Below are 57,227 nucleotides of genomic sequence, written 5' to 3'. Positions count from 1 at the left end.
GGCGGATGCTCCAGCAGCCGCGCACCGGCTCCCAGAAGTACTCCTCGTCGGTAAGACCGTCCAGCCGTGGCCGCAGGTTCTTGCGCCAGTGCCAGTCCAACTGCTCCGCGAGCCGCTCGCTTCGTGTCATCGCCGCACACTACAGACCCGTCGAGCAGAATGATCGTCGCCGTCTGCGGTCGTCCTCCACTGTCACAAACCCCGCAGGCAGTCATCCCTAATTGGCACAGAGGTCAATTGATCGCCCTTCGCCGACAATCGATCAACACCCACTGACGCAGGTCAGAGACTCGCTGAGCTCGGGCGTTGCCATCCGAACAGTTCCGATATATCGTTGAAGCATCGCGAACGATCAAAGTGATGTCGCGATTGGTCAAAGATGCAACCACGAGAAGGAAGGAGCGCCTTATGCGTTCCCATGGGCACGAGCACCACGGACACGGCCGGCGCGGTGGCCGCGGAGACTACGAGGGGCGGTTCGAGGAGCGGCGAGCTGCGTTCGGGCCGTTCGGGCCGCCTTTCGGTGGGCCGTCGTTCGGTGGTCGGGGCCGCGGCGGGCCGCGTGGCCGGGCGCGGCGCGGTGACGTACGCGCCTCGATCCTGGCCCTGCTGAAGGACCGGCCGATGCACGGTTACGAGATGATCCAGGAGATCGCCGAGCGCAGTGGCGGAGCCTGGAAGCCGAGCCCCGGCTCGGTGTACCCCACCCTCCAGCTCCTGGAGGACGAGGGGCTGATCAGCAGCGCGAGCGAGGGCGGCAAGAAGCTCTTCTCGCTGACCGAGGCCGGACGCGCGGAGGTGGAGAACGTCGCCGACGCTCCCTGGGAGGAGGCCGGCCGAGGCGTCGACTGGGAAGCCATGAACGAGATCCGCAAGGCGGGTGGCGGCCTGGTCGAGGCGTTCCGGCAGGTGTGGGCCACCGGCACACCCGAGCAGCGGGAGAAGGCCATCTCGGTGGTCAACAAGGCCCGCAAGGAGCTGTACCTGATCCTCGCCGAGGACGAGTGAGGCGCTCGCCGTCGCACGCGTGGAGTTGAGGCGCGACGATGACGGGTGAGTTCGGCAGGGGCCGTGACCGGGGGACCGGGGCACGGCCCCTTTTGCGTCCGGGCGGGGTTACGGGGGGCGGGTGCGGGGGCCGGAGTGGGGTAGGACCGGTGTTCGCCCGGCGGTTTGCGGTGGTGGTGTGCGTCCCACTCGGTCTCGGGGGTAGCGCGTCGTCTCTCCTTCGCAAGGATGAGATTCCGGAAAGGCGTGCCCAACCGTGGGCGGATGCGCAAATGCTTCCCGCCGGGGATGTTCCGGGCGCCAGCGGCTGGTGGGGTGGGGACTGTGCAAAACCGTACTGCGTACAACAGTGGAGGGAGCTCGCCCCGCGAGGACCTCGAAACGCGGCTCACCGTGGAGCTCGCGTCGGTGGTCTCCGCTGCCCGCAGGCGTGCCACGCGGGACGGTGACCGGCAGGTGGACACGGCCCACCTGCTGCACGGACTTCTGGAGTCGGACCCGTCGGTGCGGGCGGCGTTCGACGGCGGGGCGCAGGTCGCCCGGCTGCTCGGTTATCTCGTCCAGCGCAGCATCGGGTACGGCCTCCAGTGGCACGGCACCGTCGAGGATTCCGGCGCGGTGCCGATGGTGACCGACGGAGCCGTACCGGGCTGGTCGCCCGCCGCGGCCGCCGCCCTGGACGGCGCACTCGACCGCGCGCACGCCCGGTACGCGACCCATGCCGCCTGCCTCGACCTGCTCGCGGCCCTCGTGGACGACCCGGAGTCGCGTGCGGTCGAGGTGCTGCGCCGGGCCTCGGTCGACACGGAACGGCTGGCTGCCCGGCTGGACGGGGAGCGCTCCGGCCAGGAATGACAGGCGTAACGGGGGTGACGCTGCTGACGGCTCCTGTCATGATGTGCCGATGCGCGCGTCTACGGGGAGTGGAGCGGCCCTGGGGGCCGGCGGGAACCAGGGAAAGCCGGGGAAGGCAGGGGAGCCGGGGGCTTCGCGGACTCCGGGAGGGCCGAGGGGGGCCCGGGGCGCGGAACGTCCGGACCGCGGCGGCCCGACCGGCCGGAGCCGGGGCGCCGGGCTCACTCTGGCGCTGATCTCCGCGTTCGCCTTCGGCGGTTCGGGTGTGGCCGCCAAACCCCTGATCACGGCCGGCCTCGACCCCCTGCACGTCACCTGGCTGCGGGTCGCGGGCGCCGCCCTCGTCATGCTGCCCGTCGCCTGGCGCCACCGGCGGCTGGCGCTGCGCCGCCCCGCCCTCCTCCTGGGCTTCGGTCTGCTCGCCGTCGCCGGTGTCCAGGCGTGCTACTTCGCGGCGCTCTCGCGCATCCCGGTGGGGGTCGCGCTGCTCATCGAGTACCTCGCACCCGCGCTGGTGCTCGGCTGGGTGCGCTTCGTCCAGCGGAAGCCGGTCACGCGGGCCGCGGCGGTCGGTGTCGTCCTGGCGGTCGGCGGGCTGGCCTGTGTGGTGGAGGTGTGGTCCGGTCTCCGTCTCGACCCGGTCGGACTCGCGCTGGCGCTCGGCGCCGCCTGCTGCCAGGTCGGTTACTTCGTACTCTCCGATCACGGGAGCGACGGTGCGGACGCGGCGGACCCGCTGGGCGTGATCGCGTACGGGCTGCTGATCGGCGCGGCCGTGCTGACCGTGGTCGCGCGCCCCTGGGAGATGGACTGGCCGGTGCTCGGCGGCAGCGCCTATCTGGACGGGGCCCGGGTGCCCGCCGCACTGCTGCTCGTGTGGATCGTGCTGGTGGCCACCGTGCTGGCGTACGTCACCGGTGTCCTGTCGGTGCGCAGGCTGTCCCCGCAGGTGGCGGGGGTGGTGGCGTGTCTGGAGGCGGTGATCGCGACCGTACTGGCGTGGGTGCTGCTCGGCGAGCACCTCACCGCGCCGCAGGTGGTGGGTGGACTGGTCGTCCTGGCCGGTGCGTTCGTCGCGCAGTCGGCGACCCCGAAGGCGGGTCGGACGGACGCGAGGGGCGGGGGAGGCGCGGCGCCTGTACGGGCGGGCGGAGCCCCGACGAGTGGGGACGCACCATGCCGGATCGCGTCGGGCGAGACCCCATCCGGCGGGGAAGCACCGGGTGGGGCCGACGCGGATGCGGCCGTCGAGGGCGGCACCTCGGGCTTCGGAGGCGGCCGGGGCTTGTCGGCCGGCCGGCGCACCTCCTAAGGTGCCGATCATGCGAAGGACTGTGCTGCCCCCTCCCGCCGCGTAGCGCGGGCGGCGGTCTCCGAGCGAGAACCCGCCCCGGGCCCGGCGCGACCCGAAGGACGTGCCCCGCCCCGGGCCGGTCGCCGCTGCCCGTACACGGGACCACGCGACCATTCCACGGCGCTCGGCGCCGTCCCGGACCTCCCGGAGAAGCACAGCCATGCATGGTGTCTCTTCCCCTGCCCTGCCCGTGGGCCGGGGCCTGTTGTACGTGACCGTCGCCGCGACCGCCTGGGGCACAGCGGGCGCGGCCGCCTCCCTCCTCTACGGCAGTAGCGGCCTCGGCCCTCTCGCCCTCACTTTCTGGCGCACCGTCGGTGGCCTTCTCCTGCTGTCGGCCGTACGGGCGGTCCTGCGCCGCCGGGTGGTGCGCGTGCCGGATTCCGTCGTGCGTCCGAAGGAGCCGCTGCGGCGCCGCCTCGTACGGACGGCCGCCACCGGGATCGCGCTGGCGGTCTTCCAGGCCGCGTACTTCGCGGCGGTGGAGAGCACGGGACTGGCCGTCGGCACCGTGGTGACCATGGGAGCAGGGCCCGTCCTCATCGCGCTCGGCGCGCGGCTGACCATGGGCGAACGGCTCGGTGCCGGAGGGGTCCTGGCGGTCCTGGGCGCGCTGTCCGGACTGGCCGTACTGGTTCTCGCAGGAGGCGCTTCCGGTACGGTACGGCCCTCCGGGGTTGCCCTGGCGCTGCTGTCCGCCGCGGGCTGCGCCGTGCTGACGCTGACGGCCCGCCGTCTGGGGCAGGCCGGTGACGCCGCCGATCCGTACGGTTCCACGATCAGCGCCTTCGCCGTCGGAGCAGGATGCCTGCTGCCGTTCGCCGCGGCCGAAGGACTGTGGCCGCAGGCGCACGAACTGGGCCGCAGCCTCTGGCTCATGGGCTACATCGCCGCCGTACCGACGGCCCTCGGCTACGGCCTGTACTTCGCGGGCCTGGCGGCCGTGCGGGCGGCCACGGCGTCGGTGATCTCGCTGGTCGAACCGGTGTCCGCGGCGGGGATCGCGGTGCTCTTCCTGGGTGAGGAACTGACGGCGGGCACGGCCGTCGGTACGTGCGTGCTGCTCGCGGCCGTCGCGGGACTGGCCGCGGCCGAGGCGCGGGGAGCGGTGGCGGCCCGTACGGGCAGGGCGGGGACGGCGATGGTGCGCTGATCGGCTCAGATGGGCCGGGCCGGCTCGGGGCGGCCCGGCCCACGGCCTCCGCCATCGGTCGCCCGCCGCCGCCCGCCCCCGGACACCCGGCCAGGTGTCGGGCACAGGACGTCAGCCGTGGTGGGCCGCCGGACTGTCAGCTACGGTCGGCCGCCAGCCGCCGTAGCTGGTGGGTGCGGGCCTGGGCGTCACGGGGCGCGGCCCGTTCGGCCAGGCGCTCCGTGATGCGCCGCTGCACGGTCTCGCTCCGTTTGCCCGCGTACTTGAACTTGGCCCGTACGTCCGTGACTTCCAGCCGTAGCCCCCGGATGCCGGGCAACTGGCGTCCGTACGGCGGGCCGTCCGCGGTGACCGGCGCCGAGCCGCCCTCGGGCTGGAAGTGCCCCAGCTGCCGAGCCAGCAGCGCGGCCTTCTCCTGCGGGTCGTCGACGACGTGCGCCGTGCAGGTGAGCTGGACGGCGGCGTAGAAGCTGGTGGGGACGCCGTGCTCCGGCGGGTCCTCCTCGGCGGCCTGCCACGGCCCCGGTATGAACACGTAGTCGTCCACGACACTGAGCAGGACGGCCGGGGCGGTCTCCAGCGCCCGCCATATCGGGTTGGGGCGGGCCAGGTGGGTGACGGCCTCGCGGCGGGCCGGGTCGTAGGCGAAGTGCAGGGGCTGGACGAGGGGCGGGGAGCCGGGCGGTCCGTTGACGGCGAGCTGGCCGAAGTCGTGGCCGGCCAGCCAGTCCTGCCACTCGGCGTCGTCGGTGGGCGCGTCCCAGGGGTGGATCAGCATGCGCTCCTCCTTCAGCGGGCCGAGAGGTAGGCGGGCTCGGGGATGCCCGGGTCGAGGTCGTCGGCCGGGACGGGGGCCCCGTACCGGGGGGCGACCGGCAGAACGCCGCTCCAGTGGGGGAGTGGCAGGTCGGCGGGCTCGTCGTTGGGGCCGCCGGTGCGGATCTTGGCGGAGACCTCGTCCAGGTCGAGGCGGATGACGGCGGTGGCGGCCAGCTCCTTGGCGTTGGCCGGCCGGGAGTCGGCGGCCCGGCCGGGCACGACCTGGTCGACCAGTGCGTCGAGCGCGGCGGTCTTCTCGTCGTGGTCGGTGACCTGGTGGGCGATGCCGTGCACGACGACGCTGCGGTAGTTGATCGAGTGGTGGAAGGCGGACTTGGCCAGCACCAGGCCGTCCACGTGGGTGACGGTGACGCACACGGGCAGGCCGGGACCGGCCGTCTCGCCGGCCATGCGGAGCGGACGGGAACCGGTCGAGCCGTGCAGGTAGAGGCGCTGGCCGACCCGGCCGTAGAGCGTGGGCAGGACGACGGGGGCGCCGTCGCGGACGAAACCGAGGTGGCACAGGTAGCCGGCGTCGAGGATGGCGTGCACGGTCTCGTGGTCGTAGGTGGCGCGCTCGCGGGCACGGGTCGGCACGGTGCGCTCCGTCCGGGTGAAGGACAGCTCCTTGGGCGCCTGGGGCATTGCGGACTCCATTGCACTAGTGCATAATGTGTTTTGTGCTAGGAGAGTATCGGATCGAAGGGCGGCGCGCATCGGAAATTGCCGCCAGTGTCGAGCGAGCCGTCGGTGCGGGCGAGCTCCAACCGGGTGAAGTCCTGCCCCCCATGCGGGAGTTGGCTGTCTATCTGGAGGTCAATCCCAACACGGTGGCGTCCGCGTACCGGACACTGCGGGACCGCGGAGTGATCGAGACCGCGGGCCGCCGCGGCAGCCGGGTGCGCCCGCGGCCGGTCAGTACGGTCCGCGAGGCGGCGCTGGGGCCCGTGCCGCCCGGTGTGCGCGACGCGGCCGCCGGGAATCCCGACCCCGCGCTGCTGCCCGCTCTCGGGCAGGCACTGGCCGCGGCCGCCGCCCGCAGTGCGGAGCGCCCCACGCTGTACGGGGCCCCCGCCGTCGGCACGGAGCTGGAGCGGATGGCCCGCGCCGCCTTCGAGGCGGACGGGGTGCCGGGCGGGTCGATCGCCGTCACCTCCGGGGCGCTGGACGCGATGGAGCGGGTGCTCGGTGTGCATCTGCGTCCTGGTGACACGGTCGCGGTCGAGGACCCGGGCTGGGGGAGCCTGCTGGACCTGATCCCCGGCCTCGGGCTGCGGGCCGTTCCGGTCGCGGTGGACGACGAAGGGCCGCTGCCCGAGCAGGTCGGCCGGGCGGTGCGCGACGGCGCCAGGGCCCTGGTCGTCACGGACCGGGCGCAGAATCCGACGGGTGCCGTGCTCAGTGCCGCCCGGTCCCGGGAGTTGCGCGAGGTGCTGGCGGACCATCGGGACGTGCTGCTGGTGGAGGACGATCACGGCCACGACATCGTCGACCTCCCGCTGCATCCGCTCGCAGGCGCCACGGACCACTGGGCGCTGGTCCGCTCCACGGCCAAGGCGTACGGCCCCGACCTGCGGCTCGCCGTGCTGACCGGGGATGCCGTGACGGTGGACCGGGTGCGCGGGCGCCAGCGGATCGGGCCCGGCTGGGTGAGCCACCTCTTGCAGGACGCGGTGGTGCACCTGTGGCGTACGGGAGCGGTCGACCCGAAGGCCGTCGCGGACGCGTACGGCCGACGCCGGACCACGTTGATCGACGCCTTGGCGGCCCGCGGCATCCGGGCGCGGGGGCGCAGTGGGATGAACGTATGGATCCCGGTGCCCGACGAAACCGGCGTGGTCGCCCGGCTGTTGCACGCGGGCTGGGCCGTCGCGCCCGGGGCGCGCTTCCGTATGGACTCACCGCCCGGCATACGCGTCACCATCGCGGGCCTCACGGAGGAGGAACTGCTGAGCCTGGCGGACGTCGTCGCTTCCGCCGTCGAACGGAAGGAGGCGCGCCGTTACGACTGAAGCGGGCGCGGGAGCGTGGGTGCCGCGGCCGAGGGGAGCCACGAGGGCCGGCCGGCGGGACACCGCATCCTGGCAGGTGCCCGCGGGCCGGCTGACTGACTTGCCGGCTGACTGACTGGGCGACTGGTTGCTGCGCCGATCGGCTGACTGGCCGACTGGCTGTATGAGGGGGAACGGTGCTGGTTACGATCGCACGATGCCTGATCAGAGCTTCCTTGTTTGTGGTCCGCGGGTGGCTGTCCGGCGGATCTCCGTCCAGGACCGTGCGGAGATCGCGGTCCTCGACCGCGAGAGCGCCGCGCTGCACCACCCGTGGGTCCCCGCGCGGGACACCACGGAGGAGGCGTTCCGCGCGTACGTCGCCAAGTTCGACCAGCCGGCCCATGAGGGCTTCGTGGTGTGCCTCCGGGAGAGCGGTGCGATCGTCGGCGGCGTCAACATCAACAACATCGTGCGGGGCGGCATCCAGAGCGGAGCCCTCGGTTACGTCGCCTACGCGTCCACCACCGGGCACGGCTATATGACCGAGGGGGTCCGCCTCGTCATCCGGTACGCCTTCACCGAGCTGGGCCTGCACCGGCTGGAAGCCAACATCCAGCCCGGCAACGCCCCCTCCGCCCGGCTCGTCGAGCGGCTGGGCTTCCGGCTGGAGGGCTGCTCCCCGCGCTTCCAGTACGTGGACGGCGCGTGGCGCGACCACGAACGGTGGGCGCTGACGGCCGAGATGACCGAACACGCCGCCGGGTCGGGCCCTCGCTAAGTGGTGCGGCGGGTGCGGCTCCGGGTCAGCGCGGCACCTGCCAGAATGATCAGCGCGCCGACGGGAGTGTTCCAGCTGAGCTGCTCGCCGAGCAGGGCGACGCCGGCCGCGGTGGCGATTACGGGGACGAAGTAGGTGACCATCTGAGCGGTGGTGGGTCCCACCTCCGCCACCAGCCCGTACTGCAGCAGGAAGGCGACCCCGGTGCCCAGGGCGCCGAGCGCGACGACGGCGAGGAGGGGGACGACAGGGTAGGCGGCCGGGGCCGAGGTGAAGAGCGCGGCCACCAGGCCGGCCTGGGCCGTGGCGAGGAGCATCTGGGTGCCGGAGAGCGCGACGTTGGAGACCTTGGTGCCGGCCAGGGTGCGCCGGACGTAGATCCAGCCGATGGGGTAGCTCAGCGATGCTCCCAGAGCCATCGCGGTGCCCGTCGGATCCGTTCCGGAGAACCCCTGCCAGGCACCGAGCACGGTCAGTACGCCCAGGAAACCGAGGCCGAGCCCCGCGACGCGACGGCGGGTGGGCCGGTCCTCGGAGAGGGCGACCAGGGAGAGAGCCATACCCCACAGCGGGGAGCTGGCGTTGCAGATGCCCGCCAGGGTGGAGGGGATGGTCAACTCGGCGTAGGCGAAGAGGGAGAAGGGGAGGGCGTTGAGGAAGAAGGCGGCGACCGTCAGATGACCCCACGTCCGCGCGGAGCGGGGCAGCCGCTCCCGCTTGGCGACCAGTACGGCGACGAGCACCGCCGAACCGAACGCCAGTCGGCCGAAGGTGACGTGCAGAGGTGCGTACCCCTGTGTGCCGACCTTGATGAACAGGAAGCTGAATCCCCAGACCAGGCTCAGGATGCCGAACCGCAGGCGCCAGTCGAGGGTGCGGCGTGCCCCACCCCGGGGCGCGGCGGAGTGACCTGAGGTGGTGGAGCGGGGCGGGAGTGAGGGTGGGGGCGTTCCGGTGGGTCCGGGAGCGGTGGGGTTCGTCTCGGCTGGGTGGGCTCCGGAACGGGCGGCGGCGGTGCTCATGGGGCTACGATGAGGCTCGGTGATCTTGTAGCACAAGCGAGTTTTCGTGGGGTGTATCGCTTAGCATTGCTTAGATGTTGAACCTTGATCGCTTGCGGACGCTGAGTGCGGTGGCCCGGCACGGCTCGGTGAGTGCGGCGGCGGACGGGCTGCATGTGACCACCTCCGCCGTCTCCCAGCAGCTCGCCAAGCTGGAGCGGGAGACGGGCCAGCAGCTCCTGGCCAAGAACGGCCGCGGCGTGCGGCTGACCGACGCCGGCCGACTGCTGGCCGACCATGCCGTACGGATCCTCTCGCAGGTCGAGCTGGCCCAGGCGGAGCTGGAGGCGCACCGCGGTCAGGCCGTCGGTGAGCTGCGGCTCGGCGCCTTCCCCACCGCGGCACGTGGACTGTTTCCCGCCGCGCTGGCCGGGCTCCGTACCGCGCACCCCCAACTCCGCCCGTTGCTGCGGGAGATGGAGCCGGAAGCCTCGGTGCGGTGCGTGGTGCGCGGCGACATCGACCTGGGTGTCGTGCTGGACTGGCACAATCGGCCGCTCTCGCTGCCCGAAGGCCTGGCGAAGGTGCCGATCCTGAACGACCCGGCCGATGTCGCCATGCCGGCCGACCACCCGCTGGCGCACCGCGACTCGGTCGAACTGGCGGAGCTGGCCGATGACGAGTGGGTCTCCTGGCCGCAGGGCGAGTTCTGCCACGACTGGCTGATGTTCACCCTGCGCGGCCAGGGGATCGAGCCGCGCATCGCGCACATGGTGGAGGAGCACCACACCCAACTGGCGCTGATCGGAGCCGGGCTGGGGGTCGCGGTGGCGCCCCGGCTGGGGCGGGGGCCGGTGCCGGATGGTGTGCGCGTGGTGCCCGTACGCCACACGATGCGGCGGCACGTCTACGCGATCTGGCGTGCCGACGCCGACCGGAGGCCGTCCATCCGTGCCGCGGTCGCCGCGTTGCGCGCGGCGGGCGAGGAGATCGAAGGGCGCTGAAGGTTCGGGAGCGGCCCGGTAGAGGCGGGGTAGCGGCGTCGACCCTCGAAGGGCTCGACGCGGCGGCCCGCAAGGGCACGCACGGCGGCCGGCCACCCGTCATCACCGAGGACATGCCGCACGCCGTGCTGCGGCGCCGGGCTAACGGCGAGTCCGTCGAGCAGATCCAGCCCGACCTGATCATCCCCACCGGCAAGCGCGAGGGCCAGACACCCGGCGTCGCCAGCATCTACCGCGCGCTCGCCGAACACGAGAAGAAAGAGGCGTACCCCGAGGCGATCGAGGCCGCGCACGCCGAGGTCGCCGACCTCCAGGACGCCGACGACACCCCCCCCGCGTCCGCCGAGTCCGCATCCGGCGGTCGGACGCCCCGGGGCCTCCATGAGGGCAGGGCGATGCAAGGGCCGCCGTCGCGTCACCGGGATGGGGGAGGCGGGACGATACCCTGGATCAATCCCAGGTCAAGCAAGTCCTGGGGACGTATCCGGAGTTGGTCGGCCGTGCCGCGTACCGCGTCCGCGTCGCGCTTGAGGATGGCGGCGGCGGCTTCCGGGGCGATGACGGAGAAGTAGCTGTCCGGCGTCGCCCACAGCCGGCCCGGTGCGGCCAGCGCCAGCGCCCCGCCGGATCCGCCTTCCCCGATCAGCAGCGAGGTGACGGGCGTACGGACCGAGGCCAGCGCGGTGAAGACGTCCGCGATGGCGGCGCCCGCGCCGGCCCGCTCCGCAGCCGCGTCGTTGGCCGCGCCCGGGGTGTCGATGAGGGTGAGCACCGGTATGCCGAGCCGGTCCGCCAGCCGGATCAGCCGGGCGGCCGTACGGAATCCCGCAGGGCGCACGGCCGTGCCGCACTGGGCGGCGAACGCGATCGTGCGCCCGTCGCGTCGGCCGAATCCGCAGCGTATGCCCGGGTCGGTGCCGCCGCAGCGGTCGCCGCTGATCTCCTCGCGCCAGTCGAAGTACGCCTCCAGATACGCCACGGCACGCGGGCGCCGCACATCGCGGGCCGAACGCACCGCCTCCCATCCGGACCCGGGGAGCCCGGCGGTGCCGAGTGCGTACGGGGGCGGGGCGGCCGCTGTGGTGGGGGAAGCTACGGAGGGGGCGACTCCGGCTGGGTCTGCGGTGGCGGGGGCCGTTTCGGCGGGGGCCGCTTGGGCCGGGGCCGTGGCGGCGGGGGCCGGTCCGGCGGGAACCGACTCGGTCGGGGTTGGTCCGGTAGGGGCCGCTCCGGCCGGGGCTGCTCCGGCGGCCACGTCCTGGTCCGCTGACGTGCCCGCCGTCACGTCCGGCGCGGTGCCCGCCGTCACGTCCGCTGTCGTGTCCGGCGTGGCGCCCGGCGTCACGTTCGCCGTCAGGTGCGGCGCCGCGTCCGGCGCCGCACCCGCCGCCGATGCCCCGTCGCATCCTGGCGACAGCAGCCGCAGCCAGCGGCCGAGGGCCGCGCGCACTTCGTCCGGCGGGACGACCGCGTCGGCCTGTCCGGCCGCCACCTGGCCCTCGGCGCTGTACGCATACGGGTCGGCGTCCGCCGGGCGCACGCGTGAGCCCGCGAAGCCGACCTGCGCGCCCGGCAGCGCGAGCACGACGTCCGCGCCCGCGCCGAGCGTCGCCCAGCCGCCGCCGGTCGTCGGATCGCGGAGGACGGCGATCTGGGGGAGGCCCGCCGCCCGGTTCAGCGCGGACCGGCCGGCCACCCGCTGGAGCTGAGTCAGGGCCCGCATACCCTCCTGCATCCGGCTGCCGCCCGTGGCGATCAGCGTCACGACCGGCAGGCGCAGCTCGCGGGCGCGGTCCCAGGCGGCCACCAGCCGATCACCCGTACGCTCCCCGAGGGACCCGCCGAGGAAGCCGAACTCGAAGGAGACCAGGACGGTCTCCACACCGGCGACTCGGGCGGTGCCGCAGACCACGGACTCGCTCTCACCGGTCCGTTCCCGCGCCCGCTGCCGCGCGGAGCCGTAACCGTCCCAGTCGAGCGGCCCGTCGTCGTAGGGCACGACTGCCGCCGGACCGTCCGACGTCCCGGCGGCGCCACCGGCGCCCGAACCCGAGTCCGAACCCGAGCCCGGCTGCGGCTCCGCCTCCGGTGCGGGAAACTCCGCGAAGTCGGCCGTCACCACGGCGATCGCCTCGCGTGCGGACCAGCGCGGCGACGGACCGGCGGGTACGGGCCGCCTCCGCGTGTCCCCGCTGCCGACCGAAGCGCCACCCGCGTCGCCGGAACCGCTCCCCGGCTCCTCGCTACGCACGGAGGTCCCGTTTCAGTACCTTGCCCATGTCGTTGCGGGGCAGGGCTTCGAGGAAACGGACCACGCGCGGGCGCTTGTGGGGTGCAAGCTGCCGGGCCACGTGGTCGATCAGCTCGGTGTCGGACGGTACGGCGGCGCCCTCGGCCGCCGGCGCCGGCACGATCCAGGCGACGATGCGCTCGCCCAGGTCCTCGTCCGGCTCGCCCGTCACGGCGGCCTCGCCGACGCCCGGGTGCTCCAGCAGGGCGTTCTCGATCTCGCCCGCGCCGATCTTGTAGCCGCCGCTCTTGATGAGGTCGGTGGCCTTGCGGCCCACGATGCGGTAGTTCCCCGCCGCGTCGCGGGTGGCCATGTCGCCGGTACGGAACCAGCCGCCGTCGAAGGCCGCGGCCGTGGCGTCCGGGCGGTTGAGGTACTCGACGAACAGGTTGGGGCCGCGGACCTGGATCTCGCCGACCGTCTCGCCGTCGCTCGCCTCGACGGCCCGGCCGGACTCGTCGACGAGCCGGACGTACACACCGGGCAGCGGTACGCCGACGCTGCCGGGCGCGGGCTCGCCGTCGGCCCGCACGCTCGTGTTCATCAGCGTCTCGGTCATGCCGTACCGCTCGATGACCCGGCACCCGGCGGCCGCGGCGAGCCGCTCGTGGTCGGCGCGCGGCAGTGCCGCCGAGCCGGACACCAGGAGGCGGGCCCGGCCCAGGGCCTTGGCGAGCGCGGGGTTCTCGCCCGCTTCGACGGCCAGGCGGTGGTACATCGTCGGTACGCCGAACAGCATCGTGCCGTCAGCGGTCAGCTCCCGGACGACGCCCTCGGTGCTGAACCGGCCCAGGTGGTGCACGCTGCCGCCGCGCCGCAGCGGCCCGAGGACGCCCAGCACGAGGCCGTGCACGTGGAACAGCGGCAGACCGTGCACGAGGACGTCGTCGGCGGTCCACTGCCACACCTCCGCCAGCGCGTCCAGCGTGTGCGCGAGCGCCCGGCGGGGGAGCACGACGCCCTTGGGCGGGCCCGTCGTGCCGGAGGTGTAGACGACGAGAGCGGCGGACTCGGCGCCCGGCTCGTACGGGAGGGGCGGAACCTCCTCGTCGTCGGTGGTGGGGACGACGTCGAGGCGGGGCAGGGCGGCCAGCGCACCGGGGAGCTCGGCGTCCGGCTCGGCCAGGACGAGCGTCGGCCCGCTGTCCGACACGATGTGCGCCAGTTCGCTCTCCCCGATCTTCGGGTTGACGGGCACCGCGGGCACCCCGGCGAGCAGCGCGGCCACCACCGCGACCGCGGTCTCCAGGGTGGGCGTGGCCCAGACGGCCACCCGGATCTCGCCGTCGAGGCGCTCGGCGAGCCGGCCCGCGACCGCGGCCAACTGGCGGTAACTGAGCGCCCGCTCGCCGAAGCGCAGCGCGGGCTGCGGCGACGCGTCGCTCAACGCCGGAAAGAGCACGTTCACCAGGTCTCCCTCGTTCTGTTCGTCGCACGTCGGTGCCGCCCCGGACCTGCTGGAACGGGCCGACCACACCACTGTGTCAGAGACCACCGACAACGCGATCGGGCGGCGCCGCGTGGGAGTGCGACCGGGCCGCCGTACCAGGGTGCACCGGGGCGCGGCGGGCGTCCGGCGCGGTCCGCTCACCCCGGCATCTTGCGGAAGTCCCAGGACACGACGGCTTCCGGGACCAGCCGCAGCCAGGCGTGCCGGCCGTCGTGCGGCATCCGTTCCAGGCCGAGTCCGCCGAAGTACTTGGCGGAGAACAACCGCTCCGGCACGTCCAGTTCCGCGCAGGCATCACCCGTTCGCGGTACTTCGCCGACGAAAGCCGCGCTACCGGTCAGCTCCACCCCGCGCAGCTCCCCGTAGTCGTGCCCGTCGTCGACGACCACCGCGATCCGCGGGTTCTCGCGCAGCTGGGCCCAGCGCTTGCTGCGGGTGATCGAGTACAGCCAGAGGGCCGTGCCGTCCCAGGCGAACCAGAGGGCACCGACGTGCGGCGTGCCGTCCGCGCCCACGGTGGCCACCCGGCACGTGCGCTGCTCCGTCAGGAAGGTGTCCCGTTCGTGCGGCGTCATCATGATGCGGCGCCCGCGCCGCTGCGTGCCGGTCATCCGTCGTCCACCTCCGCCGTACGGCTGACTGGGTGTCAGAATCAGGTGCCAGGAATCATCCGGCCTCTTCCGTGCCGGCGCAATGGCGGCTACGCTCGCGCGGCTCGGCGAGGCGCCGTGCCGGCCCCGCGCCGCCGCGGTACGACGGCACGGCTTCGGCTTGCGACGACCGCCTTACGACCGCCTTGCGAAGACCGCCCCCCGGGAAGGGACGAGACGATGGCATCGGGTGCCCGCCTCCTGGCAGAGACCGATCCGGCGACGACGGCCCTGCTCACCGTCGAGTGCCAGCGCGGCGTCGTCGGGCCGGACGGCGCGCTGCCGGAACTGGCCGAGGCGGCCCGCGCGTCCGGGGCCCTCGTCCGGGTGGCGCGGCTGGTCGGGGCCGCGCACGACGCCGGCGTACAGGTGCTGCACGCCGTCGCCGAGCGCCGCCCGGACGGCCGGGGCGCAAACCGCAACGCGCGCCTGTTCGCCGCAGCCGAGCGGCTGGCCGTACAGCAGGTCGTCGGGACGACCGCGGTACGGGTCGCCGAGCCGGTGCCCGTCTCCGAGGACGACCTGATCGTCCGCAGGCTGCACGGGCTGTCGCCACTCGCCGGTACGGACGTGGACCCGCTGCTGCGCAATCTCGGGTGCCGCACCCTCGTCATCGTCGGGGTGTCGGCGAACGTGGCGATCCCGAACGCCGTCTTCGACGCGGTCAACCTCGGGTACACGGCGGTGGTGCCCGCCGACGCCATCGCCGGCGTGCCGGCCGACTACACCGCGGCGATGGTCCGGCACACCCTCGCTCTCGTCGCCACCGTCACCACCACCGGTGACCTGCTCGCCTGCTGGAGCGGGACACGGAGCCGGACGCCCGGCCCCCGAACGCCCGGCCCCCGAACCCCCGGCTCTCGGACGCCCGGCCCCCGGACCGTGGCCGAGTGACCGCCTGACGGGCGCGGCCACCGGGCCCGCCACCGAGCCGACCGGCGGACCCACTGCGGACGTACCGCCGGACCCGCCACCGGGCCCGCCGCCAAGCCCGACCACCGCCCCCGGACCACCCGGTCACCCCAGCTTGATCGAGTCGCCTTCCACACTCACCTTCGCCGCGACGAGCCCCTGAGTGGCGGGCCCCTTGCGTACGCTGCCGTCGTCGATGGCGTAGGTGCTGCCGTGGCAGGGACAGTTGATCGTGCCGTCCGCCACCTCGTTCACCAGGCACCCCTGATGCCGGCAGACCGCCGAGAACGCCTTGAACTCGCCCTTGGCGGGCTGGGTCACCACGACCTTGCGGTCCTTGAAGACCTTGCCGCCGCCCTCGGGGATGTCCGCGGTCCTGGCCAGCACGCCCCCGGCGGCGCCGGTGCCCGCGCTCCCCGGATCCTTGCCGCCGGGCTCCGTGTCGCCGTTCTTCGACCCGTCACCCCCGGCGCTCCCCGAGGTGTCGGGCGGTGCGGACGAGGCGCTGTCGCCGTACCCGTCCGAGCCGTTCCCACAGGCCGCGAGCGCGGCGGCCAGTCCTGCCGCGCCGGCCGCCGCGACGACCGTACGGCGTGTCGTCCGCGCGTCCGTGCGCCGCCCTGTCGATGTCTGCCGAGTCATGGGGTGCCTCCAACTGTCGGTGGCCCAGGGGCCGCCGGGTGCCGTGATCGGTGCGTGTCACGTGGCGCGTGCGTCCCCTGGGCGTTGTGGAAGTTCCATACGGGCGGGCGGGCGCGCGCGTTCAGCTTCTGTCGAGTGCCGAGCGGAGGAAATCACGTTCGAAGCGCAGCAGGTTCTCGTTGACCGCCGCGTCGGCGGGCGCGTGTCCCGCTCCGGGCAGCGGCAGCACGCTGTGCTGCCGGCCGGCGGACAGCAGTTCGGCGGAGAAGCGCAAGGTGTGGGCAGGGGCCACGTTGTCGTCCGCCAGCCCTTGGACGAGCAGCAGCGGACGGCGCAGCAGGTGGCCGTGGCCCACCAGGGAGGAACGGGTGTAGTGGTCCGGTGTCTCCTGGGGGTGGCCGAGGTAACGTTCCTTCCAGTGGGTGTCGTACAGCCGCTGGTCCGTGGGCGGGGCACCGGCGACCGCCGCGTGGAACACGTCGGGACGGTGCAGGACGGCAGCGGCGGCCAGGAAGCCGCCGAACGACCAGCCGCGGATCGCCACTCGTGACAGATCCAGGTCCGCGAAGCGCGCGGCGGCAGCGTGCAGCGCGTCGGTCTGGTCCTCCAGGGCGGGGGTGAGCTGATCGCCGTGGACGGCCTTCTCCCAGGCCGGGCCCCGGCCGGGGGTGCCGCGGCCGTCCGCGACCAGTACGGCGAAGCCCTCCTCGGCGAACCACTGCGCCACACAGGCGGACCAGGTGCGGGCCCGTACGGCGAGCTGGATGCCCGGGCCTCCGTACGGGGAGAGGAGCACCGGCAGTGTGCCCGTACCGGGCTCGTGCCAGGAGGGCAGATACAGCGCACCGCGCACCTCCCGCCGCCCCAGGAGGAGGTGCTCCGGGCGCGGGGTGACGACCGGCTCCTCACCGAGCGAGGCGATGGTCCCGACGGCCCCGACGGCCCCGACGGCCCCGACGGCCCCGTTGGTCCTGACGGCCCTGGTGGTTCCGGCGGTCCCGGCAGCCCGGGCGGCCCCGACCGCTGCCTTCGGCCCGGAGCCCCGCACCTCGACGACCGGTCCCTCCGGTGTGAGCCCGCTGAGGACCACCGTGCCGCCCCCGGCGGCGGCCGTGAAGAGCCCAGGCCCATTGCTCAACCGGGTCAGGCCGTCCGCCGGGGCCCACCGCCACACATGCACCTCCGTCGGCTCCTCGTCGGCGGTGAACCACACCTGCTCGCCTTCCACGGCGACGACTTCCCGCACCTGTAGTCCGGGTGGCGTCACGGTGGTGCCGCCGACGTTCAGGTGGCGGGTGCCGGGCGTGTCCTCGGGCAGGACCAGGGCCCCCGATGCCGTACGGGCCGGGGTGCCGGGCACGATCTCGGTCCAGGCGGGGTCGGTGCGTTCGTGCAGCGTCCGGGTCGCGCCGGTGCCGGGGTCGACCGCCAGGGTGCGCAGCGTCCGCTGATCGCGGGTCTGTACGCCGATGAGCGGCCCGTGGCCGTCCCACCGGGCGCTGACGAGGTAGACGTACGCGGCCCGGTCCCACGCCACCTCGACACGCCGTTCCCCGGTGGCGGCCACCGGCACGATGTGGAGCGACACCTCCGCGTTGGCCGTCCCGGCCGAGGGGTAGGCCATCGCGCGCGGCGGCCGTTCGGGGTGCGCCGGATCGCTGATGTAGCGCCGTTCCACGCCGGACGTGTCCACCCTGGCCACCAGGAGGTGACGGCTGTCCGGGGCCCACCAGTAGCCGCGCGAGCGGCCCATCGATTCGGCGGCCACGTACTCGGGCAGGCCGTAGGTGACGTCCGGCCCTTCGGTGGCCGCCAGTTGCCGGTCCTTTCCGTGCTCCAGGGTGACGACGTGCAGCGATCCATCGGTCACGTACGCCACCAGCCGCCCGTCCGGAGAGGGCCGGGGGTCGACGACCGGCCCGGCGGTCCGTACGCGGACGGGGGCGCCTTCGTCCGTACGCACCACCCACAGTGCGCCCGAGAGCGCGCAGGCCACCACGCGCGCCGCCGCGTCGGTCGCATACCCCACGACACCGGTGGAATACTCCCGTGCCCGCTCGCGCCGCGCCCGCTCGGCCTCGGGTAGCTGCGCCTCTGCCGTCTCTGCGGTCTTTTCGGACTCTGTGGCCGGGGCGGCTCCCAGCGCCACCGGATCGATCAGCACCCGCTCCGCACCGCCCTCGTACACCCACAGCCGGCCCACGGAGTCGCTGCCCCCGCCCGTACGGACGAAGAGCACACGGCGGCCGTCGGGGGAGACGCCGAACTGACGCGGCACGCCGAGGGAGAAGCGCCGGGTCCGGGCGAATTGCCCGGGGAAGGCGGCGGCGTCGCGGACGCGTGCGGCGGAATGGCGGTCGCATGCGGGGGAGTTGTGTTCGGCGGATGTCTCGGAAGTGACACCGGGCGAACGGAAGGAGTCATCAGCGGGAGTCATGACGGGACTCTGGCATCACGCCGTCCCGGCTTCCACCGCCTGACGGCACGCGGACATGACGAAGCCCCGCGGACGGGGGAACCGCGGGGCTTCGTTCGACAAGTGTACATGTGTTCAGGTGTTATGTCTCTTCTGTAGGGCTTGTGGACTCCGCGTCACTGTGCCTCTGCGGTCTGTGTCCTTCCGCGCTTCGAGGGCGTGCGCATCACTGCTCCGGGCGGGACCAGGTGCGCCCTCCGGGCTGCTCCCGGAGGCCGCCGCGGAGACCTTTGCGCAAGAGGCACATCCTTCGTCCGGCCGGGCGGGCCCCCTCCCACCGTGAGATGATGGCTCCGTGACCTTGGAGGACCTCGTCCGGCTCCGCCGGGCCCGTGACCTGATGGACCGCGAGTACGCGCAGCCGCTCGACGTCCCGGCACTGGCGCGCACCGCCCTCATGTCGGCGGGCCACTTCTCCCGCAGCTTCCGCGCGGCCTTCGGTGAGACGCCGTACAGCTACCTCATGACCCGCCGCATCGAGCGGGCCAAGGCGCTGCTGCGGCGGGGCGACCTGTCGGTGACGGAGGTCTGCTTCGCGGTCGGCTGTACCTCGCTGGGGTCGTTCAGCTCGCGGTTCACCGAGCTGGTGGGCGAGAGCCCGAGCGCGTACCGGGCCCGCAGCCACGACGACGGCGCCGCCATCCCCGCCTGTTACGCCAAGATCTACACGCGACCGGTCAGGAACGGAGAAGCGCGGCCCGCTCCCCGCCCGTAGCGTTGTCCGTATGGATATCAGCCTTTCGACCTGCTTCATCGCCGTCGACGACCATGACAAGGCGCTCGCCTTCTACCGGGATGTGCTCGGCCTGGAGGTGCGCAACGACGTCAGCTTCGAGGGGATGCGCTGGGTGACCGTCGGCGCACCGTCGCAGCCCGACGTGAACATCGTCCTCGAACCGCCTCTCGCGGACCCGAACGCCTCGCCCGCCGACCGCGAGGCCATGGCGGAACTCCTGGCCAAGGGCCTGCTGCGGGCCGTCATCTTCACGACCGGCGACTGCGACGCCACCTTCGAGCGCATCCGCGCCGCGGGCGGGGAGGTGCTCCAGGAGCCGGTCGACCAGCCGTACGGCGTCCGCGACTGCGCCTTCCGTGACCCGTCCGGCAACATGCTGCGCTTCAACCAGGCCCGCAAGCAGTGAGCGCGGCGCGCGGCGCCTGAGGACGGCCCGGCCGCTTCCCCGTACCTCCACAGGGGGGAGTGGCCCGGCCCGTGGACGGCAGGGACGGCAGCGGCGGCGGCAGGGGTGGCGAGGACGGCGGCGACGCCTGCTCTGGCTGGATAGTTCCTCAACAACGCCCACCTCTCCAGCCACACTTGTACGGCACGTACAACGCGTTGGTGACAGCTGTCCGAAGGGCCCCGCATGCACCCCGAAACAACAGGCCGCGGCAGTACGCCACCGCCGCCGGCGCCGGTGCGGGACAGACGCACCGCCGGCCGCGTCCCGCTGCGTGCCGACCTCAAGGCGGCCCTTCCCGACGCCGGTGCCGCGGTGGTGGTCACCGTCGCCGTGTTCGTCTTCCTGTACCTGCGGATGCGGTCCGGCGCGTCCGCGACGGTCGCGGTCATGCCCTTCATGAACGACCCCGGCACCTACTGGATGTATCTGCTCAGCCAGGCGTTCGGCTGGTCGGGGCTGCTCTGGTCGTGGGGAACGGTCATCCTAGGGTTGCTGCTGTCCGGCCCCCGGCCCGGCAGGCTGCCGGTTTCCCGGGCCGTGCTGGAGCGCTGGCACCGCACCACGAGCCTGACGACGATGGCGCTGATGCTCGCGCACGCCCTGATGTTCGGTGCAGAACTGGTGCGCGACGCGGGCGGGACGGCCTGGGTGGCGCGCCTGTGGTCGGCGTTCGCCGACACGTTCGTGCCGGGCTGGTACGACTCGGGGACCGGCAAGCTGGCCATCCCCATCGGCCAGGGCGCCCTGTATCTCGCCGTCCCGCTGGGGCTGCTCTTCTACGTCCGGCACCGCATCGGCGCGAACGCCTGGCGCCGACTGCACCGCTTCGTGATCGTCGTGTACGTGCTGAGCGTCTGGCACACGCTGCTGTACGGCACCAACGTCTGGTACGACGAGTGGCCGCGTACCGTCCTGTGGCTGCTCCAACTGCCCGTCTCGGTGCTGCTCCTGCTCCGGCTGCTGCGTCCCGCGCGGCGGGCCGAGCGCCTGGGGGCGCCCGGTCGGCAGGCGGAGGCCGCGCCGCTGCGCTGGACGGCCCGGGCCGCGGGCCGGGCCGCTGCCGCCGCCGTGATCGTCGGGCTGCTGGCCGTGGTCCTCTCCGGACACGACGGCGGGCGGCCCCGGCCGGACGAGCCGCCCGCGACCGCCCCGGCCGGCCAGGAACCGGAGTGACCCGCGACCACCCCGGCCGCTCAGGAACCCGAGTGACCCGCGACCGCCCGATCCGACTGCCCCGGCACCGCCCCGGCCACTCAGGAACCGGAGGGCCCCGGCACCGCCACGGCCGGCCGGTCGCGTTCCCCGGGCAGGAACGACACCTGCGGCGCACCCGTACGCGGACTGACGGTGACCTCGGCCGTCACGCCGTAAACCTCGGCCAGCAGCTCCTCGGTCAGCACCTCGGCGGGTGGCCCTGATGCCGTGACCTGCCCCTCGCACAGGACGTACAGGCGATCGCAGTAGTACGCGGCGAGGTTGAGATCGTGCAGTGCCACCAGGGCCGTGGCGGGCAGCCCGCGCAGGATGCCGAGCACCGTCAACTGATGCCGTACGTCCAGGTGGTTGGTCGGCTCGTCGAGGACCAGCAGGGAGGGCCGCTGGGCCAGGGCACGGGCGATGAGCACCCGCTGGCGCTCGCCGCCGGAGAGCCGGTCGAAGGACCGGTCCGTCAGCCCGGCCGCGTCCACCGACTCCAGAGCCCACGCCACCAGTGAGGCGTCCTCGGCGCTGTCTCCGTCCAGCAGCCGCTTGTGCGGTGTGCGGCCCATCGCGACGACCTCGCGCACGGTCAGGTCGAAGTCGGCGGCCGACTCCTGCACCACGGCGGCCACCGTGCGGGCCAGCCGCCGCACCGGCAGCGACCAGGCGTCCGTGCCGTCCACCCGGACCTGCCCCGCGTCGGGCCGCAGCACCCGGTAGACGGCGCGCAGCAGGCTGGACTTGCCGCTGCCGTTGGGCCCGACCAGGCCGACCACCTCGCCGGGCCGGGCGGCCAGGGACACGTCGCGCACCAGACGGTGTGCCCCGGCGGTGAGCGTGAGGCCGTCGACGGTCAGTTCGGTCGCGCTCATGCCACTCCTCGGTGCACGGTACGGCGGGCGTCCCGGCGCATCAGCCACAGGAAGAACGGTCCGCCGCACAGTGCGGTCAGCACACCGACGGGGATCTCCATGGGCGCGGCGACGGTACGCGCCGCGATGTCGGCCCAGATCAGGAACACCGCGCCGGCCAGTGCGGCGGCGGGCAGCACCCGGCGGTGGTCACCGCCCACGAACAGGCGCACCACGTGCGGCAGCATCAGGCCCACGAAGCCGATCGGTCCGGCCGCGGCCACCAGGACGCCGGTGACGAGCGAGAGCAGGACGAACATCCGGGCCCGGAACCGGGCCACGTCCAGCCCCATCGTGGTGGCGGCCTCCTCGCCCGCCAGCAGCAGGTTCAGCGACCGTGCCTGGACGAGCAGGACGGCGATGCCCAGCAGCAGCGCCAGGCCCGGCAGCCACAACGTGCCCCACTGCACCCCGCCGAGGCCCCCGAGGGTCCAGGCGAGGACCGCCCGGGCCTCGTTGCCCCGGTCGGAGGTCAGCAGCAGGATGTCCATCACCGCCGTGAGGACCGCCGCCATCGCCACTCCCGACAGCACCAGCCGTACCGAGGTGATGCGCCCGCCGGTACGCGCCGTCGTGTAGACGAGCAGCAGGGTCAGCAGCGCGCCGGCGAAGGCGGCGGCCGACAGCGACACCGGACCGAACAGGCTCACCCCGAAGACGATCACCATGACGGCGCCCAGGGACGCCCCCGAGGAGACACCCAGCAGATACGGCTCCGCCAGCGGGTTGCGGACCAGTGCCTGCATGGCCGTACCGATCACCGCGAGTCCCGCGCCCGTCACCGCGCCGAGCGCCACCCGCGGAGCCCGTACGTCCAGCACGATGGTCTCGCGCGCCCGGGACCACCCCGGGTCCGGCAGGTCGGCGCCCAGCGCGTGGGTCACGATGCCCCACACCTCGCCGGGCGGCACGTGCACCGACCCGATCGCCATCCCCGCCGTGGCGGAGACCAGCAGCAACACCCCGAGAACGACGAGGGTGACGGCGAAGGACCGGCGGCGCGGCGGCGTCTCGTGCCGGTGCTCGCGGACGACCGCCGTCCCGGCGGCGGCGGTCACCGGAACCGCTCGGGGTGCAGGGCGCGGGCCAGCTCCTCCACCGCGTACGGCGGCCGCACCCCCACCAGGGTCGCGGTCAGCGGCAGGACGACGAACCGCTTGTTCTTGACCGCGGGCACGTCGGCCAGCGCGGGCTGCGACAGCAGGAACTTCTTCTTCTGCTCGACGCTCCCGGCCCCCGCGTAGTCGTAGATCGCGATGACCTCGGGCTTCCGGTCGACTACCTGCTCCCAGGACGCGTCCCCGAAGACCTTGTCCAGGTCCGCGAACACGTTCCGGCCGCCCGCGAGCTGGATGATCTCGGTGCCGAGGCTCTTGCCGCCGGCGGTGAAGGCCGCCTTGTCGCCGCTGTCGTACACGAAGACCGGTACGGCGGGGGCGCCCTTGACCGCCCCGGTGGCCCGGTCCACCCGCGCCTTGAGGTCGGCGGCCAGCTTGTCGGCCCGTTCCCGGATGCCGAAGATGCTGCCGACGGTGCGGACCTCGTCGTACGCGTCCTGCATGGACACCTGCTTCTTCCCGCAGTACTCGCGGTTGAGGTAGGTGTTGATCCCGGCGTCGGCGAACGCCTTGCGCGAGCGGCCCTCGTTCTCGGCGAAGGCGCTGGCGTACCCGCCGTAGACGAGGTCCGGATCGGCTTCCAGAACGGTCTCGAAGGACGGCTCCTTCTTCGCCAGTTTCGGCAGCGCCTCGTAGTCCTTGCGCAGCTCCGGCAGGACGGCCGAGTCGGGGAAGGCGGTGCCGATCATGCGGTCCTCGAGTCCCAGCGCCAGCATCAGTTCGGCGGGGTGCTGGTGGATGGTGAGGACCCGGGAGGGCGGCTTCCGGTAGGTGGTACGGATGCCGCAGTTGTCGATGGTGACCGGGAAACCTTTCGCCGCGGTGGCCGCGGGCTCCGCGTCACCCGCGGTGTCCCGCGCCGTGCCGCAGCCGCCCAGCAGGACGGCGGACAGGGCCAGGGCCACCGCAGGTGCCGCGACGCGCCGGAACCGGCGCCGCCGGGCGGCGGGGGAAGAAAAGGGGGGACGGGTCGTGCCGTCGTACACGTAGAGCCTCCTGCGGAGTCCGCGCTCCTCGGAACGGGCCCGCGACAGGCCAGTGTCCTGACTCCCGGATCGACGCCCCCCCCGGCCTTCCCGCGCCGCGCGCGGTGGCCCGATCTGCCTGATGAAGGGTCACTCCCCGGTCACAGTGGCGGGACCGCGCCGGAATCGCACCGGCTTCCTGTCTCCCGTCGCGGTGATGACCAGGTGATATTACGGTCGGTCGGACCGGGGGCAAAGGGCGCGCGTACGGTTCCGCGCGCCGTCTACGGTGTGCGGGCGCCGGGCCGGCCGTGCGGCCCGGCGCCCCGGTCACGCCGCGCGGACCGCCCGGAGCACCAGCCGTTCGGCGTCCTGGTCGTACGGGCGGCCGTCGAAGCCACCGAAGACCTCGACCTCCTGGAAGCCCGCCTCCCCGGCCATCCGCCGCAACTCCACGGCGCTGTAGACGAACCAGACCAGGCTCGTACGCGTCACCCGGTCGCCCCGCACGAGCACCCAGTCGCTGCGCAACCGTGCCCAGTCGTCCAGCACCGTGTCGGTCTGCACCAGCAGGTCGTCACCGCGCTGCACCACCTTCGGCGGTGTGACCTTTCGGGCCAGCAGTTCCTTTCCGGCCATGTCCAGAAGCAGGGTCCCGCCGGGCGCCAGGCAGTCGTGCATCGTGCGCAGCACACGGGCGTTGTCGGCGGGGTCCTCGAAATAGCCGAAGGACGTGAACATGTTGAGAACCACGTCGAAGGCCCCGGGCTCGGTGAACTCCCGCATGTCGGACTGGACGTACCGGGCGGAGACTCCGGCGTCGGCGGCCCGCTTCCGGGCGCGGTCCAGCATCGCCGGGCTGCGGTCCACACCCGTCACACCGAATCCCCGGCGCGCGAGCGGAACGGTGAACACCCCCGGGCCGCAGCACAGGTCCAGCACCCGGGCCCCGGCCGGGAAGGCCAGCAGGGGAGAGGTGTCGAGCAGCTCCTCGGCCTGGGCGTGGCGCCCGTCGGAGAACAGGAAGTCGTAGAACTCGGTCCAGAAGTCATCGTCCTGGAATCCGCCCGTGTGCGTCATCGGGTACCGGTGTTCCTTCCGTGAGGTCGGTGAGGTCCGTGCGGGGGGTGGTGGGGGTGAGGTCGGCGGGAGCGGTGCCGCGCCCGCGCCGCAGGGCGAGCAGGAGCGGCGGCAGCAGGACGCACTGGGCCGCGGCGAACAGCCAGAACCAGCCCGCGTGCCCGGCGCGTTCGCCGAAGCCGTAGAGCTGCCCGCCCAGCACGCCGCTGGCACAGGCGCCCAGGCCGGCGGCGAGCCGCTGCTGTCCGAAGACCACGGCGTCCGAGCGCGGACTGCGGCGCAGGGCCTCCAGGTCGTTCTTGAGGAAGAGCACGATGTCGCCGAGCGTGATGAGGACACCGCCCGCCAGCAGGGCGGTCCGCGTACCGGCTGCCAGGACCGCCATCCCGGCGGCCAGGCCCGCGAACCCGATCGCCAGCGCGACGGGGTACCTCATCTGCCGGATGGCGCCCGACGCGAGCGGCTGGACGACGATGACCAGGACGAAGCAGGTCAGCAGCACCAGGCTGTAGAACTCGCTGGAGGCCCGCTCGACGGCGTACACGGCGAGGTAGTGCTGGAAGTGGAAGTAGAGGTAGAACGCCAGGCCGTTGGCGACGAAGGGGAGGACGGCGATACCGGTGAGCAGGCCCTGGCCGGACGCCGGTGCGCTGCTGGACCGGTCCTTCTCCGGCCCCACCGCCGGCAGACGCGCATGCCCCACGGCCACCACGGCGAACAGCGCCGTCACGACGAGGAACAGCGGGCCGGGGGACGACAGCACGAACGGCCCCGCGACGAGCGGGCCCACGGCCATCCCCGCGTTGAGCGCCGCGTTGCCCGCGGACAGGAACGCGGGCCGGCGCTCCTCGGCCACACCGTGCACCAGGTACGCCTTGTTGGCGGGCAGGTACAGCGCGGCGCCGCAGCAGGTCAGGATCAGCGCCGCCACCGCCACCGGCGGCCACCGCAGCGCCGCCAGGAACGCCGCGAAGCCCGCCGTACGCACCACCAGCGCCCACAGCATCGTGCGCCGCAGCCCCACCCGGTCGGCGAGCGCCCCGCCGAGAACTCCTCCCGAGAACTGCACGAGGGACGCGGCGGCCAGCACCACACCGACCGCCCCGAGCCCCATCCCCAGCCGCTCGTGCAGGAAGACCGACATGAACGGCAGGACCATGAAACTGCCGAGCGGGATGAGGAAGGAGCTGAGCAGCAGGAAGCGCAGCGGCCCGGTGAGGGTGGACAGCGCGGTGCGGAACCCCGGACCGTCGCCTGTGCGTTCAGTCACTGGAGTCCTGGCCCACCTGGCCGACCTGGCTCGCCTGGTTCGCTGCCATGTCCGCCGTGCCGGTCGCGTCTGCCGCGTTCCCCGGTCCCGTCGCGTCCCCCGCATGGAACGGCTCCGTCCGCACCCGTACGGCGTTGGCCGCCGCGACGGCGCAGTGCGTGGCCAGTTCGGCCGTCTCGCCCTCCGCGTAGACGATGCCCGCGTAACCCCGGCTGTCGCCCAGGTGCTCGACGGGGTCGCCGGTCCGCTTGACCGGGTACCAGGCGGGGGAACCCGGCATGTCCGGCAGCCGGTCGAGTCCGTCGACACCGGTGAACACCCCTGGCTTCTCGGGGTATCCGAGGACGAAGGCCGAGGCGGGGCCGCCGGGCAGCTCCGCGTCCATGAGTCCGGGGCGGCTGCCGAGGGCCGCTTCCACCATCGCCTCGTACACGTTGACGCCGAGGGCCCGGCACAGCCCTTCACCGACGAGCGCGCCGCCGATCCGCGGGTTGATCTCGACCACTTCCGGACCGGCCGTGGTCAGGGCGAACTCCACGTGGGCGAACCGGTCGGTGTAGCCGACGGCGGCCAGCACACCGTCCAGCCACTGCTCCAGAGCGTCCCGGCGCGGTTGCGGGAAGGCCACGGGGAAGGCGGTGATCTCCTCCCGGAAGTGCGGCTCGGGCGACATCAGACGGCTGGAGACGCCCAGCAGCCGGGTCCGTCCCGCCCAGGTGAGGGTCTCCGCGCTGTACACCGGCCCGGAGAAGTACGGTTCGGCGAACAGGCGGCCTTTGAGCTGCCGCCCGGCGGCCTCGGCCAGCGCCGCGTCCAGCTCCCGCTCGTCCCGTACCAGCCAGACGTTCTGGCTTCCGGTGCCCGCGGTGTCCTTGAGGATCGCGGGCAGGCCCACCGCCTTCACCAGCAGCGCGGCCGCTGCCGGGTCGCCGCTGTCCGCCTCCGCCGCGCGGGCGCGGGTCAGCCCGGCCTCGAACAGCCGGTCCCGTACGGCGGCCTTGTCCCGGGTCAGCCGCAGCACCGCCGGGTCGAGGCCGGGCAGCCCGAAGCGGGCGGTGAGTTCGGCGCCGACCGGCATCCAGGTGTCGGTCGAGCTGATCAGCCCCCGCAGGCCCGGAGTACGGGCGAGCTGTTCCGCCACCAGTTCCGTGTCGAAGGTGTCGGTCTCCACCACGTCGAGGGCGCCCGCGGGCAGCCGCTCCAACTCGTACGCGTAGTAAGCGGGGTCGCGGGTCAGCAGCCGCAGCGGCTCGCCCAGCCGGGCGGCGGCGCGCGTCAGGTGGCCCAGCCCGAAGGTGAGCGATTCCAGGCAGACCACGGTCATGCGCGGGTCTCCTCACGGCGGGACGGCCAGGGGGCGCGGTTCCACGCCATCGTCGACCAGGGCATGGACATCTCCTCGGGGCTGCCGACCTCCGTCGGCTTCAGTGCGGCCAGGTCCACGGCCTCCCGGTGGCGGGCGTAGACCCGTTCCACGTAGCGGTGGCCGGTGTCGGCACCGATCACCAGGTGGAGCCGGTCGGGGTGGCGGCGGGACTCGTGGGTGGCGGTCAGGTACGCGGCGCCGGTGGACAGCCCGGCGAAGACGGCGTGCTCGCGCAGCAGCGCGACGGCGCCGGACATGGCGTGGGTGAAGTCCATCCAGTGCACCGCGTCGTACAGGTGGTGGCGGACGTTGTCGAAGGGGATCGAGGAACCGATTCCGGCGATGATGGCTTCCGGGTCGTGGTGGTCCTGGCTCCCGAAGGTGACGCTGCCGAACGGCTGCACCCCGACCAGCCGGACGCCGGGATCCCGGCGGCGCAGATGCTTCACGAGGCCGCCGGTCGAGGCGCCCGACCCGACGCCGCCGACGACCGTCAGGGTGCGGTCCGGCAGGGCCGCGGTCACCAGGTCCGCGACCTCCTGGTAGCCCAGGTAGTGGATGTCGTCGTGGTACTGGCGCATCCAGTGGACGCCGGGCCGTTCGGCGAGGATCTCCCGTACCCGCCGGACCCGCAGTTCCTGATCGAGCTTGAGGTTCTTCGACGGTCTGACCTGCTCGACCGTCGCGCCGAGTATCTCCAACTGGGCGAGGGTGGTGGCGTCCACGGTGGTCGAGGCCACGATGTGGCAGCGCAGGCCGTAGCGGTGGCAGGCCAGCGCGAGGGCGTAGGCGTAGATGCCGCTGGAACTGTCGATCAGGGTCTGTCCGGTACGGACGGTGCCCCGGTCGAGGAGCTGCCGGACGGCCGCCAGCGCGGAGTAGATCTTCATCGACTCGAACCGCAGCAGCACCATGCCGTCCGTCAGCCGGACGAGGTCGGGGATCTTGAGGGCGTCGGCTATGTGGGGATGTGTCGTCACGCGTAGCCTCCTTGGGCGAAAGAGCACTGGTGACCGAGCGAACGGAAGAAGGCGGACAGCTCGCCCTTCAGGGACGGCGCCGGCCGGGAGCTGAAGAGGTAACCGACGAGCGATCCGGTGTGGGCGACGAAGACGCCGTCCGCCCCGAACTCCTCGCGGTGGGCCAGCACGGTTTCGAAGGTGTGCTTGGGCAGTACCTCCTGGGACAGCACGCTGCTGAAGGTCGCGGCCCGGGCCACGGCTGCCGGGTCGCCGGAGGCGAAGCCCTTCAGGAGGTCGGTCAGGCACCTCTCGTACTCCCTGGCGCAGCGCCGGTAGTGCCGCCGCAGCACCGGCGTGACCGCGGCGGTGTCCACCGTGCCCGGCTCCATGACGAAAGCGGTGTGGAAACCGATGCCGGTGCCCAGCCGCCGTACGACCCGGTGCCGTCCGCTCAGGTAGAGCGCGAACTCGTCGAGGAACACGCTGTCGGCCCGCTCTATCGCCGACAGGACGCGGCGGACGGCCCCGGTGTCGTACGGCAGTGAGAAGACCCGGAACAGGCAGCGCAGGGTCGCCACGATGTCCGCCGTCGAACTGGCCATGCCCACTCCGACGTGCAGGTCCGAGTGGGTGCTCCAGCGTCCCGGCGGCAGCGTCAGGCCGAAGTGCTCCAGGAAGAGCCGCGCGGCCGTCGCCGCCTTCGCGCCGAGAAGCGGTCGGTCGGGCGATGCGTCGGACGGTTCGTCGTCGGGCCCGGCGCCCGGCGAGAAGTACACCCAGGAGTGACGGTCCACGGGGAACGAGACGATCGCGATGTCCGCCTCGCCGCCGGGGCGCAGCGGGCCCTGGAACAGCTCGCCCAGCGTCCCCTGGCAGACGCCGGAGACCCACCGTGCCGGGCCGCCGTCGGGTGTGGTCAGCATCGGGCACCGTACAACGGCCGTGCCGGACCCGGCCGTCGGCCGCCCCGGAGACATCGCCTGCGGTATTCCTCGGTCACGAACACGCCCTCTCCCGCCGCACCCGGTCCGAGGATTTCGACCGGTGAGTGAGAGGGCGGCCGCGCCGGGACGCGCGTGGCTCCGCCTGTACCACCGACCCAGCCCTCGCGGTCACTGTGGACAGCGCGTGCGTCCGTTCTCGCTCGCACGCGCGCAGTGGCAGGTATCCGGACTCATGGGCATGTCGGCCGGGCCTTCCGGCAACAACTACCGGCCACCGCTTCCCGCACCCTTCGACCGGGTGCGGTGCTGTATCGGCGGCTTTCGCTCCCACTCACCGCTGCGGGACAGTCCCGGATTCCCACCGGGTTCCCTCTTACGACGCCCCACGGAGAGTGGCGCGAACCGACTGCGCACATCAGCGTAGAGGTGTTCCCGCCACCGCAACAGAGAGGTCTGTGGGGTTGTCTCGATTGGTGCCGCTGACAGGGCGCGGGATGTGTGCAGTACGGGCCCACGGCCCGCGGGAGCCTGTCACCAGCGATCCTGCCGTGCAGCACACCGGCACTGCCCCGGCTCAAACATGTCATGTCGGTACGACTCGTCACGGTCCTGCGACAGATCCACTCGCCGGGCCCGGTGGCCGGTTCGAGCCCCTGGGCCCTCGGCTGGAGAGCCGCACGGGAGACCTGGGGCGGCCCGGTACGGAACGGGGCGCCTCACCGCGGCCCGGGAAGGCCGCGGGGGCCCTGAAGGGGATGAGCCTGAACACCTGGCACGGTGGCGCGAAAGTGCCGGACGGCGTCGACAAGATCGTGCGGCAGGTCCAAGGACTCGGGCGCCGACGTCGTGGCCTTGCGGGTCTCGTCGAGCCCTGTCGCCAAGGAGATGGCGGGGGCCGACTCGGGTGGAGGCATTACACGGTCAGCGGAACGGACGTCCACCTGATCGGCCGCCACCACCGCCTCCGATCGGCCACCGCCTCCTTCCCACCGCCGATACGGACGATGATGGAGGTTCACTCCCGCCGCGCGGGCCACTCCGCACGGCGGGGCCGGGCTGTCAGTCAGGAGGCGTTGGCATGCGGATCCCTGGACCCGAGCCCCGGCCGGACGGCGGGGTGGGGGCGGTCGCCGCGGCGGGCGGACTGCACATCTACCAACTGCGGCTGCACGCCGAGTACGGGCCCGTCGTGCGGTTCCAACTGCCGGGCGCGGAGACGGCCGTGTCGGTCGCCGACCCCGTACTGCTGGAAGCCACGGCCCACCTCGACAAACGGCCGGAACGGCTGTTCGAGTTCCTGGCCCCGCTGTGCGAGGCGGGCAACTTGCAGGTGCTGCCGGCCGAGGAACACACTCCCTGGCGGCGCGTCCTGCTGTCGGTGTTGGCCGGCCGCCCGTCCCACGAGCGGCACTTCGCACGGTTCGCCGCGCTCGCGGCCGGACTCGCGGACCACTGGGCCGAGCGGGCAGGCCACGGGCCCGTGGCCCTGCAGAAGGACCTCACCGCGCTGTCGCTGCGGATGATCTGCGCGTACGCGCTGGAAGGCGAGGCCGCGGACCCGGACGGCGTCGTCGCGGCCTTCGAGGAGGTGCTCACCGAGTACCTGGGACGGCTCTACCAGGTACCGGTGCCGGGCACACGGGAGGAACGCGCCGAGCGGGCGGACCGGGCCCTCGCCTACCTGCGCGCGACGGTCGACCGGGTGGTCGCGGCGCACCACTCCGGGGGCCGCGCGGACCGCAGCGACCTCATCGGGGCGCTCGTCGAGGCCGGCGAGCGGCCCGCGCGCATCCGCGACACCGTCATGGTGACGCTGCTCGCCGCCCACCACACCACCGGAGTCGCCGTCTCCTGGACCCTGCACCTCCTGGGGAGCCACCCCGAGGCGGCCGAGCGGGTCGCCGCCGAACTGGACCGCGTACTCGGTGACCGCGCCGTGCCCGAGTACGCCGACCTGCGGCGCCTCACCTACCTGGACATGGTCCTGAAGGAAGCGATGCGGCTGTACCCTCCCGGCCCGTACGGCGCGCGGGAGACGACCGGACCGCTCGTCCTGGGCGACCACGAACTCCCGGCCGGTACGACGGTCTTCTACCCGTTCTGGGCCGTGCACATGAACCCCGACCACTGGCCCGAGCCCGAGAAGTTCGTCCCCGAGCGGTTCACCCCGCAGGAGGTGGCCGGGCGGTCGCGGCTGGCCTACATCCCGTTCGGCATCGGGCCGCGCAGTTGCGAAGGCGCCGGTCTCGCCGTGGTCGAGGCCGAACTGGTGCTGGCCGTGCTGCTCAAACGCTTCCGCTTCCGGCCCGTGCCGGGGCACCGGGTGACACCGGTCGAACGCTTCGTGCTCTGGGCGCGCGACGACATCCGGATGCTCCTGACGCCCCGTGACACCGCACCGCGTGCCTGAACCCGGTACGTGAGCCCGGGGCGTGAACTCCGTGCCTGAACCCCGTGCGTGCCGGCGGGGCTGGTGCGCGGGGAAGCCGGGTATGCATGGGGCGGCGGTGCCGGTGCGAGCAGGGGAGTGGCCATGACGGAGTGGTTATTGGCGTTCGACGCGGGCTGTGGCGCGTGCAGCGAGGTGGCCGGGGAGATCGGCGGCCTGATGGACGACCGGCTGACGATGGCGGGGCTCGGGGACGCACCCGTACGCGCCCTGCGGCGGCAGGCGCTGGGAGACGACCCGCCGTTCGTCCCCACGCTGCTGGCCGTGCAGGGGGACCGGGTACGGGCGTGGACGGGCCCGGCGCTGTCGGTACGGCTGTGCCGTCTGCTCGGGCCGGCCGGGTCCCTGCGGGTGGTGCGGGCCCTGAACCGGACCGACGTGCTCGTACACGGTGACCGGCGCAGACTGCTCAAGGCCGTGCCGGGCCTGGCGCTGGGCGCGTTCCTCGTCTCCGGCGGCCTGGCCGCTCCGGCCATGGCCTCGCCCGGACGCCGGATGACGGCTGCCGCCGCCGAGGAGTGGGCCGCCGGGCTCGAACGGCTCCCCACCGGCTACCGAGAAGTGACCGCGCTGCCGATGCCGCAGCGCAGGGCCGTGTACGCCCGTGTCCCGGACCGTGCGAAGGCCGGCCTGTGGCTGGAGCACGTACAGCGCTACCGGGCGGCGCACCCCGAGCTGTCGGGGCCGCGGACGGCGATGCTGGAGAAGGTCGCAGCGGCGGTGCCGGCCCTCTTCGCCGGGACCGGCGCCTGGCCGGCGGCGGAGGCCGACCGGCTGCGGGAAGAGTCGGTGGCGGTCCTGGGCCCCGACGTGTCGTTCGCCGCGCTCGGGGTGCTCGGCCCGGCCGATTCGCCCGCCCCGGCCGCCCCCGGCACCTCCCGCCTGCTGATGAACTGCGACTGCCACAAGGGTGCCAGCGGTTGCAGTTCATGCGGCAACTCCGTGCCCTGCACCCCGCAGGCTTCGGGCTGCGGGTGGCTGTGGCAGCAGAACTGCGACGGGGTGTGCGGGGGCTGAGGAAGCGGCGTACGGGCAGCCGGTCCGCGCCCGCGAGGTGGCCTCCGGAAGCGGGCGCGGGCGCGCGAACGTAGGGTGGGCGCGGCAGGCCGGCCCCGGGCCGGCCTGCCCCGCGCGTGTCGGCATCCCGCGTACAGGGAAATCCGCCGTGCCACAGCCCCACGATGCCGGTTCACCCGCGTTCTTCCTGGTCCACGGCGGCTACGGCTCGTCCGCCGACTGGGCGGGAGCCGTACGCGAGCCGGCCTCGCGCGGCCACCGGGCCCTCGCCGTGGACCTCCCCGGACACGGTCCGGCTGTCGGGGATGCCGGCCGTGAAGACGCCGGAGGAGCTGTTTGTCATACGGGTCAACCGGCGCTCCGGCGACCGGCGGGCCCAGGCGGCGGTGCGCGCGGCGTACACCGCGCGCTACCCGGGGGCCGCGTTCCTCGCCTGCTGAACTCCTACGCGCCGGATGTGACACACATCGACGCACCTGTGCGCCCCGTCGCGGCACGTCCGCAACGTCCTCAGAACGCACCAGTGAGGCGCTCGATCAGCGCCCGCGCCGTCTCGTCACCGCCCGCGGCGGCACCGGCCGCGACCGCGCCGACGGCGATCGGGGCCAGATACCCCTTGAGCGCCGCCACCGCGCGCCGTACCGCGCCGCGGTCCGGCTGGTCCCGGCCGGCCTCGTCGAGGATGGCCGCCTCGATGGCCGCGGCGTCTTCCAGAACCTCTTCCGCGACGGCCAGGGAGGGCAACTGGCGCAGGGTGTCGGCGACGGCTTCGACCAGGGTCTCGAATTCCGGAGCGATCTTCCGTCCGGCTTTCCGGGCGGTGTTCTCCGCGCCGTCGCCCCAGGCCAGTTGCGATTTCACGACATTGCCGTACGTCACCGGCCCCTGCACTTTGCCCGCATTACCGTCGCCGATCTGAAATATCTTGTCGCCGAAGTGCGACGGGATTTCGTTCATCGGGTCACCTTGCCCGTGTTCTGATTGCCGAACTGCTTGATGCTGTCGCCGATGTGGAAGTTCTCCACCTGGAATTGGAACTCAGCCTGCGGATTGTCGATCGCAGCCATGATGGAGTGCGATATCTGCGCCACCAGGTTCTTGTCGGGGCTCGTCAGTACGGCGTAGGGCGCGCCCGCCGTCTCGATGTTGAGCCGGTGCAGCGTACTCCGCGTCGCCGCCATGATCAGCCGGACGAGGACCGAGACGACCAGCACGGCCGCGCCGGCGAGCACGGGCGGGCCGACGAGCATCGCGAGTGCTACGCGCCCGCCGGTGCTGTACAGCAGCATTCCCATGAACACGGCGCACACCGCGAAGCCCCAGGGGCCGACGCGCTTCAGGATCAGCCAGAGTCCGGGCTTCAGCTTGACCGTCGTCACGCAGGCGATGTTGTGCAACGGGTACGCCGCGGTACCGACCCAGAGGACCCGTCGGCTGACCTGGACATTGACCACTTCGCGTTTGTAGAACACGCTTCCCCCGAGGTGGTTCGCTGCCCGAAAAGTCACGGCCGGACCAGCATTGCCGAAAGGCCGCCGGGTGAACAGTGGTTACGCGAAAACCGGAAGGCGGGTGCGGTGCGTGAACGTTTCCGCAAAGATTCGGCCCCCAAGCACCCAAGCTTCGACGCAACCGACTCCGCGCGCCGGAAAGCCCGCACGGCGAACACCGCCTACGGCATACCGGCCGCCGACGGCACCCCGGCCGCCGCGTCGCTCCCCGTCGCACCGCGCGCCCACCGGCCCGGGGGATACTGGGCCGGTGGGAATGCGGATAGCGGTGCTCGGACCGGTACGGGTCTTCGACGGCGACGGGGCACCGGTCGGCATCGGGGGCGCGAGACCACGCATGCTGCTCGGCCGACTGGCCCTGACGGCGGGCGACATGGTGACACCCGCCGCGCTCATCGACGGACTGTGGGGCACGCGGCCTCCCGCCGACGCGCTCAACTCGCTGCACGCGCTGGTCTACCGGCTGCGCAAAGCCCTCCCCGACGGTGAACTGCTGGAGTCGTCGGGGGCGGGGTACCGCCTCGCGGTACCGAAGGAGCACGTGGACGCCGCCCGCTTCGAAGCGCTGGCGGCCCGCGGCGGACGGGAACTCGCCGTGGGGTCACCCGAGGAGGCGTCCTCGCTGCTCGGCGAGGCGCTCGCGCTGTGGCGGGGGTCCGCGCTGGCCGACGTACGGGAGGCCCCGTTCGCCGGCCCGGCCGGGGACCGGCTGGAGGAACTGCGGAACGCGGCGTTCGAGAACCGCTGCGAGGCGGAGCTGCGACTCGGCCGCCACACCGGAGTCCTGGCCGACCTGGAGGCGGCGTCGGCGGACCATCCGCTACGGGAACGGCCCGCCGCGCTGCGCATGCGCGCGCTGCACGCCGCAGGCCGGCAGTCCGACGCGCTGGCCGTGTTCGAGGACGTCCGCGGCAGGCTCGCCGACGAGCTGGGCGTCGACCCCTCGCCCGAACTGCGCGAAGCCCACCTCGCCGTGCTGCGCGGCGGCGCGGAGCCACCCGTCGTACGGTCCGGTCCGGCGCCCGGCCGGCTACCCGCCCGGCTCACCTCGTTCGTCGGCCGGGACCGCGAGACGGCGCTGCTCGACAGCCTGTTGGAGACCTCCCGGCTGGTCACGGTCGTCGGCCCCGGCGGCGTGGGCAAGACCCGGCTGGCCGTGGAGGCGGCATCCCGGCACCGGGCCCACCGGCAGGGCCGGCTGTGGCTCGTCCCGTTGGCCGCGGCGCGCGTCTCCGACGAGGTGACCGACGCGGTACTGGGGACGCTCAGCACCCCGAACGCGCCACGGCCGCCCGGCGACAGCCGTACGGAACCGCTGGACCAGGTGGCCGAACTGCTCGGCGGCGGCGCGGCCGTGCTCGTCCTGGACAACTGCGAGCAGGCCGTCGACGCCGTCGCCGCGTTCGCGCAGGGCATCCTCGAACGGCGCCCGCGGCTGACCGTCCTGGCCACCAGCAGGGAACCCCTGGACGTCATGGGCGAGTCGCTCTGCCGCCTCGGCCCGCTGCCCCTGCCGCCCCCGGGCGCGGACCCGGCCGAGGCCGCCGCGTCGGCCGCCGTACGGCTCTTCGTCGACCGGGCGACGGCCGTACGCCCCGGCTTCACCCCTGACGCGTCCGCCCTGGGCGCGGTGACCGAGGTGGTACGCAGGCTGGACGGCCTGCCGCTCGCCCTCGAACTGGCCGCCGCCCGGCTGCGGTCGATGAGCGCGGAACAGGTCGCCCGGCGGCTCGACGACCGGTTCCGGCTGCTGTCCACGGGCAACCGGGCGGCCCAGCCGCGCCAGCGCACACTGCACGCGGTGATCGAGTGGAGCTGGGAGCTGCTGACCGGCGAGGAACAGGCGCTGGCCCGGCGGATGGCGGTCTTCCCGGCACCGGCCGGAGCCGAGGCCGTCGAGGCGGTCTGTCCGGGCGGGACGCTGACGGCCGGGGACATCCCCTACCTCCTCGGCTCGCTGGTCGACAAGTCTCTCGTGGAGCGGACCGGGGACGGCTACCGGATGCTGGAGACGGTACGGGCGTACGCGGCGGAGCGGCTCCTCCGGGCGGGCGAGCGGGAAGCGGTCCGGGGCCGCCTCGTGCGGCACTTCGCCGACGTGGCCGCGGAGCACGAGCCGCTGCTGCGCTCCGCCCGCCAGCAGGACTCCTTCGCGCTGTTCACCGCCGAGTACGACAACCTGGTGTTCGCGCTGCGGACGGCCGTCGACGCAGGGGACGCGGACGCCGCGACCCGGCTCGTCGGCCCGCTCTACTGGTACTGGAACACGCTGCGTCATGACGCACGGGCCGAAGCCCTCGTGGCCGGAGTGTGCGAACTGGGCGACGCGCTGCCCGCGGACGCCCGTGCCGCCTTCACCGCGATCCGCCTCCTGACCGGCACGGGCGGCCCGGCCCCCGACGCCGAGCGGGTGCGCGCCCTGATCGAGGACTGTGCGCGCACCGGCGCGCTGGAGCGCTACCCGATGCTGCTCCTGGTGATCCTGCCGACGGGCTTTCTGTACGGCCTCGACGAATCGGTGGGGCAGTTGACGCGGGAGGTGCGCGGGCGCCGGGACCGGTGGGCCGTCGGGTGCACGTACCTGGTGGAAGCCTTCACGCGGCACGACCGCGGCGACTGGGCGGGCCGGGTGAGCGCCACGGCCGCCGCTCTGCGCGAGTTCGAGGCGGCGGGCGACCCCTTGTGCACGGCGATGACGCTGGCCGGCACGGCACAGGTGCACTCCATCCGTGGCGAGCACGACCAGGCGGTCGCCGCCTACCGGCGCGGTCTCGCCCTCGTACCCCAGGACGAGATCCAGTACCGGCTCGGTCTCGCCGCCGAACGGATGCGCGGCGGCGACCTGACGGGCGCCCGGCACGACATCGACACCGCCGAACAGGCGGCCCGAGAACGTGGCGACGACCTCCTGCGCATCGGGGCCCTGGCCTGCCGGGCCGACCTGCACCGCCGCGCCGGGGAACTGCACGAGGCAGACCGGCAACTGGACCGGATGACGGCGATCGGCCGAGCGGCCTGTCTGGCCGACGAAGCGGTGGCGGACTGGACCGTGCCGGCCAGGATGGCCAACCTCCTGGCGGCCGGCGACGCCGTACGGGCTCGGGAGCTGCTGCCCAGGACCGTACAAGTCGCCTTCGCGCACCGGGACGCCGCGCCGGCGGCGCAGCAACTGGCCAAGCTGCTGCTGGCGGAGGGCGACGCGGCGGGTGCGGCCACCGCGCTCGGCACGAGCCGGGCCATCCGTGGCGCCTTCGACGAGGGCGACCCCGAGCTGCGCGAACTCACCGCCGAACTCGTGCGGCGGCTCGGCCGCGCGGCGTACGACACGGCGTACGGCCTGGGCGCCGCCACGCCGCGGCAGGAGGCGCTCGACCGCCTGCGTGCGGTGGCCGACAGCGGCTGACGGCCCCTGACAGCGGCCCGGCCGCGCTGTCAGCGGACGGTCAGAGCCCTGTCATCGCCGGGCGGCACCGTCTTCCCCGTACCGAGAAGCGGGCGGACAGCCGGACCCCAGGAGGGGGCCGCGGCGCCCGAGGGGAAGGAACCGACATGACGAACTCCGTGCACATCCGGCGCGAGAAGGTTCAGCAGGTGCTCGACCGGCTGGTGGCAGAGGTGGACGTGCCCGGCATCGTCGCCGAGGTCCGCGACGCGGACGGAACCTGGTTCGGCTCGGCCGGAGTCGCGGACATCGAGTCCCGTCGCCCGCGCCAGGAGGGCGAGCACCTGCACGTCGGCAGCGCCGGCAAGGCGTTCACCGCCGCCACGGTGCTCCAGTTGGAGGCCGAGGGCCGGCTGAGCATCGAGGACACGGTCGAGAAGTGGCTGCCCGGCGCGCTGGACGTGAACGGCTACGACGGCAACAAGATCACCATCAGGCAGTTGCTCAGCAACACCAGCGGCCTGTTCATCACCGGGCTCGCGCCCGAACTGTCGGAGCGCTACGCCACCCGCTCCACGTTCGCCGAGCACCGCTTCGACTCCTGGACCGTGGACGAACTGCTGGCGCTGACGGTGTCCCAGCCCCCCATCCACGAACCGGGCACGGCCTTCGCCTACTCCAACGGCGGCTTCTACCTCGCCGGCATGATCATCGAAAAGGTCACCGGCAACACCTACGCGGAGGAGGTCGCCCGCACCATCGCCGAGCCCCTCGGCCTGACCCACACCTACGTGCGCCCCGCCGACGAGACCGGCTACCCGGAGCCGCACCCGCGGGCGTATTCGAGCCTGTTCCTGAAGGACGGGGTCGACCCCGCCGACGTCACCGCGGAGAACTGGGAGTCGATGTTCGAGGAGCCCGGCCTGCCGCTCCTCGACACCACCGAATACAACAGCTCCTGGGCCTGGTCGGCCGGCAACGTCATCTCCACCACCAGCGAGATGATCAAGGTGTGCGACGCGTTCGTCTCCGGCAGCCTGCTGCCGGAAGCCCAGCACCGTGCGATGTGGTCCCTGGTCTCCACCGAGGGCGCCCACTGGATGCCGCACGCCGCGTACGGCCTGGGCGTCTTCGAACTGGACCCGGCGGTGACCGGCGGCCACACGCTCCGCGGCCTGGGCGGCAGCATGCAGGGCTCCCACTTCGCCGTCGTCGGCACCCCCGACGGCGAACAGACGATCGCCCTGCACACCAACACCGAGTTCAAGACCTGGCAGGTCCTCTTCCGGACCCTGGAGGCGCAGTTCGGCCTCCCGGCCGTCGAAGGGGTGTGACAGCGCGGACCGGCCCGCCCCGGCCGACGGGGGGCGGGGCAGGCCGGTCCGCGCCCCGCCGGAACCGTCTCAGACCACTTGGACGCCGATGAGGCAGGTGTCGTCGTCGGTGTCGGACTTGCTGTGGGTCAGCAGGCGGTCGAGCCGGTGCTCCAGAGAGGCCGCCGGAGCCCGGGCGGTGGCGAGCAACTGGGCCAGCGACTCGTGGAGGGCGGTGTCCCGCCGCTCGACCAGGCCGTCGGTGTACATCAGGAGGGTGTCGTCCAACGCCAACTGGAGCACCGCCTCCTCGTACGTGGCCTCCGGAAGCGCTCCCAGGAGCAGCCCGCGGACCAGCGGCAGCCGGCTCGCCTCGTGACCGCGGACCAGCACGGGCGGCAGGTGCCCGGCCCGGGCCCAGCGCAGGGTGCGGGTCTCGGGGTCGTACACGCCGCAGACGACCGTGGCGGACACCTGGTCGGTGAGGTGGTGGGCCACGATGTTCAGCCAGGACAGTAGCTGGCCCGGACCGGCTCCGGTGACGGCGAGGCCGCGCAGGGCGTTGCGCAGCACCACCATGCCGGTGGCGGCCTCGATGCCGTGCCCCGCGATGTCACCGACGCAGAGCAGGACGCGCTGCGAGGGCAGCACGACGGCGTCGTACCAGTCGCCGCCCACCAGGGACTCGGTCTCCGCGGGCCGGTAGCGCACGGCGACCTGCAGGCCGGGAGCGTCCATGGGCCCCCGGCTCGGCGGCATGATGGCCTGCTGGAGCTGGAGCGCGAGGCGGTTGCGCTCGGCGGACTGCTGCTCGGTGTGCGCGAGCTGGTCGCGGGTGGCGGCGAGCGCCACCTCCGTCCAGTGCTGGGAGGAGATGTCCTGGTAGGCGCCGCGGACGGAGAGCAGCCCGCCGTCCGCGTCGAGGACCGGCTCGGCGATCACCCGGATGTGCCGGGTGACACCGTCGGGACGCCGGAGGCGGAAGGCGGCCGAGGCCGGGCGCCGGTGGTGCAGCACGGCGCGCTGGAAACGGCCGATGGCGACGCTGTCGTCCGGGTGCGCGTGGGCGGTCAGGTCGTGCAGGGACACGGGGGCGTCGGTGGCCGGCCGGCCGTACAGGGCGAAGAGCTGCGCGTTCCAGGTGATCTCGCCGGTCAGCAGGTTCTCCTCGAAGCCGCCGATCCGGCCGAGCCGCTGGGCGTGCTGGAGGAGGCTGGCCAGCCGGGCGGTCTCGTCCTCGATACGCCAGATGAGCAGCACACCGTTCCCGTGCCGGCTGACGCTGATGTCGGCGACGGCGGCGAGCGGCACCTGGTCCACCAGCGCGGTCAGGGTCATCCGCTGGGCGCGGAAGGGCTCTCCCGTGGCATAGACGCGCTGGACCTTGTCGAACAGTTCACTGTCGTCGGCGGCCATCGGGTACGCCTCCAGCAGCAGCGCGCCGTTGACGAAGCCGCGGGGGCGGCCCGCCGGGTCCATGAAGCGCTCGTTGACGTGGTGGATGCGGAAGTCGGTGAGGTGCCCGTCGGCCGCGAGATGGGGGGTGAGGACGAGCGCCGGGTCGTGCAGCCCGTCCGCCAGGTCCACCAGCTCGGCCACGGCGGGGGAGAGCCGGGCGGCGGACGGACCGTGCTTCCGCGCGTCCGGGGTGCCTTCGAGGGTGTGCGCGCACAGTTGGGCCAGCGCCTCGATCTGACGCATGATCACCGGTGGCTGCGCGGGAAGCGGCTGCTGCCAGCAGATCTCCAGGACACCGTGGATACGGCCGCCGGTTCCGGCGGGCAGCGCCACCCGGCCGCCGAGCGGATGGTGCGGCCGGCCGATCGACGGGATGCCCGTCTCGGCCAGCGAGACGAACCGGACGGTGTCCCGTTCGGTCAGCGCCTGGCGGGCGACGGTGACCACCCCGGGGGGTACGTAGCGCCAGCGCATCGCCTCGTCGGCGGGGAACCCCGCGTGCCCGGCCAGGGTGAGGGACGTGTCCGAGCCCGCGGCCCAGATGGCGACGGCCGTCGCGCCCAGCGGAGTCAGCGCGTGCTGCAGCAGGGAGTCGGCGACGGCCTGGGTGTCGTCGGCGGCCAGCGCGGCGCTCTCGGCGGTACGCAGCCGCACCGCGACGGCCGGGTCTGTCTCGTCGTGCCCGGCCCGGGTGCGCTGGAGGAAGGCGTCGGCGAGGTCCGCCACGCGGTCGCGGGCCGCCTGGTTGATGAGGTCCACGGCCAGCTCCAGTTGGGACACGGCGGCCTGCTCCGCGAGCTCGGCGAGCTGCCGGGTCGCCTGGGCCGGCCCGCAGTGCAGCCGCTCGATCATGATGCCTTTGGCGAGTTCGATCAGCGCACGCCCGTCGGCTGCCGCGTGCGCCGCCTGGACTTCGCTGCGCAGCCGCTCGACCGTGGCGGCCAGGCGGCCGACGGCTGATATCTGATCGGACCGGGCGTCTGCCGGGACGGGGCCGGACCCCGGCGAGACGCCGTCCCCGGACGGGGTGCCGACGTGCTCATAAGTGCTCATGATGCTGCCGATTCTTCGATGCGAGAGGTGCGTTTCGTGAGCAGGTCGGGGGAGGCGCCCGGTTGGCCGGACACCGCCTTCAGGGGGTCAGCCACCGGCGGACACAGGCGATCAGGTCGTTGGTGTCCACCGGCTTGGTGACGTAGTCGGTGGCCCCGGAGGCGAGGCTCTTCTCGCGGTCCCCGGGCATGGCCTTGGCCGTGACGGCGATGATGGGCAGATGGGCGTGGGCCGGCATCTGCCGGATCTCCGCCGTCGCGGTGTAGCCGTCCATTTCGGGCATCATCACGTCCATCAGGATGAGGTCGATGTCCGGATGCTCGATCAGCGTCTCGATTCCCTTGCGCCCGTCCTCCGCGTGGCGGACGTTCAGGCCGTGCAGTTCCAGGATGCTGCTGAGCGCGTACAGATTGCGGGCGTCGTCGTCGACGACGAGGACCGTACGGCCGCTGAGGCTGTCGTCGACGGGCTGCGGAGCCTGCTGTACGGGCTCCTCCGGCCGTACCAGCGGCAGGACGTCACCGGGCTGCTCGGCGGACAGGTGCAGGGCGATGCGCTCCCGCAGCTCGTCGAGGCTGGAGAGCAGCTCCAGCGGCTGGGTACCGGCACGCGCCTGCAGAACGCGTTCCTGCTCCGCCTCCAGGCGCCTGCTGTTGTGCGCGAGGACGGCGACGGTGCGTACGGCGGCGTCACCGTCCATCGCGTCCAGGAACCGCAGGGCTTCACCGTCGGCCATGTCCAGGTCGAGCACCACGCAGTGGAACGGCCCGGCGGCCAGCGCCCCGGCGGCCTCATGGGCACCGACCGCGGAGACGACCTCGATGTGCTCCTGGCGGTCGCCCAGGTCCTGGCCGCCGGTGAACTCGGCGACCGCGCTGTCGGCCACATGGGAGAGCAGCCCGCGGGCCCGCTCCTCGATCACCAGCAGCCGGCGCGGCTGCGCGGGAGCCGCGACGGGCGTACGCGGCTGACGCTCGCGCTCCTCGTCCCGCGCGTCCGCCGCCTCCAGGGCCGGTGCCGGGCCGGTCTGCTCCTGGAAGTCGGCGCGTGCCACCGGCAGGTAGAGGGTGAAGGCGCTGCCCCGGCCGGGCGTGCTCTCGGCGGTCACGGCGCCGCCCAGGAGGTGCGCGATCTCGCGGCTGATGGACAGCCCCAGGCCGGTGCCGCCGTACTTGCGGCTGGTGGTGCCGTCCGCCTGCTGGAACGCCCCGAAGATCACGTCCAGCTGCTGCTCGGCGATGCCGATACCGGTGTCCTGGACGCGGAAGGCGACCACGGGGCCGCCGCGCAGGACGGTCTCGGGCAGTTCCCTGTCGGCGGCGGGCTCGATCCGCAGCTCGACGCTGCCCTGCTCGGTGAACTTGACCGCGTTGGACAGGAGGTTGCGCAGGACCTGACGCAGCCGCGCGTCGTCGGTGAGCAGGTCCATCGGCACCCCGGCCGCGGCACTGATGCTGAAATCGAGACTCTTCTGCGTGGTCAGCGGCCGGAACGTCGCCTCGACGTAGTCCAGGAGCTGCCGCAGCGCCACCCGCTCCGGGGTGATGTCCATCTTGCCCGCCTCGACCTTCGACAGGTCGAGGATGTCGTTGATGAGCTGGAGCAGGTCCGAGCCGGCGGAGTGGATGATGCCCGCGTACTCGACCTGCTTGGGCGTGAGGTTGCGCGTCGGGTTCTGCGCCAGCAACTGCGCCAGGATGAGCAGGCTGTTGAGCGGTGTCCGCAGCTCGTGACTCATGTTGGCCAGGAACTCCGACTTGTACTTCGACGCCAGCGACAACTGCCGCGCCCGGTCCTCCAGCTCCTGCCGCGCCTGCTCGATCTCCAGATTCTTGGTCTCGATGTCGCGGTTCTGCGAGGCGAGCAGCTCCGCCTTCTCCTCCAGCTCCGCGTTGGAACGCTGGAGCTCCTCCTGCTGCCGGGTCAGCTCCCCGGAGCGGGCCTGCAACTCCCCGGCCAGCCGCTGCGACTCCTCCAGCAGCTCGTCGGTACGTGCGTTGGCGACGATGGTGTTGACGTTGACGCCCACCATCTCCATGAGCTGTTCGAGGAAGTCCCGGTGCACCGGCGTGAAGAGGGTGAAGGACGCCAGCTCGATGACGCCGAGGACCTGGTCCTCGACGATGATCGGCAGCACGATCAGGCTGCCCGGCGCGGTCTGGCCCAGGCCGCAGGAGATGCTGATGTAGTCGGCCGGCACGCCGTCGGCGACGATCGGCCGGCGGCTGCGGGCGGCCTGGCCGACCAGGGACTCGCCCAGCCCGAAGCGGTCGTGCCCCGTGCTGTCGGCGGGCCGGCCGTACGCGCCGACGAGCCGGAGCACGGTGCCCTGTCCGTTCTCCTCGGCCAGGTAGAAGGCGCCGTACTGGGCCGAGACGAGCGGGGTCAGTTCGTCCATGACCAGCTCGGCGACGACCGCGAGGTCCCGGTGGCCCTGCATCAGCCCGGAGATGCGGGCCAGGTTGCTCTTGAGCCAGTCCTGCTCCTGGTTGGCGCGGGTGGTCTCGCGCAGGGACCGCACCATGGAGTTGATGTTGTCCTTCAGCTCCGCGACCTCGCCCGAGGCGTCCACCGTGATGGAGCGGGTCAGGTCGCCCTCGGCGACCGCGCTGGTCACCTCGGCGATGGCCCGTACCTGCCGGGTGAGGTTGCCGGCCAGCTCGTTGACGTTCTCGGTCAGGCGTTTCCAGGTGCCCGACACGCCCTCGACCTCGGCCTGCCCGCCGAGCCGCCCCTCGCTGCCGACCTCGCGTGCGACACGGGTGACCTCGGAGGCGAAGGAGGACAACTGGTCGACCATGGTGTTGATGGTGGTCTTCAGCTCCAGGATCTCGCCCCGGGCGTCGACGTCGATCTTCTTCGACAGGTCACCGTTGGCCACGGCCGTCGTGACCTGGGCGATGTTGCGCACCTGCCCGGTCAGGTTGTTGGCCATCGAGTTGACGTTGTCGGTCAGGTCCTTCCACGTACCGGCCACGTTCGGTACCCGGGCCTGGCCGCCGAGCATCCCTTCCGTGCCGACCTCGCGGGCCACCCGGGTCACCTCGTCGGCGAAGGCCGACAGCGTGTCGACCATCGTGTTGATCACGCCGGCCAGCGCGGCGACCTCGCCCTTCGCCTCCACCATGATCTTCTGCGACAGGTCACCCTTGGCGACCGCGGCGGCCACCTGGGCGATCGAGCGCACCTGCCCGGTCAGGTTGGAGGCCATCACGTTGACGTTGTCGGTCAGGTCCTTCCAGGTGCCCGACACGCCCCGTACGGTGGCCTGCCCGCCGAGGTTGCCCTCGGTGCCGACCTCGCGGGCCACCCGGGTCACCTCGTCGGCGAAGGCCGAGAGCTGGTCGACCATGGTGTTGATGGTGCTCTTCAGCTCCAGGATCTCGCCGCGGGCGTCCACGCGGATCTTCTGCGACAGGTCGCCCTGCGCCACGGCGGTGGTGACCTCGGCGATGGACCGCACCTGTGCCGTGAGGTTGTCCGCCATCACGTTGACGGACTCGGTCAGGTCCTTCCACGTACCGGAGACGCCCTTGACGTCGGCCTGGCCGCCGAGCCGCCCCTCCGTGCCGACCTCGCGGGCGACGCGGGTGACTTCGTCGGCGAAGGCGGAGAGCTGGTCGACCATGGTGTTGATGGTGTTCTTCAGCTTCAGGATCTCGCCGCGGGCGTCCACGGTGATCTTCTGCGACAGGTCGCCCTGGGCCACCGAGGTCGCGACCGCCGCAATGGAACGGACCTGGGAAGTGAGGTTTCCGGCCATGAAGTTGACCGAGTCGGTCAGGTCCCGCCAGGTGCCGCCCACCCCGGGCACCTGAGCCTGGCCGCCGAGCCGTCCTTCGGTGCCGACCTCGCGGGCGACGCGGGTGACTTCGTCGGCGAAGGCGGAGAGCTGGTCGACCATCGTGTTGATGGTCGTCTTCAGTTCCAGGATCTCGCCGCGGGCGTCCACGGTGATCTTCTGCGACAGGTCGCCCCGGGCTACCGCCGTGGTCACCTGCGCGATGTTGCGCACCTGCGAAGTGAGGTTTCCGGCCATGAAGTTGACCGAGTCGGTCAGGTCCCGCCAGGTGCCGCCCACCCCGGGCACCTCGGCCTGCCCGCCGAGCCGCCCCTCGCTGCCGACCTCGCGGGCGACGCGGGTGACTTCGTCGGCGAAGGCGGAGAGCTGGTCGACCATCGTGTTGACGGTGTTCTTCAGCTCCAGGATCTCGCCCTGCGCATCGACGTCGATCTTCTGTGACAGGTCGCCCCGGGCGACCGCGGTGGCCACCTGCGCGATGTCGCGCACCTGGGTGGTCAGGTTGCCGGCCATCACGTTCACCGAGTCGGTCAGGTCGGCCCAGGTGCCGGAGACGCCCGGGACCTCGGCCTGGCCGCCGAGCCGGCCCTCGCTGCCGACCTCGCGCGCCACCCGGGTCACTTCCGAGGTGAACTGGGACAGTTGGTCGACCATGCCGTTGAAGACGGTCGCGATCTCGCCGAGCAGTCCGTCGTCCTCCTCCGGGAGCCGCGTCCCGAAGTTCCCGTCGCGTACGGCCGTCAGCCCCGCGAGCAGTTGCCGCAGCTCCGGCTCACCGACTCTTCCTCCCGTACGCCCCGGCCTCGTCCGCGACACCGGATGTGCGTTGTCGTCCGCCGCCCCTGCAGCCATGCCCCGACCTCGTTCCACTTACCGGACCCCCTGCGCAGGGCACGACGGCGCTGTGGTCCCTGCCTCAAAGGCGCGCACACCTGTGCCTCACGCCGACACCTCGTCACCTTGCCGCACGGCAAGTACCCGGAGAATACCGCGAGGTGTCACATCGGAAGACAGGAAAAGCTCATATTTGTCCCGGCCCGGTTCTGGACCCGGACCCTGATTCTGTGCACCCGCTGCGGCGTTCATGCCGGCCCCCGACGCGGTCGCGGCGACGGCGGTCTTCGTCCATCGGCCCGGGGCCCGGCCCCGTCGTGCTTTCGCGCGCGGGCGCCCACCGCGCCCGCCGTTCTGCCACCACACCCACACGCCCTGCGCCTTCCTGAGTACGTTCCGGGCAATCATCAGGAAGACGGCGGAGAACAGCCGGCGCACCGGGACCCCAATCCGGTTCCGTGAGAGCGAGGCGTCACCCTCAACGAGTCTGCGGCACACAGGTGACGGCCCGGCGTGATGATATTTCGTCGGCACGGAAACACGACCGCGGCCGGAGATTTCGGCAGGCGATCCGAAAATCTGTTTTCCCGCACCGTCGGCGTAGCCCATTAGGGTTACCGCCGCTTGTGCTGCGGTGGTGTCCTGGTCAGGATGCGCTGACGTCGCCGAAGAAGCCCAGTGGGGCCTCGGTATGGCAAGGCCCGGCCCTCTCGATCGGGGAATCGTGGAAGAGGGGGGCCTGTCGGCTGCCCGGCGGCATCACCGGCCTCGACAGCCTCTGGGTGGCGTCGTCGATCGCCGCCAATCGGCTCCCGCGCCGCTTCGGCCTGTAGGACCCCCGCATGGTCATCGATTCCTTCACGGCGGACCGCATGTTCACGCCAATCTTCTCGCCATGGTGCGAACGGGGACGGGCGGCCGCGCTCACGCGGGCAGACGCGGAACAGCGGCTCGGCCGCGGTCACCGACAAGGAAGGCGGCACGATGCCGATGGCGACGACACCCGGCCCCCCGGCGGCGGTGATCTTCGATCTGGACGGCACGCTGGTCGACAGCCGGAGTGCGTACCTCGCCGCGGAGCAACAGGCCCTCGCCCACTTCGGGTACCGCCACTTCACCGCCGCCGACCACGCGGAGTTCGTCGGGGTGGGCATGCGCGAGATGTGGCAGCGCGTCGTGGCGACGCGCCGCGTGGCGGCCGGTGCCGACGAGCTGCTGGAGCTGAGCAACCGGCTGTACCTGGACCGGATGCGGCGCTCGGTGCCGCTCCACCGGGGGACCGTGCACCTGGCCGAACTCCTGCACGAAGCCGGTGTGCCGCTGGCGGTGGCGTCGGGGTCCTCGCGCCAGGTGATCGACACGGTGCTGACGTCCGGCCGCCTGGACCGGCTCTTCACCGTGTGTGTCTCGGCCGAGGACGTCCCCAGAGGAAAGCCGGACCCGGCCGTCTTCCTGGAGGCCGCACGGCAACTGGCGGTTCCGGCGGACGCGTGTGTGGTCGTGGAAGACGCCGCCACGGGGGTCGTCGCGGCCCTGCGGGCCGGGATGCGGTGCGTCGCGGTCACCGACGCGGCCGCCCGCGGATGTAAGCGGGCCGTCCGTTCGGGGCAACTGCTGATTGCCGAACACGCGCATTTCGACGCGCACGAAGTCGTACGCCGGATCGGCGCGGCGAGAAATGCCGCGCCGCCGCGCACCACAAAGGCACCGGGGTGAGAGACGCGAGAAGGCGGGGGTATACGTCCTTCATGTTTTCCGATGTGTCCTGGGCCGCTTTCTTCCCCTCCGCGTTGCTGCTGGCGGCGACGCCCGGAGCCAATCAGCTGCTGGCGCTGCGCAACGGCGTCCGGCACGGGTTACGTCCGGCGCTCGGCGCCTCGCTCGGCCGGTTCACCGCGTTCACCCTGATGGTGATCGCCGTGGCCGCCGGGCTGGGCGCCGTCCTGACCAGGTCGGCGGTGGCTTTCAACGTCATCAAGTGGTGCGGGGTGGCCTACCTGCTGTGGCTGGGACTACAGACCCTGCGTACGGCGCTGCGCGCGAAGCACGCCCCGGAATCCGGGCCCGGGAATGAAGAACCGGAAAGCCCCGAAGGAGAACAGAACGCGAGTCGGAAGGTACCGGGATGGCGGCTGGCGCGGCAGGAGTTCATCGTGGCGGTGACGAATCCCAAAGCGCTGATCCTGTTCGCCGTATTCCTGCCGCAGTTCCTGTCCCGCGACGCCCACCGGGTCACTGCTCCGCTGCTGGCCCTGGGCCTCGCCTATATCGCGGTGGAATTCTGCTGCGCCTGGGGATATGCCGCCCTCGGCGGCCGGCTGAAGAAAGCGGGGATCGGCAGCGGCACCCGGCGGCGCCTGGACGTGGTCACCGCCGTCGCGATGTGGGGCCTGGCCGGCTGGCTGGCGACGGAGAACCGGTGAGCGGCCCGCACGCGCGGGCCGCTCGGGGGAGCAGGGGTCAGCCGCGCGCCGCGGAACGGCGGGCGAGCGGACGGATCGGTATGTCCTCGCGGCGGCAGTAGGACGCCGGGCGGCGGACGGCGCGCCGCAGCGCGTTCCAGTTGTTCAGGGTGCGGACCAGCCCGTCGTCCGGAGCGCTGTGCCAGAACCGGTTCTCGTCCTGGTCACCGAGGAGCGGGCAGAACAGCGACACGGCGAGCGTGATGCGATGGCCGCGGGTGACCGGGGTGACGGCGTGGTAGACCCTGCTGCCCCGGGTGAACATCGTGTCGCCGACGTGCCGGAACGGCGCGACGTGCACATCGGGGTGCCGGGGCCCCTGACCGGTAATCTCCTCCCGCCGGGCTTCGAAGTCCCGCGGGTGCCCGCGGTAGTAGATGTAGTCGCCGCCCTGGTGTTCCGCGTGGTCCGACAGGGTCATGGTGAAGACGTAGTTCATGCCGTCCAGGTGCCACTTGGCCACCAGCGGCGCCCGCGAGGCGTCGGCGGCCGCCTCGTAGTAGTTGATCTGCACGCCGGCGTCGCGCAGCGGGTGCGGGATCAGCGGCACTCCGACCAGACGCGAGACGGTGTCCAGGAAGACCGGGTCGCGGACCATGGCGTGCACGAACGGGGACAGGGACTCGACCCCGCGAAGCCGCCGGGAGACGACGTAGTCGTTGTGGACGGCGCTGGCTTCGAGGTTCTGGCAGATGCCGCGCAGCGCCGCCGCGCCGTCCGGGGTCAGCAGCCGTACGGGGCCGGTCATGGCGAGGTCGTCGACCAGGTCCGCCCGGCCGTGCAGTTCGCTCTCCCCGTAGCCGAACGAGGCCATCCGGGCCGCGACGGGGGGCCGTTCCGCCGCGGGAGCGACATAGGACGAATGCCAGGCAGGTTCCGCCGCGGCCCGGTACGGTGCCGCGATGCGGGACCCCGTGTGCAGGGACCTCCGGAGCCGGTCCAGGCCGGTGGTGATCGTCGCGACGCGTGTCTCTTCGGTGGCGAGTGTGGTCGTCACTGCTCCTCCTCGGTGTACGTCAGCGGGCGGCGGCGCGGAAACGTGCCGCCTGATGTTCCTGGTCACGCACCCATTCGTCGTGCACGGCCGCCAGCGGGTCGTCGAGCAGGAGCCGGGCCAGGCTGTTGCCGTCCTTCCACGGCTCGGCGGCCGAACGCATCACCAGCACCAACGTGATCCGCTCCCCGTCCTGGAGGGGCTGGGCGGTGTGCAGGAGCCGCCGTCCCTGCATGAGCACCGCGTGCCCGGTGCGCTGCGGCACGGCGGCATGCTCCTCGGAGGACAGTCGCCGCCCCTGCTCCAGCAGCCGCCGCCCGCGCTCCGGGCTCCCCCGGAAGATCAGCGTGGAGCCGCCCCGGTCCGGGCCGGCGGTGTACAGCGGAATCAGCTCGACCAGGGCGGCCCCGTCCGTGTGGTGGTCGATGGGCACCTCGCCCGGACGGTAGAAGTTGATGTGCGAGGCGGCCCGGGTGATCGGGTACGGCTCCAGTTCCGTACCGGCCAGTTCGCTCAGCGCGCGCAACCGGTCCCGGTCGTGCATCAGCGTCTTCACCGCCGGAATGGCCTCGTGGGCGGCGCGCAGGTGGCGCAGCCCCAGATAGCGGTCGGCGCTCTGCGCCTCCCACTCGGTCCGGGCCAGCGCGCGGGCCTCGTCGAGGACGGTGGCGAGCAGGTCCGCCGGATAGCCGTGCTCGTAGCGGGCGTATCCGAGGTCGCACACGGCGTCGACGTCGTACGCGTGGCCGGTGATGCTGCTCAGCTCGCGGCGTTCGAGCAGGCGGTGCATGTCACGTCCTCTCGCTCACGGTGATCACGGCGGTCAGTGAGTGTCCGACGCCCAGGCCGCAGGCCAGCCGGTGTTCGACGGCCCGCAGCCCGCGCGCGAGCATCGGCCCGGCGACGTCGGGCGGCAGGTGTCCCGTGGGATCCTGCGACGCGGCCGCGTCCAGGACGGCGTTCCACTGGGAACGGAACCGGCCGAAGAACGCACGCACCGCCTCGGGCGAGTCGTCCGGCACCCGCGGTGCGCGCAGCTGCTCCAGCGGCACCATCGTCCCCGACTCGAGCTGGTTGATCAGCGAGCGGTAGGGCGGCAGCCCGGGGTTGAAGTGGCCGGTGGCGGTGTGGCGGCCGACCATGATGGAACGGTCGAACAGCCTGCGGCGCCGGACCTGGCAGCCCGCGTCCGCCGCCGCCGCGCTGATGCAGGCGTTGAGGTGGTGTGCGTCCCAGAAGGTCATGGGGACGTCCTGGGTCCGCCGGTCGCTCTGGAAGAAACTCATCCGGTACGGCCAGCGGGTGCGGCCCCACTGGGGCAGCCACTCCAGGGAATGGCGGCCGAGTACGTCGATGACGGCCACGGACCGGGTGTGGTTGCGCCGTACGATGTCGAACAGCCGGGTCAAGGTGGCCTGCAGCTCGTCCTCGGTCAGGTGCGAGTACGGCACGCCGCAGGACAGGTAGAGGTCGAACGGTGTCTCGGGCAGATCGGTACGGACGTCACCGTGCCAGAACTCGGCGTCGTCCTCCTCGTGATGCGTACGGGCCGCCAGGCTCAACAGCCCCTCGTCGAGGTCGAGTCCCCGGTAGGTCAGGCGGGGCAGGCCGGACAGATCGCGGGTGGCGCTCAGGGCCCGCAGCAGGTGCAGCCCCTCACCCGCGCCGCACCCGATGTCCATCACGCTCAGGTCCTGCCGCTGCGGCACCTCGGCGAGTGCGGCCTGCAGGATGGCGAAAGTGACCGGCTCCTCCCAGAGCTTCTTGACGGGATCGCGACGGTGCGGCGAGGTGTAGTGGTCGACGCCCGGGGCGTACAGGGCGTCGTTGGCGGACTCGTGCTCCGGTGACGCAACACTGATGTGCATGAGTCTCCCTTGCTGCTTGCGGTGTGCAGTTGCACGTGCCACCGACCCATGAACGTAAGCATCGCAAGAGAGCGAACCAGCCACTCCGGCACCAACCGCCCCTTGAGACGGCGCAGGTCGTCTGTTCGACCGAGGGATGGCGAGGTACTTGAAGATGACGCGATCCGGCTGCGGGCGGGGGCTCGAAACTCAACGCGGCCTGCGAAGGCGGTCGTTGAGGAAGCGCCGGAGGACGCGTGTCCGGCGCCGCTCGCACGGTACGCGACCGATGCGCGTCGGCGCGTCCTTACCGGGGTGGCAGAGCCGAGAACCGCAGACCGCTTTCGGCCGCCGGGAGGTCCAGGCCCTGTGTGAGGGAGAAGCAACTCTCTCCCGGCTTCGCTTCGGCCGTGAAGTTGATGCATCCGAGCTTGCCGCGCACCGCACCGTTCGCGCGGTGCTCGAAGTGGGACTGGTCACCGGCGCTGAAAGCGGATGTGAAATGGCCGTGGACGAAGGTGTTGACGAGCTTCCACCGGATGCCGAAGAAGTCGCCCCTCCTGGCCTGGGTGAGTGCGATGTCGTCGACTGCGGAGATGCGGCGAGGGCGGTTCCTGCGCGTACCGGCGTTCCGTGGAGAGCGCGAGCTTCCCACTGATGGCCTTCCGCACCCTCTTCTCGAAGCCCCTCACCTTCCGCCTGGCGGCCCACGTCCGGATTGCACGGCCCCGGCCCGCCCATCGGCGCGGCAGGCGACGGGGAGGGCGCGGGGGGTGGGGCCAGGTCCCTGCCCGATCAGGCGCCCACGGCGACGGCCTCGCCTCCCGTCAGGTCGAGCAGTTCCGCGAAAGTGGTGCGGAACATGGCGTGCGGCAGCCCGCCGCCGGCCCAGACCTGGTCGTGGTCGGCCAGCGCGGTGTCCACCAGGGTCCGCAGCGGCGCGGGATGGCCGACGGGGGCCACGCCGCCGACTTCCTGGCCCGTGGCCGCCAGAACGAATTCCGGGGTGGCGCGGCGTACTTTGCGTACGCCGACGTGGGCCGCCGCCTTCTTCAGGTCCACCCGGTGACCGCCGCTGGCCACGATGAGCAGCGGTGCGCCGTCGGCCTCGAAGACAAGGCTGTTGGCGATGGCGCCGACCGGACAGTCCAGCAGTTCCGCCGCGGCGGCTGCGGTGGGTGCCGGGCCGGGCAGTTCGGTGATGCCACCCACGTGGCCGTGCGCGGTCAGGGTGGTGCGGACGTGGTCCACTGCTGATGTCACGGGTACTCCAGGCGTACGGATGGTCTGCTTCCCGGCGGCGAGCCGTTCCGACGGGACGCTACCCGCCGGTCGTACGCGCCGACCAACACCGCCCCCCTCGCGCCGAAGGGACGCCGTGCTGCCCCGCGACCGGCGACGTCCGCCCCGCCCCTGCCCCGCTCCCGCTGCGACCGCCGACTTGGCTATATCGCCGCACGTACCAAACGTTTTGCCAACTACCCGACCAACTGGCGGTATTGTCGCGAAAAACGACCGATGCCGCCTGTATTGCGGATATAACCAGTCAGAGCGGCGCGCTCCCCTGGGGGAAACCGTGTTAAGAACGAACCGAGCACGTCGCCGTACCCGCCTGGCGCTGGCCGCGGCCGCCACGGCCGTCGCGACCTTCCTGCCGGTGGCCGCCGCCACGGCCGCCCCGGCCGGCGCCCCCGTCACCGCACCCGCGGTGCGGGCGGAGCTGCCCGCCTCCGAACGGCCGGCCCTGTACGCCAGGGACCAGTCCGGAGTGCTGTGGCAGTACGAGGGCACCGGCTACTCGGCCAAGCCCTTCAAGACCCCGGTGCGGGTCGGCCCCGGCTGGACCTACCGCCAGGTCACCTCGCTCGCGGGGACGACCGCCGACGGCAAGGGCGACCTGGCGGCCGTCGACCGGGACGGGACGCTGTACTTCTACCAGGGCACCGGCAACCCCTCCGCCCCCTTCGCCCGGCGCATCAAGGTCGGGGGCGGCTGGGACCGGTACGTCAGCATCGCGGGCGCCACGGACGCCAACAACGACGGCAAGAACGACCTGGTGGCCCGCGACCGCGAGGGCGTCCTGTGGTTCTACGCGGGCACGGGCGACCCCAGCGCCCCCTTCGCGCCCCCGGTGCGCGTGGGCGGCGGCTGGAACGCGTACGACATCGTGACCACCTACAGCGAGGGCGTGCTGGCCCGCGACCACGACGGCGTCCTGTGGGCCTACAAGACCACCGGTTCCAGCCGCCCCGACGAGCCGTTCTACCGTCGTGTGCAGGTGGGGTCCGGTTGGAGCCGCTACACCGACTTCGTCGGTGTCCGGGACATCGACGGCGACAAGCTGGCAGACATGGTGGCCCGCGACGCCGACGGCAAGCTGTGGCTGCACCATGGCGTACGCAGCCAGGGCATCGTCTTCCCCATGGACGGGGCCCTGCCGATCGGCGGCGGCTGGAACGCTTACACGATGCTCTTCTAGGAAGAGACCGGGCCCTCGCCGCAGCAGCACACGCGGACCACGAGTGTGGCGAACAACTGGAGGCGGTGCACGGGGCGTTCCGTCGGTCGGTCATGCGGGACAAGGCCACCTCGGGCGGCCAGAGCGCCGAGTCGGCGCTTCTGCGGGCGTGCCGCGGCCAGGGGGGGCAGGGGCAGACCGGACGCCGTGGCGACTTCGTCGTCGTACGACACGACGGCCAAGTCCCCGGCGCGGTGAGGTCTCGGTCCCGTACCCGCTCCACCACGGACCTTCGCCGCCTTCATGGTCGCCACCGGCCTCAACGGCGCCTGGTACGGCGGCTCCCACGTCACCAACGACGAATGCGGCCGCCGCTGTACCATGCGCGGCCGCGACCTCGTCCAGACATCGGCCGGCCCGAATTCCGAGGCGCCGCCCCGGCTGTTTCCGGTGCCTCAGCTCGTGTCGCAGCCCTGTCGGTCGGTACTGACGCCGTCCATTCTGCTGCCCCAAGCCCAGTCGGTGGACCGGTCGTCGACCCAGATCTTCCGGGCGAAGCACCGTCCACCGCGACCGTGGTCGATCGCGTACACGATCAGGCTGGAGGTGGCTTTGAAAGACCGAGCACGGCCATGGAGCCGATCCGGTACCTCCGCATAGCCCGACGGGCGGTAGCACCAGGACGCGCCTCGGTATTCGGGTTCCGCGTAGAAGCAGACTTTGCCGTCGCCTTGAATCGGTGTCGAAGGTGCCGCAACCGCAAACGGCGTGGACAGAGCCAAAGCTGCGACGGAGACCGCCGCAGTGACGAAATGGCGCATGCGCGTGCTCCAGGGTGGGCGATACAACCACGCCAGGATCGCAAGAGCTGCCGCCGGAAGCCGATTGCAACACTCGAAGAACGCATATCTCAACGCCCCCCGTCCTCGCTTCTGGCGGAGGCGCGGATACGTGGAGACGCGGAAAGCGTTTGACGGTCCGGTGCCGTTCGTGAACGATTCCGGACCGTGACGACGAGTACCGACCATGACGAACACGCCCCTGAACAAGGCCCTCCGGCCGGCCGTCCACTCGCCTTGATCACCGGCGTGGGGCGCACGGTCGGGATCGGCGCGGGCATCGCCCGCCGGTTGGCCGCTTCCGGCTGGGACATCGCCTTCACCTACTGGAGTTCTTATGACGATCGTATGAGCTGGGGCAGCGAGCCCGGCGCCCCCGAAGCGATCAGCCAACAGCTCGCCGAACAGGGCGCGTCCACCCTCGCGATCGAGGCGGACCTCGCTGACCCTGGCACCTCGGCGCGCGTCTTCGACGAGGTCGAGCAGCGGATGGGTGGTGTCACCGCGCTGGTGATGAGCCACTGCGAGTCCGTCGACTCCGGGCTGCTCGACACCACCGTCGAGAGTTTCGACCGGCACTTCGCTGTCAACGCGCGCGCCACCTGGCTGCTCATCCGCGAGTTCGGGCGCCGGTTCGCCGCGGCACGGGGAACCGGCCGGATCATCAGCCTCACCAGTGATCACACCATCGGCAACCTGCCGTACGGGGCGAGCAAGGGAGCCCTGGACCGCATCACCCTGGCCGCCGCTCACGAACTCGCCCACCTCGGAGTGACCGCCAACGCGATCAATCCCGGGCCGGTCGACACCGGCTGGATGTCCGAGGAAGTCCGGGAGCACTGCGCCCGCAGCACCCCGCTCGGCCGGCTGGGCACGCCGCAGGACACCGCGCACCTGGTGGACTTCCTGTGCTCCCGGGAAGGCGGGTGGATCAATGGTCAGCTGTTGATGAGCAACGGTGGCCTCGCGTAGCGGGCCGGACAGGAGGAGTGTTGGCACCGACGACTCGCGAATCTCCACGGCGACAAGGGAGAGGTCTGCGCCACCTGCTACCCGCCCCACCTGCGAAGCTGGCTCTCTCTGCGGCACATCCGCCGCAGCATCGCCCGCAAGGGCACCGAGACCGCCCAGCGCCCGGGCCGAGGCCGCTGGGCAGTGCACGACGTGTCCGGTCGCCCCGGGCTGCCAGCCACTTCATCGACGAGTGCGGGCCGGAAGCCGGCCCCGCCGTTGCCTATCCACAGTTGGGTCAGGCTAGGTGGCGCGAGTCCGTCCATACTCGCAGCCATGGATGGAAAAACGCAGCTCGGGAGCTTTCTGCGGGCGCGGCGCTCCCGGCTGGGCCCGGAGGATGCCGGGGTGCCCACCTATGGGGAGCCCCGGCGTGTGCCGGGGCTCCGGCGTGAGGAGCTGGCGATGCTGGCGGGTGTGAGCACCTCTTACTACACCCGGCTTGAGCAGGGGCAGTCGCTGAGCGCATCGCCTGAGGTCCTGGACGCGATCGCCGGGGCTCTGCGGCTGGACGAGTCCGAGCGGCGGCACCTGCACGATCTCGGTCGGGTGGACAGACAGCGTACCCGCGGCCGACCGCCGGCGCCGGAACGAGTGTCGGAGGCGATGCGCCAGTTGCTGGACGCGCTGGGCGAGGTGCCCGCGATCGTGCTCGGCCGACGCAGCGACGCACTGGCGTGGAACCGCCTGGGGCATGCGCTGTTCGCCGGGCATCTGGACCCCGGCGCCCCTGACCTGCCGACACGGCGTCCCAACATGGCCAGGCTGCTGTTCCTCGACCCCCATGTCCGCGACCTGTACGTGGACTGGCCGACCAGGGCCAGGGCGGTGGTCGCTAACCTGCGTCTGATGGCGGCCCAGCATCCGGAGGACGTGGCGCTGCACGCACTCTTGGGTGAACTGTCCGCGAAGAGTGCCGAGTTCGCCGCGATGTGGGCCGAACACCGTGTCAAACCCTGCACCGTCGCCTCCTACGAGATGCGTCATCCACTGGTCGGGCCCCTGACCGTCATCCTGCAAACCTTGAGCCACGGGCCGGGGCCCGCCGTAGTGGTCGCCACCACAGAAGCGGGCTCGCCCTCGCGGGCCGCGCTTGCTCTGCTCACCCAGGCCACCAGCGAGGCCACCAAGCGAATCGGTCTCGGCGCGGCACAAACGCGGCCCCACGCCGACAAGAACTGACCCCGCAATGGCACCGGGCCTGCCGCCGCACGGCAGCAGTCCAGCAAGCGCCGGCGAATCATCCCTCCCGCGAAGGGTGGCCCGCCGGAACATCCCACGTCATGTCAGAGGCGGCGCAACAACGTTGTGTGGTCTCTTACGGGCTCTCCCGCGATTGGTCGTGAGGCGTGTTGGCCTGGCTCCTGAGGCAAGGGCCCGCTACGCGGAGCCGCGCTAGTAATAGCCCTTC

Annotated in this window: 48 protein-coding genes and 2 riboswitches (1 of these 50 running past the window's edge); of the genes, 21 read left to right on the top strand and 27 right to left on the bottom strand. The window is 72.4% G+C overall.

The genetic code is table 11. The features are described 5' to 3' along the window. Positions 1-130 carry the 5' portion of a DinB family protein gene (locus tag AB0A97_RS37815; protein WP_361159384.1) on the bottom strand. Its footprint begins 482 nt before the window's first position, so 130 of the gene's 612 nt are visible here — the first part of the coding sequence; its start codon is at positions 128-130; its stop codon lies beyond the left edge, outside the window. Between the two features lie 278 nt (positions 131-408). Here AB0A97_RS37815 and AB0A97_RS37810 point away from each other — a divergent pair, with 278 nt between their 5' ends. The 4 genes from AB0A97_RS37810 to AB0A97_RS37795 all read left to right on the top strand — a co-directional run bounded on the left by AB0A97_RS37810 (position 409) and on the right by AB0A97_RS37795 (position 4,370). Further along, on the top strand, positions 409-1,008 hold the full coding sequence (locus tag AB0A97_RS37810; protein ID WP_361159382.1) for a PadR family transcriptional regulator: 600 nt from the start codon (positions 409-411) through the stop codon (positions 1,006-1,008). Positions 1,009-1,332: 324 nt separating this feature from the next. Further along, on the top strand, positions 1,333-1,863 hold the full coding sequence (locus AB0A97_RS37805; RefSeq protein WP_361159379.1) for a Clp protease N-terminal domain-containing protein: 531 nt from the start codon (positions 1,333-1,335) through the stop codon (positions 1,861-1,863). Between the two features lie 226 nt (positions 1,864-2,089). Continuing rightward, the gene (locus AB0A97_RS37800) at positions 2,090-3,175 is read left to right on the top strand and encodes an EamA family transporter (protein WP_361159426.1); all 1,086 of its coding nucleotides are present in this window, start codon (positions 2,090-2,092) and stop codon (positions 3,173-3,175) included. A gap of 202 nt (positions 3,176-3,377) precedes the next feature. Then, the gene (locus AB0A97_RS37795) at positions 3,378-4,370 is read left to right on the top strand and encodes a DMT family transporter (protein ID WP_361159376.1); all 993 of its coding nucleotides are present in this window, start codon (positions 3,378-3,380) and stop codon (positions 4,368-4,370) included. Positions 4,371-4,506: 136 nt separating this feature from the next. Here AB0A97_RS37795 and AB0A97_RS37790 read toward each other — a convergent pair whose 3' ends face one another. Together AB0A97_RS37790 and AB0A97_RS37785 are read right to left on the bottom strand one after the other, a co-directional pair. Then, complete coding sequence (locus AB0A97_RS37790; protein WP_361159373.1) at positions 4,507-5,148, bottom strand: FMN-binding negative transcriptional regulator; 642 nt, start codon at positions 5,146-5,148, stop codon at positions 4,507-4,509. Between the two features lie 11 nt (positions 5,149-5,159). Further along, positions 5,160-5,834 carry a pyridoxamine 5'-phosphate oxidase family protein gene (locus AB0A97_RS37785; RefSeq protein ID WP_361159370.1) on the bottom strand — a complete coding sequence of 225 codons (675 nt, stop codon included), beginning with the start codon at positions 5,832-5,834 and terminating at the stop codon, positions 5,160-5,162. Between the two features lie 35 nt (positions 5,835-5,869). Here AB0A97_RS37785 and AB0A97_RS37780 point away from each other — a divergent pair, with 35 nt between their 5' ends. Both AB0A97_RS37780 and AB0A97_RS37775 read left to right on the top strand, forming a co-directional pair. Further along, positions 5,870-7,201, top strand: a complete 1,332-nt coding sequence (locus AB0A97_RS37780) for an aminotransferase class I/II-fold pyridoxal phosphate-dependent enzyme (protein ID WP_361159367.1) — start codon at positions 5,870-5,872, stop codon at positions 7,199-7,201. 196 nt (positions 7,202-7,397) lie between these two features. Then, positions 7,398-7,961, top strand: a complete 564-nt coding sequence (locus AB0A97_RS37775; protein WP_361159364.1) for a GNAT family N-acetyltransferase — start codon at positions 7,398-7,400, stop codon at positions 7,959-7,961. Here AB0A97_RS37775 and AB0A97_RS37770 read toward each other — a convergent pair. Continuing rightward, complete coding sequence (locus AB0A97_RS37770) at positions 7,958-8,983, bottom strand: DMT family transporter (protein ID WP_361159361.1); 1,026 nt, start codon at positions 8,981-8,983, stop codon at positions 7,958-7,960. The genes AB0A97_RS37775 and AB0A97_RS37770 overlap by 4 nt on opposite strands. Positions 8,984-9,057: 74 nt before the next feature. On the opposite strand from AB0A97_RS37770, the gene AB0A97_RS37765 reads away from it, so the two are divergent. Then, entirely contained in the window at positions 9,058-9,966 is a 909-nt protein-coding gene (locus AB0A97_RS37765; protein WP_361159358.1) for a LysR family transcriptional regulator, read from the top strand. A 415-nt stretch (positions 9,967-10,381) separates the two neighbouring features. Here AB0A97_RS37765 and AB0A97_RS37760 read toward each other — a convergent pair whose 3' ends face one another. The 3 genes from AB0A97_RS37760 to AB0A97_RS37750 all read right to left on the bottom strand — a co-directional run bounded on the left by AB0A97_RS37760 (position 10,382) and on the right by AB0A97_RS37750 (position 14,317). After that, a complete protein-coding gene (locus AB0A97_RS37760; RefSeq protein ID WP_361159423.1) occupies positions 10,382-12,094 on the bottom strand; it encodes a carboxyl transferase domain-containing protein in 1,713 nt (570 codons plus the stop codon). A 115-nt stretch (positions 12,095-12,209) separates the two neighbouring features. Beyond that, positions 12,210-13,664: an acyl-CoA synthetase gene (locus tag AB0A97_RS37755; RefSeq protein WP_361159355.1), complete on the bottom strand. Its 1,455-nt coding sequence runs from the start codon at positions 13,662-13,664 to the stop codon at positions 12,210-12,212. Between the two features lie 179 nt (positions 13,665-13,843). Continuing rightward, positions 13,844-14,317, bottom strand: a complete 474-nt coding sequence (locus AB0A97_RS37750; RefSeq protein WP_361159352.1) for a pyridoxamine 5'-phosphate oxidase family protein — start codon at positions 14,315-14,317, stop codon at positions 13,844-13,846. Positions 14,318-14,536: 219 nt separating this feature from the next. On the opposite strand from AB0A97_RS37750, the gene AB0A97_RS37745 reads away from it, so the two are divergent. Further along, on the top strand, positions 14,537-15,250 hold the full coding sequence (locus AB0A97_RS37745) for a cysteine hydrolase (RefSeq protein WP_361159349.1): 714 nt from the start codon (positions 14,537-14,539) through the stop codon (positions 15,248-15,250). 123 nt (positions 15,251-15,373) lie between these two features. Here the strand turns inward: AB0A97_RS37745 and AB0A97_RS37740 are convergent, their stop codons facing one another. Both AB0A97_RS37740 and AB0A97_RS37735 read right to left on the bottom strand, forming a co-directional pair. Continuing rightward, on the bottom strand, positions 15,374-15,910 hold the full coding sequence (locus tag AB0A97_RS37740; RefSeq protein WP_361159346.1) for a Rieske (2Fe-2S) protein: 537 nt from the start codon (positions 15,908-15,910) through the stop codon (positions 15,374-15,376). A gap of 121 nt (positions 15,911-16,031) precedes the next feature. Further along, entirely contained in the window at positions 16,032-18,347 is a 2,316-nt protein-coding gene (locus AB0A97_RS37735; RefSeq protein ID WP_361159344.1) for a prolyl oligopeptidase family serine peptidase, read from the bottom strand. Between the two features lie 334 nt (positions 18,348-18,681). Here AB0A97_RS37735 and AB0A97_RS37730 point away from each other — a divergent pair, with 334 nt between their 5' ends. From AB0A97_RS37730 to AB0A97_RS37720, 3 genes are all read left to right on the top strand, one after another. Further along, positions 18,682-19,101 (top strand): helix-turn-helix transcriptional regulator, encoded by a 420-nt coding sequence (locus AB0A97_RS37730; protein ID WP_361159342.1) that lies wholly within the window; start codon positions 18,682-18,684, stop codon positions 19,099-19,101. Positions 19,102-19,111: 10 nt separating this feature from the next. Next, a complete protein-coding gene (locus AB0A97_RS37725; protein WP_361159339.1) occupies positions 19,112-19,528 on the top strand; it encodes a VOC family protein in 417 nt (138 codons plus the stop codon). 225 nt (positions 19,529-19,753) lie between these two features. Continuing rightward, positions 19,754-20,743, top strand: a complete 990-nt coding sequence (locus AB0A97_RS37720; protein ID WP_361159337.1) for a ferric reductase-like transmembrane domain-containing protein — start codon at positions 19,754-19,756, stop codon at positions 20,741-20,743. Positions 20,744-20,823: 80 nt separating this feature from the next. Here the strand turns inward: AB0A97_RS37720 and AB0A97_RS37715 are convergent, their stop codons facing one another. The 8 genes from AB0A97_RS37715 to AB0A97_RS37680 form a co-directional block, all read right to left on the bottom strand. Beyond that, positions 20,824-21,642: an ABC transporter ATP-binding protein gene (locus AB0A97_RS37715; RefSeq protein ID WP_361159333.1), complete on the bottom strand. Its 819-nt coding sequence runs from the start codon at positions 21,640-21,642 to the stop codon at positions 20,824-20,826. Further along, on the bottom strand, positions 21,639-22,739 hold the full coding sequence (locus AB0A97_RS37710) for an iron ABC transporter permease (RefSeq protein WP_361159330.1): 1,101 nt from the start codon (positions 22,737-22,739) through the stop codon (positions 21,639-21,641). Before AB0A97_RS37710 ends, AB0A97_RS37715 begins: the two co-directional genes overlap by 4 nt. Beyond that, the gene (locus tag AB0A97_RS37705; protein WP_361159327.1) at positions 22,736-23,785 is read right to left on the bottom strand and encodes an ABC transporter substrate-binding protein; all 1,050 of its coding nucleotides are present in this window, start codon (positions 23,783-23,785) and stop codon (positions 22,736-22,738) included. The genes AB0A97_RS37710 and AB0A97_RS37705 overlap by 4 nt, the downstream gene beginning before the upstream one ends. 29 nt (positions 23,786-23,814) lie before the next feature. After that, positions 23,815-24,005: riboswitch (cobalamin riboswitch) on the bottom strand. A gap of 89 nt (positions 24,006-24,094) precedes the next feature. Then, positions 24,095-24,844: a class I SAM-dependent methyltransferase gene (locus AB0A97_RS37700; RefSeq protein ID WP_361159324.1), complete on the bottom strand. Its 750-nt coding sequence runs from the start codon at positions 24,842-24,844 to the stop codon at positions 24,095-24,097. Further along, positions 24,813-26,114: an MFS transporter gene (locus tag AB0A97_RS37695; RefSeq protein ID WP_361159322.1), complete on the bottom strand. Its 1,302-nt coding sequence runs from the start codon at positions 26,112-26,114 to the stop codon at positions 24,813-24,815. The genes AB0A97_RS37700 and AB0A97_RS37695 overlap by 32 nt, the downstream gene beginning before the upstream one ends. After that, a complete protein-coding gene (locus AB0A97_RS37690; protein ID WP_361159319.1) occupies positions 26,107-27,438 on the bottom strand; it encodes an ATP-grasp domain-containing protein in 1,332 nt (443 codons plus the stop codon). The genes AB0A97_RS37695 and AB0A97_RS37690 overlap by 8 nt, the downstream gene beginning before the upstream one ends. Next, positions 27,435-28,460, bottom strand: a complete 1,026-nt coding sequence (locus AB0A97_RS37685) for a cysteine synthase family protein (RefSeq protein ID WP_361159316.1) — start codon at positions 28,458-28,460, stop codon at positions 27,435-27,437. The genes AB0A97_RS37690 and AB0A97_RS37685 overlap by 4 nt, the downstream gene beginning before the upstream one ends. Continuing rightward, positions 28,457-29,365 carry a hypothetical protein gene (locus AB0A97_RS37680; RefSeq protein WP_361159314.1) on the bottom strand — a complete coding sequence of 303 codons (909 nt, stop codon included), beginning with the start codon at positions 29,363-29,365 and terminating at the stop codon, positions 28,457-28,459. The genes AB0A97_RS37685 and AB0A97_RS37680 overlap by 4 nt, the downstream gene beginning before the upstream one ends. 218 nt (positions 29,366-29,583) lie before the next feature. Further along, positions 29,584-29,808, bottom strand: a riboswitch (cobalamin riboswitch). A 656-nt stretch (positions 29,809-30,464) separates the two neighbouring features. On the opposite strand from AB0A97_RS37680, the gene AB0A97_RS37675 reads away from it, so the two are divergent. The 3 genes from AB0A97_RS37675 to AB0A97_RS37665 all read left to right on the top strand — a co-directional run bounded on the left by AB0A97_RS37675 (position 30,465) and on the right by AB0A97_RS37665 (position 33,292). After that, a complete protein-coding gene (locus tag AB0A97_RS37675; RefSeq protein WP_361159311.1) occupies positions 30,465-31,796 on the top strand; it encodes a cytochrome P450 in 1,332 nt (443 codons plus the stop codon). 123 nt (positions 31,797-31,919) lie between these two features. Beyond that, the gene (locus tag AB0A97_RS37670; RefSeq protein WP_361159307.1) at positions 31,920-32,852 is read left to right on the top strand and encodes a bacteriocin fulvocin C-related protein; all 933 of its coding nucleotides are present in this window, start codon (positions 31,920-31,922) and stop codon (positions 32,850-32,852) included. 314 nt (positions 32,853-33,166) lie between these two features. Then, positions 33,167-33,292, top strand: a complete 126-nt coding sequence (locus AB0A97_RS37665) for a hypothetical protein (protein WP_361159305.1) — start codon at positions 33,167-33,169, stop codon at positions 33,290-33,292. A 70-nt stretch (positions 33,293-33,362) separates the two neighbouring features. Here AB0A97_RS37665 and AB0A97_RS37660 read toward each other — a convergent pair whose 3' ends face one another. Together AB0A97_RS37660 and AB0A97_RS37655 are read right to left on the bottom strand one after the other, a co-directional pair. Beyond that, complete coding sequence (locus AB0A97_RS37660) at positions 33,363-33,809, bottom strand: hypothetical protein (RefSeq protein ID WP_361159302.1); 447 nt, start codon at positions 33,807-33,809, stop codon at positions 33,363-33,365. Then, positions 33,806-34,324 carry a DUF6232 family protein gene (locus AB0A97_RS37655; protein WP_361159300.1) on the bottom strand — a complete coding sequence of 173 codons (519 nt, stop codon included), beginning with the start codon at positions 34,322-34,324 and terminating at the stop codon, positions 33,806-33,808. Before AB0A97_RS37655 ends, AB0A97_RS37660 begins: the two co-directional genes overlap by 4 nt. Positions 34,325-34,619: 295 nt before the next feature. On the opposite strand from AB0A97_RS37655, the gene AB0A97_RS37650 reads away from it, so the two are divergent. Both AB0A97_RS37650 and AB0A97_RS37645 read left to right on the top strand, forming a co-directional pair. After that, positions 34,620-37,766, top strand: coding sequence for a BTAD domain-containing putative transcriptional regulator (locus AB0A97_RS37650; RefSeq protein ID WP_361159420.1), 3,147 nt, complete (start codon positions 34,620-34,622; stop codon positions 37,764-37,766). 146 nt (positions 37,767-37,912) lie between these two features. Beyond that, positions 37,913-39,079, top strand: a complete 1,167-nt coding sequence (locus AB0A97_RS37645; RefSeq protein WP_361159297.1) for a serine hydrolase domain-containing protein — start codon at positions 37,913-37,915, stop codon at positions 39,077-39,079. A 69-nt stretch (positions 39,080-39,148) separates the two neighbouring features. Here AB0A97_RS37645 and AB0A97_RS37640 read toward each other — a convergent pair whose 3' ends face one another. Both AB0A97_RS37640 and AB0A97_RS37635 read right to left on the bottom strand, forming a co-directional pair. Next, the gene (locus tag AB0A97_RS37640) at positions 39,149-41,569 is read right to left on the bottom strand and encodes a SpoIIE family protein phosphatase (protein ID WP_361159294.1); all 2,421 of its coding nucleotides are present in this window, start codon (positions 41,567-41,569) and stop codon (positions 39,149-39,151) included. Positions 41,570-41,648: 79 nt separating this feature from the next. Continuing rightward, positions 41,649-46,223, bottom strand: a complete 4,575-nt coding sequence (locus AB0A97_RS37635; protein ID WP_361159291.1) for a HAMP domain-containing protein — start codon at positions 46,221-46,223, stop codon at positions 41,649-41,651. Positions 46,224-47,195: 972 nt separating this feature from the next. Here AB0A97_RS37635 and AB0A97_RS37630 point away from each other — a divergent pair. Then, positions 47,196-47,921: an HAD family phosphatase gene (locus AB0A97_RS37630; RefSeq protein WP_361159288.1), complete on the top strand. Its 726-nt coding sequence runs from the start codon at positions 47,196-47,198 to the stop codon at positions 47,919-47,921. Between the two features lie 32 nt (positions 47,922-47,953). Further along, positions 47,954-48,628 (top strand): LysE family translocator, encoded by a 675-nt coding sequence (locus AB0A97_RS37625; protein ID WP_361159285.1) that lies wholly within the window; start codon positions 47,954-47,956, stop codon positions 48,626-48,628. A 37-nt stretch (positions 48,629-48,665) separates the two neighbouring features. Here AB0A97_RS37625 and AB0A97_RS37620 read toward each other — a convergent pair whose 3' ends face one another. The 5 genes from AB0A97_RS37620 to AB0A97_RS37600 form a co-directional block, all read right to left on the bottom strand. Further along, positions 48,666-49,664 carry a hypothetical protein gene (locus AB0A97_RS37620; RefSeq protein WP_361159282.1) on the bottom strand — a complete coding sequence of 333 codons (999 nt, stop codon included), beginning with the start codon at positions 49,662-49,664 and terminating at the stop codon, positions 48,666-48,668. Between the two features lie 19 nt (positions 49,665-49,683). Beyond that, on the bottom strand, positions 49,684-50,451 hold the full coding sequence (locus AB0A97_RS37615; RefSeq protein WP_361159279.1) for a hypothetical protein: 768 nt from the start codon (positions 50,449-50,451) through the stop codon (positions 49,684-49,686). A 1-nt stretch (position 50,452) separates the two neighbouring features. Next, positions 50,453-51,529, bottom strand: a complete 1,077-nt coding sequence (locus AB0A97_RS37610; protein WP_361159276.1) for a class I SAM-dependent methyltransferase — start codon at positions 51,527-51,529, stop codon at positions 50,453-50,455. 286 nt (positions 51,530-51,815) lie between these two features. After that, a complete protein-coding gene (locus AB0A97_RS37605; protein WP_361159273.1) occupies positions 51,816-52,163 on the bottom strand; it encodes a hypothetical protein in 348 nt (115 codons plus the stop codon). Positions 52,164-52,303: 140 nt separating this feature from the next. After that, positions 52,304-52,771, bottom strand: a complete 468-nt coding sequence (locus AB0A97_RS37600) for a YbaK/EbsC family protein (RefSeq protein ID WP_361159270.1) — start codon at positions 52,769-52,771, stop codon at positions 52,304-52,306. Between the two features lie 313 nt (positions 52,772-53,084). Here AB0A97_RS37600 and AB0A97_RS37595 point away from each other — a divergent pair, with 313 nt between their 5' ends. Then, entirely contained in the window at positions 53,085-53,987 is a 903-nt protein-coding gene (locus AB0A97_RS37595) for an FG-GAP-like repeat-containing protein (RefSeq protein ID WP_361159267.1), read from the top strand. A gap of 434 nt (positions 53,988-54,421) precedes the next feature. Here AB0A97_RS37595 and AB0A97_RS37590 read toward each other — a convergent pair whose 3' ends face one another. Then, entirely contained in the window at positions 54,422-54,787 is a 366-nt protein-coding gene (locus AB0A97_RS37590) for a hypothetical protein (protein WP_361159265.1), read from the bottom strand. A 186-nt stretch (positions 54,788-54,973) separates the two neighbouring features. Between AB0A97_RS37590 and AB0A97_RS37585 the strand changes: the two genes are divergently transcribed. Beyond that, positions 54,974-55,777 carry an SDR family oxidoreductase gene (locus tag AB0A97_RS37585; RefSeq protein WP_361159262.1) on the top strand — a complete coding sequence of 268 codons (804 nt, stop codon included), beginning with the start codon at positions 54,974-54,976 and terminating at the stop codon, positions 55,775-55,777. Between the two features lie 315 nt (positions 55,778-56,092). Beyond that, positions 56,093-56,998: a helix-turn-helix transcriptional regulator gene (locus tag AB0A97_RS37580; protein WP_361159259.1), complete on the top strand. Its 906-nt coding sequence runs from the start codon at positions 56,093-56,095 to the stop codon at positions 56,996-56,998. Positions 56,999-57,227 lie beyond the last annotated feature (229 nt).

The organism is Streptomyces sp. NPDC045470 (assembly GCF_040646595.1).
GTDB lineage: Bacteria > Actinomycetota > Actinomycetes > Streptomycetales > Streptomycetaceae > Streptomyces.
This window is presented reverse-complemented; position numbering and strand designations above follow the sequence as displayed.

Excerpts from the sequence above, each read along its gene's own strand:
- AB0A97_RS37610 (WP_361159276.1), bottom strand. The coding sequence starts at position 51,529 with ATGCACATCAGTGTTGCGTCACCGGAGCACGAGTCCGCCAACGACGCC.
- AB0A97_RS37775 (WP_361159364.1), top strand. The coding sequence starts at position 7,398 with ATGCCTGATCAGAGCTTCCTTGTTTGTGGTCCGCGGGTGGCTGTCCGG.
- AB0A97_RS37630 (WP_361159288.1), top strand. The coding sequence starts at position 47,196 with ATGGCGACGACACCCGGCCCCCCGGCGGCGGTGATCTTCGATCTGGAC.
- AB0A97_RS37680 (WP_361159314.1), bottom strand. The coding sequence starts at position 29,365 with ATGCTGACCACACCCGACGGCGGCCCGGCACGGTGGGTCTCCGGCGTC.
- AB0A97_RS37770 (WP_361159361.1), bottom strand. The coding sequence starts at position 8,983 with ATGAGCACCGCCGCCGCCCGTTCCGGAGCCCACCCAGCCGAGACGAAC.
- AB0A97_RS37810 (WP_361159382.1), top strand. The coding sequence starts at position 409 with ATGCGTTCCCATGGGCACGAGCACCACGGACACGGCCGGCGCGGTGGC.
- AB0A97_RS37700 (WP_361159324.1), bottom strand. The coding sequence starts at position 24,844 with ATGACGCACACGGGCGGATTCCAGGACGATGACTTCTGGACCGAGTTC.
- AB0A97_RS37735 (WP_361159344.1), bottom strand. The coding sequence starts at position 18,347 with ATGACTCCCGCTGATGACTCCTTCCGTTCGCCCGGTGTCACTTCCGAG.
- AB0A97_RS37660 (WP_361159302.1), bottom strand. The coding sequence starts at position 33,809 with ATGAACGAAATCCCGTCGCACTTCGGCGACAAGATATTTCAGATCGGC.
- AB0A97_RS37715 (WP_361159333.1), bottom strand. The coding sequence starts at position 21,642 with ATGAGCGCGACCGAACTGACCGTCGACGGCCTCACGCTCACCGCCGGG.
- AB0A97_RS37690 (WP_361159319.1), bottom strand. The coding sequence starts at position 27,438 with ATGACCGTGGTCTGCCTGGAATCGCTCACCTTCGGGCTGGGCCACCTG.
- AB0A97_RS37615 (WP_361159279.1), bottom strand. The coding sequence starts at position 50,451 with ATGCACCGCCTGCTCGAACGCCGCGAGCTGAGCAGCATCACCGGCCAC.
- AB0A97_RS37745 (WP_361159349.1), top strand. The coding sequence starts at position 14,537 with ATGGCATCGGGTGCCCGCCTCCTGGCAGAGACCGATCCGGCGACGACG.
- AB0A97_RS37645 (WP_361159297.1), top strand. The coding sequence starts at position 37,913 with ATGACGAACTCCGTGCACATCCGGCGCGAGAAGGTTCAGCAGGTGCTC.
- AB0A97_RS37580 (WP_361159259.1), top strand. The coding sequence starts at position 56,093 with ATGGATGGAAAAACGCAGCTCGGGAGCTTTCTGCGGGCGCGGCGCTCC.
- AB0A97_RS37790 (WP_361159373.1), bottom strand. The coding sequence starts at position 5,148 with ATGCTGATCCACCCCTGGGACGCGCCCACCGACGACGCCGAGTGGCAG.
- AB0A97_RS37795 (WP_361159376.1), top strand. The coding sequence starts at position 3,378 with ATGCATGGTGTCTCTTCCCCTGCCCTGCCCGTGGGCCGGGGCCTGTTG.
- AB0A97_RS37675 (WP_361159311.1), top strand. The coding sequence starts at position 30,465 with ATGCGGATCCCTGGACCCGAGCCCCGGCCGGACGGCGGGGTGGGGGCG.
- AB0A97_RS37635 (WP_361159291.1), bottom strand. The coding sequence starts at position 46,223 with ATGGCTGCAGGGGCGGCGGACGACAACGCACATCCGGTGTCGCGGACG.
- AB0A97_RS37640 (WP_361159294.1), bottom strand. The coding sequence starts at position 41,569 with ATGAGCACTTATGAGCACGTCGGCACCCCGTCCGGGGACGGCGTCTCG.
- AB0A97_RS37590 (WP_361159265.1), bottom strand. The coding sequence starts at position 54,787 with ATGCGCCATTTCGTCACTGCGGCGGTCTCCGTCGCAGCTTTGGCTCTG.
- AB0A97_RS37670 (WP_361159307.1), top strand. The coding sequence starts at position 31,920 with ATGACGGAGTGGTTATTGGCGTTCGACGCGGGCTGTGGCGCGTGCAGC.
- AB0A97_RS37765 (WP_361159358.1), top strand. The coding sequence starts at position 9,058 with ATGTTGAACCTTGATCGCTTGCGGACGCTGAGTGCGGTGGCCCGGCAC.
- AB0A97_RS37650 (WP_361159420.1), top strand. The coding sequence starts at position 34,620 with ATGCGGATAGCGGTGCTCGGACCGGTACGGGTCTTCGACGGCGACGGG.
- AB0A97_RS37785 (WP_361159370.1), bottom strand. The coding sequence starts at position 5,834 with ATGCCCCAGGCGCCCAAGGAGCTGTCCTTCACCCGGACGGAGCGCACC.
- AB0A97_RS37625 (WP_361159285.1), top strand. The coding sequence starts at position 47,954 with ATGTTTTCCGATGTGTCCTGGGCCGCTTTCTTCCCCTCCGCGTTGCTG.
- AB0A97_RS37725 (WP_361159339.1), top strand. The coding sequence starts at position 19,112 with ATGGATATCAGCCTTTCGACCTGCTTCATCGCCGTCGACGACCATGAC.
- AB0A97_RS37720 (WP_361159337.1), top strand. The coding sequence starts at position 19,754 with ATGCACCCCGAAACAACAGGCCGCGGCAGTACGCCACCGCCGCCGGCG.
- AB0A97_RS37750 (WP_361159352.1), bottom strand. The coding sequence starts at position 14,317 with ATGACCGGCACGCAGCGGCGCGGGCGCCGCATCATGATGACGCCGCAC.
- AB0A97_RS37740 (WP_361159346.1), bottom strand. The coding sequence starts at position 15,910 with ATGACTCGGCAGACATCGACAGGGCGGCGCACGGACGCGCGGACGACA.